This window comes from Arsenophonus nasoniae DSM 15247, assembly GCF_000429565.1.
GTDB classification, from domain to species: domain Bacteria; phylum Pseudomonadota; class Gammaproteobacteria; order Enterobacterales; family Enterobacteriaceae; genus Arsenophonus; species Arsenophonus nasoniae.
Genome location: NZ_AUCC01000023.1, coordinates 1 through 40,435 on the forward strand (window position 1 = coordinate 1; position 40,435 = coordinate 40,435).

The 40,435-nt window shown below is 36.2% G+C and carries 37 protein-coding genes and 5 pseudogenes; 29 read left to right on the forward strand and 13 right to left on the reverse strand.

The window, feature by feature from the left end:
- On the forward strand, positions 1–228 hold a 228-nt coding region (locus G468_RS24150; protein ID WP_478209559.1), incomplete at its 5' end, for a phage tail fiber protein.
- Positions 229–249: 21 nt separating this feature from the next.
- On the opposite strand, the gene G468_RS0107080 is transcribed toward G468_RS24150, so the two are convergent.
- Positions 250–1,023, reverse strand: coding sequence for a Rha family transcriptional regulator (locus G468_RS0107080; RefSeq protein WP_026822534.1), 774 nt, complete (start codon positions 1,021–1,023; stop codon positions 250–252).
- A 512-nt stretch (positions 1,024–1,535) separates the two neighbouring features.
- Here G468_RS0107080 and G468_RS0107090 point away from each other — a divergent pair.
- Together G468_RS0107090 and G468_RS0107095 are read left to right on the forward strand one after the other, a co-directional pair.
- Positions 1,536–1,736: pseudogene (locus G468_RS0107090) on the forward strand (lytic polysaccharide monooxygenase); the annotation flags it as partial.
- A 284-nt stretch (positions 1,737–2,020) separates the two neighbouring features.
- Complete coding sequence (locus G468_RS0107095; protein WP_026822537.1) at positions 2,021–2,581, forward strand: Ail/Lom family outer membrane beta-barrel protein; 561 nt, start codon at positions 2,021–2,023, stop codon at positions 2,579–2,581.
- Between the two features lie 93 nt (positions 2,582–2,674).
- On the opposite strand, the gene znuB is transcribed toward G468_RS0107095, so the two are convergent.
- Together znuB and znuC are read right to left on the reverse strand one after the other, a co-directional pair.
- Positions 2,675–3,460, reverse strand: coding sequence for a zinc ABC transporter permease subunit ZnuB (gene znuB, locus G468_RS0107100; protein ID WP_026822538.1), 786 nt, complete (start codon positions 3,458–3,460; stop codon positions 2,675–2,677).
- Entirely contained in the window at positions 3,453–4,217 is a 765-nt protein-coding gene (gene znuC / locus G468_RS0107105) for a zinc ABC transporter ATP-binding protein ZnuC (protein WP_026822539.1), read from the reverse strand. Before znuC ends, znuB begins: the two co-directional genes overlap by 8 nt.
- A 74-nt stretch (positions 4,218–4,291) precedes the next feature.
- On the opposite strand from znuC, the gene znuA reads away from it, so the two are divergent.
- The 3 genes from znuA (at position 4,292) to lpxM (ending at position 7,747) form a co-directional block, all read left to right on the forward strand.
- Positions 4,292–5,266 (forward strand): zinc ABC transporter substrate-binding protein ZnuA, encoded by a 975-nt coding sequence (znuA, locus tag G468_RS0107110; RefSeq protein WP_026822540.1) that lies wholly within the window; start codon positions 4,292–4,294, stop codon positions 5,264–5,266.
- A 14-nt stretch (positions 5,267–5,280) separates the two neighbouring features.
- The gene (gene mepM / locus G468_RS0107115; RefSeq protein WP_026822541.1) at positions 5,281–6,636 is read left to right on the forward strand and encodes a murein DD-endopeptidase MepM; all 1,356 of its coding nucleotides are present in this window, start codon (positions 5,281–5,283) and stop codon (positions 6,634–6,636) included.
- 136 nt (positions 6,637–6,772) lie between these two features.
- Positions 6,773–7,747 (forward strand): lauroyl-Kdo(2)-lipid IV(A) myristoyltransferase, encoded by a 975-nt coding sequence (lpxM, locus tag G468_RS0107120; protein WP_026822542.1) that lies wholly within the window; start codon positions 6,773–6,775, stop codon positions 7,745–7,747.
- 44 nt (positions 7,748–7,791) lie between these two features.
- Here lpxM and G468_RS0107125 read toward each other — a convergent pair whose 3' ends face one another.
- The 4 genes from G468_RS0107125 to G468_RS0107140 all read right to left on the reverse strand — a co-directional run bounded on the left by G468_RS0107125 (position 7,792) and on the right by G468_RS0107140 (position 12,692).
- Positions 7,792–8,844 (reverse strand): two-partner secretion domain-containing protein, encoded by a 1,053-nt coding sequence (locus G468_RS0107125; RefSeq protein ID WP_026822543.1) that lies wholly within the window; start codon positions 8,842–8,844, stop codon positions 7,792–7,794.
- Positions 8,845–9,094: 250 nt separating this feature from the next.
- Positions 9,095–10,201 carry a two-partner secretion domain-containing protein gene (locus G468_RS0107130; RefSeq protein WP_026822544.1) on the reverse strand — a complete coding sequence of 369 codons (1,107 nt, stop codon included), beginning with the start codon at positions 10,199–10,201 and terminating at the stop codon, positions 9,095–9,097.
- A 276-nt stretch (positions 10,202–10,477) separates the two neighbouring features.
- Positions 10,478–11,920, reverse strand: a complete 1,443-nt coding sequence (gene pyk / locus G468_RS0107135; RefSeq protein WP_026822545.1) for a pyruvate kinase — start codon at positions 11,918–11,920, stop codon at positions 10,478–10,480.
- Between the two features lie 190 nt (positions 11,921–12,110).
- Positions 12,111–12,692 carry a MurR/RpiR family transcriptional regulator gene (locus G468_RS0107140; RefSeq protein ID WP_026822546.1) on the reverse strand — a complete coding sequence of 194 codons (582 nt, stop codon included), beginning with the start codon at positions 12,690–12,692 and terminating at the stop codon, positions 12,111–12,113.
- A gap of 341 nt (positions 12,693–13,033) precedes the next feature.
- On the opposite strand from G468_RS0107140, the gene zwf reads away from it, so the two are divergent.
- From zwf to G468_RS0107170, 6 genes are all read left to right on the forward strand, one after another.
- Positions 13,034–14,509 carry a glucose-6-phosphate dehydrogenase gene (gene zwf / locus G468_RS0107145; RefSeq protein WP_026822547.1) on the forward strand — a complete coding sequence of 492 codons (1,476 nt, stop codon included), beginning with the start codon at positions 13,034–13,036 and terminating at the stop codon, positions 14,507–14,509.
- Positions 14,510–14,933: 424 nt separating this feature from the next.
- On the forward strand, positions 14,934–15,344 hold the full coding sequence (mdtJ, locus tag G468_RS0107150; RefSeq protein WP_026822548.1) for a multidrug/spermidine efflux SMR transporter subunit MdtJ: 411 nt from the start codon (positions 14,934–14,936) through the stop codon (positions 15,342–15,344).
- A gap of 1 nt (position 15,345) precedes the next feature.
- Positions 15,346–15,678, forward strand: a complete 333-nt coding sequence (gene mdtI, locus G468_RS0107155) for a multidrug/spermidine efflux SMR transporter subunit MdtI (protein WP_026822549.1) — start codon at positions 15,346–15,348, stop codon at positions 15,676–15,678.
- A 685-nt stretch (positions 15,679–16,363) separates the two neighbouring features.
- Positions 16,364–16,810 (forward strand): hypothetical protein, encoded by a 447-nt coding sequence (locus tag G468_RS0107160; protein WP_026822550.1) that lies wholly within the window; start codon positions 16,364–16,366, stop codon positions 16,808–16,810.
- Between the two features lie 576 nt (positions 16,811–17,386).
- Positions 17,387–18,427 carry a lytic polysaccharide monooxygenase gene (locus G468_RS22860; RefSeq protein ID WP_071846858.1) on the forward strand — a complete coding sequence of 347 codons (1,041 nt, stop codon included), beginning with the start codon at positions 17,387–17,389 and terminating at the stop codon, positions 18,425–18,427.
- A gap of 558 nt (positions 18,428–18,985) precedes the next feature.
- The gene (locus G468_RS0107170) at positions 18,986–20,638 is read left to right on the forward strand and encodes a M10 family metallopeptidase C-terminal domain-containing protein (RefSeq protein ID WP_051296990.1); all 1,653 of its coding nucleotides are present in this window, start codon (positions 18,986–18,988) and stop codon (positions 20,636–20,638) included.
- A gap of 163 nt (positions 20,639–20,801) precedes the next feature.
- Here the strand turns inward: G468_RS0107170 and G468_RS0107175 are convergent, their stop codons facing one another.
- A complete protein-coding gene (locus tag G468_RS0107175; RefSeq protein ID WP_026822552.1) occupies positions 20,802–21,155 on the reverse strand; it encodes a RidA family protein in 354 nt (117 codons plus the stop codon).
- 168 nt (positions 21,156–21,323) lie between these two features.
- Between G468_RS0107175 and G468_RS20040 the strand changes: the two are divergent.
- From G468_RS20040 to G468_RS0107210, 7 genes and pseudogenes are all read left to right on the forward strand, one after another.
- Positions 21,324–23,237, forward strand: a pseudogene (locus G468_RS20040) (ATP-dependent DNA helicase).
- A gap of 110 nt (positions 23,238–23,347) precedes the next feature.
- The gene (tsaB, locus tag G468_RS0107185) at positions 23,348–24,043 is read left to right on the forward strand and encodes a tRNA (adenosine(37)-N6)-threonylcarbamoyltransferase complex dimerization subunit type 1 TsaB (protein ID WP_026822553.1); all 696 of its coding nucleotides are present in this window, start codon (positions 23,348–23,350) and stop codon (positions 24,041–24,043) included.
- A gap of 40 nt (positions 24,044–24,083) precedes the next feature.
- Entirely contained in the window at positions 24,084–24,686 is a 603-nt protein-coding gene (locus G468_RS0107190) for a Slp family lipoprotein (protein ID WP_026822554.1), read from the forward strand.
- A 391-nt stretch (positions 24,687–25,077) separates the two neighbouring features.
- Positions 25,078–26,776 (forward strand): annotated as a pseudogene (gene fadD / locus G468_RS20045) (long-chain-fatty-acid--CoA ligase FadD).
- Positions 26,777–26,883: 107 nt separating this feature from the next.
- Complete coding sequence (gene rnd, locus G468_RS0107200; protein WP_026822555.1) at positions 26,884–28,008, forward strand: ribonuclease D; 1,125 nt, start codon at positions 26,884–26,886, stop codon at positions 28,006–28,008.
- Positions 28,009–28,230: 222 nt separating this feature from the next.
- Positions 28,231–28,551, forward strand: coding sequence for a hypothetical protein (locus tag G468_RS0107205; protein WP_026822556.1), 321 nt, complete (start codon positions 28,231–28,233; stop codon positions 28,549–28,551).
- Positions 28,542–29,156 carry a filamentous hemagglutinin N-terminal domain-containing protein gene (locus tag G468_RS0107210; RefSeq protein ID WP_026822557.1) on the forward strand — a complete coding sequence of 205 codons (615 nt, stop codon included), beginning with the start codon at positions 28,542–28,544 and terminating at the stop codon, positions 29,154–29,156. The genes G468_RS0107205 and G468_RS0107210 overlap by 10 nt, the downstream gene beginning before the upstream one ends.
- A gap of 299 nt (positions 29,157–29,455) precedes the next feature.
- Here the strand turns inward: G468_RS0107210 and minE are convergent, their stop codons facing one another.
- The 3 genes from minE to minC are packed head-to-tail and all read right to left on the reverse strand — an operon-like array spanning position 29,456 to position 31,247.
- Entirely contained in the window at positions 29,456–29,722 is a 267-nt protein-coding gene (minE, locus tag G468_RS0107220; protein WP_026822558.1) for a cell division topological specificity factor MinE, read from the reverse strand.
- A gap of 3 nt (positions 29,723–29,725) precedes the next feature.
- Positions 29,726–30,538 (reverse strand): septum site-determining protein MinD, encoded by an 813-nt coding sequence (gene minD / locus G468_RS0107225; protein ID WP_026822559.1) that lies wholly within the window; start codon positions 30,536–30,538, stop codon positions 29,726–29,728.
- Positions 30,539–30,560: 22 nt separating this feature from the next.
- Positions 30,561–31,247, reverse strand: a complete 687-nt coding sequence (minC, locus tag G468_RS0107230) for a septum site-determining protein MinC (protein ID WP_026822560.1) — start codon at positions 31,245–31,247, stop codon at positions 30,561–30,563.
- 134 nt (positions 31,248–31,381) lie between these two features.
- Here minC and G468_RS0107235 point away from each other — a divergent pair, with 134 nt between their 5' ends.
- The 8 genes and pseudogenes from G468_RS0107235 (at position 31,382) to G468_RS24450 (ending at position 35,949) form a co-directional block, all read left to right on the forward strand.
- Positions 31,382–31,684 carry a YcgL domain-containing protein gene (locus G468_RS0107235; protein WP_026822561.1) on the forward strand — a complete coding sequence of 101 codons (303 nt, stop codon included), beginning with the start codon at positions 31,382–31,384 and terminating at the stop codon, positions 31,682–31,684.
- 37 nt (positions 31,685–31,721) lie between these two features.
- The gene (locus tag G468_RS24665) at positions 31,722–31,913 is read left to right on the forward strand and encodes a hypothetical protein (protein ID WP_246067397.1); all 192 of its coding nucleotides are present in this window, start codon (positions 31,722–31,724) and stop codon (positions 31,911–31,913) included.
- Positions 31,914–31,919: 6 nt separating this feature from the next.
- On the forward strand, positions 31,920–32,777 hold the full coding sequence (locus tag G468_RS20050; RefSeq protein WP_276324664.1) for a lytic murein transglycosylase: 858 nt from the start codon (positions 31,920–31,922) through the stop codon (positions 32,775–32,777).
- A gap of 47 nt (positions 32,778–32,824) precedes the next feature.
- Positions 32,825–33,475 (forward strand): annotated as a pseudogene (locus G468_RS20055) (fumarylacetoacetate hydrolase family protein); the annotation flags it as partial.
- A gap of 20 nt (positions 33,476–33,495) precedes the next feature.
- Positions 33,496–33,927, forward strand: coding sequence for a YcgN family cysteine cluster protein (locus G468_RS0107250; protein ID WP_026822562.1), 432 nt, complete (start codon positions 33,496–33,498; stop codon positions 33,925–33,927).
- A gap of 13 nt (positions 33,928–33,940) precedes the next feature.
- On the forward strand, positions 33,941–34,285 hold the full coding sequence (locus tag G468_RS20060; RefSeq protein ID WP_210409106.1) for a GNAT family N-acetyltransferase: 345 nt from the start codon (positions 33,941–33,943) through the stop codon (positions 34,283–34,285).
- Between the two features lie 325 nt (positions 34,286–34,610).
- A complete protein-coding gene (locus tag G468_RS24445; RefSeq protein ID WP_210409107.1) occupies positions 34,611–35,387 on the forward strand; it encodes an MFS transporter in 777 nt (258 codons plus the stop codon).
- Entirely contained in the window at positions 35,374–35,949 is a 576-nt protein-coding gene (locus tag G468_RS24450) for an MFS transporter (RefSeq protein WP_210409108.1), read from the forward strand. The genes G468_RS24445 and G468_RS24450 overlap by 14 nt, the downstream gene beginning before the upstream one ends.
- A gap of 71 nt (positions 35,950–36,020) precedes the next feature.
- Here the strand turns inward: G468_RS24450 and G468_RS0107265 are convergent, their stop codons facing one another.
- On the reverse strand, positions 36,021–37,019 hold the full coding sequence (locus tag G468_RS0107265; protein ID WP_026822563.1) for a 2-hydroxyacid dehydrogenase: 999 nt from the start codon (positions 37,017–37,019) through the stop codon (positions 36,021–36,023).
- A gap of 220 nt (positions 37,020–37,239) precedes the next feature.
- On the opposite strand from G468_RS0107265, the gene G468_RS0107270 reads away from it, so the two are divergent.
- Complete coding sequence (locus tag G468_RS0107270; RefSeq protein ID WP_026822564.1) at positions 37,240–39,861, forward strand: YdbH family protein; 2,622 nt, start codon at positions 37,240–37,242, stop codon at positions 39,859–39,861.
- A complete protein-coding gene (locus G468_RS0107275; protein WP_026822565.1) occupies positions 39,861–40,055 on the forward strand; it encodes a YnbE family lipoprotein in 195 nt (64 codons plus the stop codon). Before G468_RS0107270 ends, G468_RS0107275 begins: the two co-directional genes overlap by 1 nt.
- 239 nt (positions 40,056–40,294) lie before the next feature.
- Here G468_RS0107275 and G468_RS25295 read toward each other — a convergent pair.
- Positions 40,295–40,435 (reverse strand): annotated as a pseudogene (locus tag G468_RS25295) (IS91 family transposase); the annotation flags it as partial.

The following is a 40,435-nucleotide window of genomic DNA, read 5'->3' on the forward strand; positions in this document are numbered from 1 at the left end:
GATAAAGTATTATCTGACGGTAATATTGAAATCCAGACTTTTCACCGACAACACCCCCATTTACCAGAAGATTTTCAGAACTGGCGGATTAAAGAAATTATTGATGGAAAACCCACTTATTATGTCGATGGTGAGCCGTGTGATATTCCACCCTCAACATGGCTAGATGTGAGGGTAGAGATGCCGGTTGATTCAATCTGGAATCAGCAACAAGCGCAAAAAGAATAGCCCCATCACAGGCCCATCATATTAGCAGCGTTGGAGGAAGTGGGTCAATTCCGCTTTATGCCAGTTTGATAGCGCACCATTTAGCATTAGCTGGTTATCCTGTGTAGTCTGAGATAACAAAGTTTCTATCTCATCGATAACTTTGTCAGCATTTTCACGTTTGCGAATAATTCGTTTAATCGCCGTTTTTTCTGCATCAGCTATCACATCTTGAAGCGCTTCCGTTACATGCCAGATACGCTCACATTCAGAAGCGATAGAAGGGACTAGTCTGACTTCCATTGGGTAAGGTGAGGGAATGCCGGTGACTTCTCTCAATGCATACCAGATAGCATTATTCCATGCATCTCTGAAACGAAAGTTTTGTGTCATAAGTGCAATGATACGGGCGAGATTTTGCGTATCTTTGTTGCTGAACTTTTCGTGAGCTTCTGTTTGGGGTTGGTATTTTGGTGCAGAATGTAGCTCTGATTCCATGCGGTTGAATTCAGCAATGTAGGCTTCCTTGAATTGTGCTGCTTTCTTTCCTGTAAAACCCATTACCAAGAATAAAAAACCGTCTTTGGTCATTTCGTAAGCTTTGGAATCACGCTTATTGAAACCAGCTTGAATCTTTACTACGACGGCCGAAAAGTTGGCCGTCTTAAATTCTCTAGAACAATCAAGAGATTCTATTTTTGCAAGAACATGTTTATGCAATTTTCCAAAGTAATCAGCAACGTCTTGAGACGTGGTAATAGCTTTGCCGTTATGAACAGTAACTTTAGGGTTAATAGCGGATAATTGAAGTGTCATAAGACCTCCGATGGTTACTTGATTTTACCACCACCAAGAGGTGCTAAGCTCATATTGGTGGTGAGCTGAACAGGGTTAGCACTACCGGAGTAACCGCCGGCCAGCTTTTCAGCTGCCCCATCCAGCCCACCATAGAATTTGTGGCTAGATTTGCGACAATAAAAAACACGCTCGCGGCGTGCATGTGTCGCGGTTACTAACACGGGGTGCTAAACCCGACACCTGATTTATCAGATGCAAATAAACTATAGCGCATGATTTCTTCTTTCGTCAATGGGTATTTTATATTCTTAGTTAAACGAATGACTAAGGTTATTTGGGAGTTAAAAAAGAGGGTGAATTTAAACTTAGATTTCAGTCAAAATTTGGTAAAATTAGAACTCACTATGAGCGGTAAGTAATTGATTTATAGTGAGTGAAATCACTTGTTTTTACGTGTAAATGCGTATATTAAATGAGATATATTTTTATAAGTAATTGATATTAATAGTTTATTGTATTCAAAGTCATCTAATGCGCCTTTAGCCCGCAGCTCATTTGATCTGCAACCATTTTGTAGCCGAACAGATGGTGGTGAAATGCCTTCATTTGAAGTCTCAATTGATTGTGATGTGCCGTATCGTACAGGTTATCAAGTTATTCTAGGTGTATGGACAATTTACGATACCGGAAATGCATTTTATCAAGTGATAGATGCTAATATGAAACCTTAGTTATTTTTACTAAAACTAAATATCATCAGATTCAACAACAATGTTAATCATGTTGGAGGCAAGTAAAAATTTGCCTCCATATTATTATCAGTTAAAAATGTCAGGGAATATTTGCTTATTTATTTTATAAAAATAATTTTTTTGGCTAGATAAATAAAATTTGACAAAAAATCATTTGATTTTATATATCACTCACTCAAATTATTTTCTATATTCGTCGATTATTGCGTTAGTGTTATTTTATTTTAATAAAAATAATTATTGCTTCAGGGAATAGAAGAGAAATGAAAAAAATATTAGTTTCTGCTGTTGTTGCCAGCATTTTTACCAATATTACTGTTAGTGCTAATGCTGCAGGAAAAAATACTCTATCATTGGATTATGCACAAAGTCATTTGCAATTTAAAGATGAAGAATTTAAGGATAAACCTAAGGGTGTTAATATTAAATATCGTTACGAAATTGACAATCACTGGGGCTTTATAGGTTCATTGACTTATACCCACCAAGAAGATTATTTAAAACTAAATAATATTAAGCTCACTGACGTAGATATATATTATTCTTCATTGAATTTTGGTCCAAGCTATCGTTTTAATAAAAATATTAGCATCTATGGTTTAATTGGTGCAGCGCGTGCTAGAATTGAGGCAAAATCACCACGAGTTTCTACTTTTAAAGATACTGAAACTGAATTAGTTTATAGGGTTGGTCTACAAATCAATCCGGTAAAAAACATAGCTTTTGACGTTGCTTATGAATACAGCAAATTATCTTTTGAACATTCTAATTTAAAAGATATCAAATTTGGAACCTGGATGCTTGGGGTTGGTTACCGGTTCTAATTTGGTTAGCAAAACAAAAACTCACTATAAGTCATCACTAATTGATTTATAGTGAGAAAGTGTTGGTTAAAATTGGTTTAACACATTAATAGATTAGTTTTTTATTTTAACAAATAAACTTAATAAAAATAAAACACTCGCACAAATCACAACCGAAGGCCCAGCTGGTGTATCGTAATAGGCAGACAATGCCAATCCAGCCGTCACAGAAAACATTCCGATTATTATAGCGGCTACTGCCATTTGCTCTGGTGTTTTGGCAAATCGTCTGCCAGTAGCGGCAGGAATAATTAATAATGATGTAATAATTAAAGCACCAACGAATTTCATGGCAATGCCTATGGTAAGGGCAGTAACCAGCATTAATAGTACTTTAAGCTGCTGTATTTTTACCCCATCAACAAAAGCTAAATCCTGATTAACCGTTATTGACAGTAAATTACGCCATTGCCAGACAATAATTGAGCATACAATAGTGACACCTATCGCAATTGAAAAAACATCTTCCGTCGTTACCGATAACAGATCACCAAATAAATAAGCCATCAAATCCATGCGAACATTGGCCATTAAACTAACGACTACCAATCCAAGTGATAGGGCACTATGTGCCATTATGCCTAATAGGGTATCGATCGCCAGTTGTGGGCGCTTTTCTAGCCAGGCTAATAAAATTGCCAGAATAAGTGTGATAGCAATAACAGCATAAAACAGATTTACATTGAGTAATAAACCAAACGCGATGCCCAGTAATGAAGCATGAGCGAGAGTGTCACCAAAATATGACATACGCCGCCAGACAACGAAAGAGCCTAGTGGCCCTGCGGCAATGGCCAGCAACATACCGGCTAACCAGCCAGGTAGTAATAGTTCAATCATGATGACAGCTCCCTGTAGATTTATCATCAATGTCATTATTTAAATCACATTGATGATTATGATGATGGTGGCGATAGATACCTATTTGTTCTACTCCACGATGGCCGAACATGACAATAAATTCGGGATCTAAAGCCACATCCTCAGGTCGACCAGAACAGCATATTTGTTTATTAATACAGAATACTTTATCAGTTTTTGCCATTACCAGATGGAGATCATGTGAGATCATAAAAACAGCGCAATTTAATTCGCTGCGAATATCGTCAATTAGATTATATAAAGCGACTTGACCGTTGATATCCACGCCTTGTGTAGGTTCATCTAAAACGATTAATTGGGGTTGATTAAGTAGGGCACGGGCAAGTAGAACACGTTGGGTTTCACCACCCGATAATTTTTGCATTTGTTGTTCGATAAGATGCTCGGCACCGACGCGTATTAAAGCCGGAATAATATGAGTGGCTTTTACCCCAGGTTTTAATGTCATAAAACGTTTAACTGTCAAAGGCATTGTGATATCCAGTGACAATTTTTGCGGTACATAACCGATGCGTAATTTTTCCTGGTAAATGATTTCTCCTTGACTGGGTGTAATGAGACCGAGGATTATTTTAGCTAGCGTAGATTTACCCGCGCCATTTGGCCCTAAGAGGGTTAATATTTCTCCAGCATGTAAATCAAAGGAGATGTTTTCGACAATTTGGTGTGGACCAAAACTAACAGCAATATTTTTTAAGCTTAATAGCGTTTGCATGATAAATAATTCTTGCAGGATGATTAAAATGTTATAATATAACAATATCAAAATTAGTCTATGGAAACTATCCTATGTTACACAAAACAAAAAAAATTGTTCAAAAAATTATGGGAAAAAAACGCATTCTTGCTGGACTATTATTCAGTTTTTTATCTACTGCTCATGCTGATGTTGTTACTTCAATTCGTCCGTTAGGTTTTATTGCCGCAGCTATTACTAATGGTGTCACTGATGTAAAAATATTATTGCCTGACGGTGCCTCACCCCATGATTATTCTTTAAAACCTTCTGATCTGGAAAAGATTAAGACCGCTGATCTTTTCATTTGGGTGGGATCAGACATGGAAACTTTTTTAGAGAAACCATTAGCACAGTTACCCACTCAGAAACGGATCGCATTAACCAATGATCCGGCTATTAAAACACGCTTATTAAAAAGTAGTGATGAAGGTACACCGGTAAATAGTAAAAGCGCTCATGATCACGATCACCATCATAATGTAATTCATAACCATCATTCACATGGTGAGTATAATATGCACATCTGGTTGTCACCAGACATTGCACGTATTGCCGCGAACATTATCCACCATCGATTAGTGGTTTTATATCCTAAGTATAAAAACCAGTTGGACGTAAACCTTCGTAAATTCGATGAGAAATTGACGCAAACTGATAAAAATATTGCTAAGATGTTACAGTCGGTTGGAGATAAGCGATATTTTGTTTTTCATGATGCTTATAGTTACTTTGAAAAACGTTATCATTTAGACTCATTAGGTTATTTTACTATTAATCCTATCATTCAGCCTGGCGCCCAAAGACTCTATCAAATAAGAACAATGTTGGCTCAGAAAAAAGCAGTTTGTGTTTTTGCTGAACCACAATTTAGGCCAGCGGTGATTAAAGCTGTTATAAAAGATACCGATGTACGAATGGGGACATTAGATCCATTAGGGAGCGGCATCGGATTAAGTAAGGATAGCTATGTAGAATTTTTAACAGCGTTATCTAATCAATTTAAGAGCTGCCTGGATAAAAACTAGAAGGAATTTAATACGTGCAGCAGATGGCGAAGACTATCGTTCAGGTATATGGCAATCTGCCTAAACCGCATAAAATTATGCTAGGCACATTGACTATAGCAACATTGGCTGTCGCAATTTGGCGGCCTGTTGTTATTCAGCCCGATGATAAAGATCAAAATGTCTCACAAGAATCGCCAATAAAATCGGGTATAATTCTTGGTAACAAAGATAATAGTGAAACCGATTCCAGCCAGGTAGATAGCTCAGATACTGATGATATTATCACCGATAGCAGCGAACAGTTACCCGATGAAGGGGTAACTGATGAAAAAGGCGCTGATACACCCGATGAACATGTTGTTTCAAACGGTGATAATCTGACTAGTATTTTAACCCAGTATGGTTTAGATGCTGGCGATGTTGCGGCACTTTCTAATCAACACCGCGCTTTGCGTAATTTGCAAATAGGGCAAACTTTAAGCTGGGAATTGAATAAAGATGGAGAATTACAGACACTAACATGGATTATTTCGCAGCGTGAAACACGTGTCTATATACGCCAAGGTAACTCCAGTACTTTTAATGAAGAGAAACAAATTCGTCAAGGCGTTTGGGCTGATAAAATTATCCAAGGTAAAATAAACGGTAATTTTACCTCTAGTGCAGTTAATGCAGGCTTAACTTATAACGAAGCACGTGAAGTGTCTAAAGCACTACAATGGCAGATTGATTTGCGTAAATTAAAATCTGGCGATAAATTTTCGGTCTTGCTAAGTCGCGAAATGCTTGATGGTCACAGTGAACAAAGTCGCTTATTAGGTGTTCATTTATTAACTAATGGTAAGAATTACTATGCCTTTCGAGCAGAAAATGGCCGCTATTATGATAGTGAAGCTAATGGCTTAGAGCGAGGTTTCTTACGTTATCCTACCGCTAAAACTTTTAGAGTCTCTTCTCCTTTTAGTTTGCGTCGTGTAAATCCAGTAACAGGACGTCCTGCTCCTCATCAGGGAGTAGATTTTTCTATGCACGTTGGGACGCCAATACTAGCGGTGGGTGATGGTGAAGTTATTGTGGCGAAATATAGTGGAGCGGCCGGTAATTTTATTGCTATTCGCCATGGTCGTCAGTATACCACTCGCTATATGCATCTACGTAAATTATTGGTTAAACCAGGTCAGAAAGTAAAAAGAGGTGAACGCATTGCATTATCAGGTAATACTGGACGTACTACCGGCCCGCATCTTCATTATGAATTATGGTTTAATCAACGCGCAGTCAATCCATTAACAGCTAATTTACCTCACTCAGGTGGATTAACAGGGAAAGATCGTCAACTCTTTTTGGCGTCCGTGAAAGAAAATAAATCGAAACTGGTAACCAATTAATAAAATTTTTGTTAGCTAATTAGGTTGTGAAACAGCATTTTATTTACTGCCGTAATTATTTTTATGTAAATCATAAGGTTAATATTATAATGTGTCTCAGACTTTAGATTTTTATACGTTGTATTTGAGTGTACTAATGAATAAAGAACAGGATACAGATAGTAAACTTGGTTATATTCCTACTTTTCATCGTATTTACCTACATCCCAAATATTGGGGGATGTGGGGTGGTGCGTTGCTATTAGCAATTACAGCTTATTTACCGACTAAGTTACGCGATCCATTACTGGCAAAAATAGGTAAGCTAATTGGTAGATTAGCAACAGGTTCGCGTAGGCGGGCAAAAATTAATTTACTCTATTGTTTTCCTGAATTGACAGAGCAACAAAGAGAAAAATATGTTGATGAAATGTTTGCTGTGGCACCGCAATCTTTTGCTATATTGGCTGAATTAGTTTTACGTGGCGTAGATAAAACTTTAGCGCGAACACATTGGCATAATGAGCAGATTATTGAACGACTGAAAGAACAACAACGTAATATTATTTTTATGGTACCACATGGCTGGGCGGTTGATATTCCGGCCATGTTATTGGCGGCTCGAGGCCAAAAAATGGCGGCCATGTTTCATCATCAAAAGGATCCAGTGGCCGATTATTTATGGAATAAAGCCCGTCATCATTTTGGTGGTCGTTTACATTCTCGCGAAGCGGGTATCAAACCGTTTATTGCCAGTGTTAGGCAAGGTTATTGGGGATTTTATTTACCTGATCAAGATCATGGTAAAGAACATAGTGAATTTGTTGATTTTTTTGCAACCTATAAGGCAACCTTACCGGCAGTAGGGCGTTTGAAGAAGGTATGCCAAGCGGAGATTGTGCCATTATTTCCGGTTTATGATTATAAAACTCATCAATTACATATTTATATTCGTGAACCAATGGCTGATATTGCACAACAGAGTAATCACTATATTGCCAGGCGTATGAACGAAGAGTTGGAATATTTAGTTAAACCTTATCTAGCGCAATATACCTGGATATTAAAATTATTAAAAACACGCAAAGCCGGTGAAATAGAGCCATATTGTCGTAATGATCTTTATCGATAAAGATACCGCTTGATAGTTTATCAAGCGGTTAAATAGTTGTTGGTTTAGTATGTTAATTTCGTTATCTTTATATTTTTATCCTGATAACCGAATGGCAAATAGGTCTGTTTAAAACCGATTTCGCCTCTGGTTGCGCTAATATTTCCATTATAATGATTGACCAGATGCTTAGCGGAAATATACATACCTGATAGCCTGGATGTACCTATGTCTGTATTTGCCATAATGTTACCTTCATTAACGATATGATCAGCATTTATACTCATAATATTGTGAGTTATGATCGAGCCTTGATTATGTAAATTTAATCCTTGACCATTAAAAATAGTCAGTTTATTAGCATAAATTTGGCTGCCTTTGCCGATAGTAAATTTTGTTGCTATTTTTTCGCCCGCCATAATTCCCTTGTTGTCAAAATCAAGATAGTAATAATTATTATAATTACCAACGGCATAATATTGTTCAGCGACATGAATATTAGCATTATTCTTTAATTGTAGTTGGCCGGCATAAACAGATAGTTTGCTTAGCAAATTACTTTTTTGATTGACAAAATTGTCGTTGCTCTGGATACCTTTGCCAGTAAAAATTATTTTTCCTTTATTTGTATGATAGCTAATAGTTTTTTCAATATAAAACATTCGTCCGGCAACCAGATCGACTTCAGTTGCGTTAGTAAATTGGCAATCATTGCAGATAATACCATTAGGATTGATAATAACGACCTTGGCTGGAGTACCTTTTACATTTAACTGACCGTTTAAATAGGTTATTTCGTCATGGGTGATTTCATTAATAATAATTTTTGCTGGGCCTGTTTTCTGATTAATCATATTTTGATTTCTGGTCGCATCATTATTAAGGTGTGTTATATAGTCTTTTCCAATATTAAAGTGCTGATATTTATTATGTGAAACACCATAATTATCGGGTGCTTTAATATCAATATTGTTCTCACGCAAATTATATATTCTAGTTTTATTAGCTTTATTTTGATCTTGTAATGAATTTATTCTTTCGTTGTTTGCGAATGCTGTTGTTGATAGTAAACTAATTGTCAAAATAGAATAAATAAACATATTCTTTTTAATTATCATATTAAATCCTTTTAAATGTATAGTGTATTTAATTTGTTATCAATGGGTTTTAGTTCATTGATAAAAATGCCACTTAATATTTTACCAAGGTGTTTAATATAGTAATAACAGATTATTTATAATATATTGTCACTATTTATTTTTTTAATTTTATAACTATTATTAAGGAAAGTAGCCTTATAGATGAAATAAGGCTTACTGATAAAAAATATTAAATATTTTTTTAGTCAATTAAATTATGGCTAAGCAACTAATTAATTTTAGGAAAAACCTTTTTTATATTTATATCAAAATAACCTTTTCCCTTATAAGTTTCAAGCGTAACGATACCTTCAGATGCTTTAATGCCGGCATCTTGGTGATTAATTAAATGTTTAGTCGTAATGTTTATTGAAGATGGAATGATATTTTTATTATTCTCAATAGTGCCATAAGCTGCAATTATATGTTTATTAGCGATATGATCTGCTTTAATTGATAGATCACCTATATCCTCCTTATTAGCAGCAACCGTAATTGCACCATTATTATTTAAATATGTACCTTCACTAGTAAAAATTCTTAGTTGATTAGCGTGAATTTGGCTGTTTTTCTCAAGTGTAAATGTTGTTTTTTCGCCGGCTAAACCTAAACTTCTTCTATTACTATAATTATTAAAAGCATCAATTTTAGTTTTTACATTACCAATAACATAAAATTGCTTAGCGACATTAACTTTGGCACCATTATTAAAACGAACATTTCCTGCGTATACCGTGAGATTGGATAAAAATTTGCTCTTTTCATCTATTGATGAACGTCCATTCCCCCATATACCTAAACCTGTAAAGATTATTTTTCCTTTATCTGTCTGATAACTTATTTTTTTATTTGCATAGTTCATTTTACCGGCAACTAAATCAACGCCAGTTGTATTGCTAAATTGGCAATTGTTGCAGCTGATGCCATTAGGATTAACAATAACAATTTTTGCTGGTGATCCTTTTATTTCGAGCAAACCATGTAAATTTGTTTTTTCGGTGGAGTTAACTTGATTAATAATTAATTTCGCTGATTGTGATCCTAGAGTAAGCATATTTTTATTTTGCTTTGAATCATTATTAAGCTGCACGGTTATGCCTTTTCTCGTATTAAATCGTAGAAATTGATTATGTGATACGCCATTATTGTCTGGCACATTAATATCAATATTAACTTCACCTTGATTAGATATTATAAGTTTATTTGATTTATTTTTTTCTGATAGAGAATCAATTATTATTCCGTTATATCTTATTCCTTTATTGGTTGCTAATGTTGGTGTTGATAATAGACTAAGAACTAATAAGGAATAGGCGAAGTTATTTTTTTTGTGCATATTAAAATCCCTTTAATAAATAAATGCTAAAGAAAGTCTTTTTCTTTAGTGAGAAGAAAAGTAAAAAAATTCAGTTATTTTGTCAATTAAAATCTAAATTTTATTAGTTTAATTAATTTAATATTTAATTATTTTATATTATCTTTTTTCTAATTCATAGGTAAAAAATAATAATGACTAAATTATAAAAATATAATAAAAGAAAATGATAGTTATAGCTTTAGGTAATAAAAACCCCGTATATATAACGGGGTTAAATATATTAATAGCATGGAATTATTCGACTTTTAATATCCGGCAGGTATTGGTGCTACCAATCTGACCCATTTGGTCGCCTTGTGTGACTAGGACCAAATCAGCAGGTTGAATATAATTTTTTTGCCGCAGGCATTGGATAGCATTTTTAACGGCATTAATAGTGTTAGTCTCCTTATTACAATAAATTGGTGTTACACCACGATAAAGGGCACACTGATTTAATGTTTTTTCATGATAAGAAATAGAAAAGATGGGTAAACCTGAGCTGATCCGAGACATCATACAAGCTGTACGGCCTGATTCTGTCATGGCTATAATCGCTTTCACCCCTTTTAAATGATTGGCTGCGTACATAGCTGACATAGCAATTGCTTCTTCAATGTTGTCAAATAGGTCATCGAGGTCAGGTTTAGCAATATTGATGTCAGCCATTTTTTCTGCGCCAAGGCAAACCCTAGCCATAGCTTCAACAGTTTCAGCCGGATATTGGCCCGCCGCTGTTTCAGCAGATAACATAACCGCGTCAGTCCCATCCAATACAGCATTAGCAACGTCCATCACTTCAGCCCGAGTTGGCATCGGATTCGTAATCATTGATTCCATCATTTGCGTGGCAGTGATGGCGATACGGTTTAGCTGGCGTGCCCTCCGTATCAGTTTCTTTTGTACACCGACCAATTCCGGATCGCCGATCTCGACGCCCAGATCGCCTCGAGCAACCATGACCACATCGGAGGCTAAAATAATTTCGTCAATAACTTTATCACTGGCAACCGCTTCAGCTCGCTCTATTTTAGCCACAATTTGACAATCACAACCCGCTTCACGAGCTAAGCGGCGAGCATAATTTAGGTCTTCAGCACAGCGGGGGAAAGAAACCGCTAAATAATCGACACCAATCTGAGCTGCGGTCAAGATATCGGCTTTGTCTTTTTCTGTTAATGCTTCTGCCGATAGGCCACCACCAAGTTTGTTGATCCCTTTATTATTTGATAGTTGTCCACCAACCGTTACTTCGGTTAGAATCTGTTGATCTTTTACCGTAAGTACCTTTAATTGAACTCGTCCATCATCAAGTAACAGAATATCGCCTGGTGACACATCATTGGGTAGACCTTGATAGTCAATGCCGACTTTTTCTTGATTACCTTCACCCTTGGCTAAATTGGCATCTAAAGTAAATTTATCACCAATATGAAGAAAAATTTTTCCTTCTTTAAATGTTGAAACGCGAATTTTAGGTCCTTGTAAATCACCAAGAATAGCGACATGCTGTACTAACGATTTTGCAAGTTCACGTACTTTTGTTGCGCGTTGTAAGTGATCTTCCGCTGAGCCATGAGAAAAGTTTAGACGAACAACGTTTGCGCCGGCTTTAATCACTTTTTCCAAATTATTATCACGATCAGTCGCGGGACCGAGAGTAGTAACAATTTTCGTTCTTCTAAGTCGTCTCGACATTTATAACTCCGTTGACTTATTAAAATTGGTGTTGGTAGATAGGTTATTACACAGAAATGAAATTAATCCCTTTATTAAAGTGTGCTGTTGTATCATTTAAATGCCTTAGATAGAGAGAATATTTTTTGTAATAAAACGAACAGATTTATAGTTTACTAATATTGATCTGCTTTACTTAATGTAAATAGCACTAGAGCTTATCAAGATATGTATTATGTAATATATCTTTTACGCGCTTTAAGTTATCTCTAAAATTTTGCCTTCGACGTAAAATAAAGCCTGTTGCTAACATATCTATTAATGTCAATTGTGCTAGTAGTGATACCATCAGCATGTAAATATTGGCATATGCTGCTCGGAAACCTATACCAAAGAAAGCGATCTTTTTTATTTGGGTTAATAAGTCTATAGCACGATTAATTCTTGTGGTATTTAGGTTATCTTTTACAATACCTAATTCAGCGATAGCTGATTGAAAAACTTTTTGCCTATAGGAAATGACAGTAACATCTTGATCAAGCAGACGGCTAAAGTAAGATGCCCCATTGGGGAGGCTTTTTGTTAATCGTAATTTAAAATTAGGAAAACCTTTAGTATCCATTCTACGACAAAGACGGTTTACAGTAGTTTCGCTCACATTAGCCAATTTAACTAGGGCTGCGATACAAAGATGGATAGCATTTTGCGGGTTTACAAGTATTAAATTGGCAACTTTCTTTTCTGATTTATTGAGATTCTCAAAGCTATTATTTATTTGTTCTAATATGTTCATACTAAAAAGCGACCTGTTTTACTAATATTGCAAAAGAGTGGAGTCCTGTTACTTGAGTCAAAATATACTACGCGTTGTTTGGTCAGTAATGAAAAAAAGAAAGTTATTAACTGGATTTTATTAAAAATATGACGGGCGTCTAATTTACTTTGCATTTTAGTTTAATAAATATGAAGACGTAAAAATTATATATAACTAATCAAATTTGTTGCGAATTATTTTTTAAGCAAAATAAAATATCGTGGTTTTGTTTACCTGATCGAGTCAAAGAGGTACATTTATTTTCTCGATTGAAGCTATTACAGCACTATAAAATTGGTGTTTAAGGAGAATCCCCTATCATGGCGATTAATAAAGCTGTCCAGGCATGTAATTTAATTATTTTCGGCGCAAAAGGAGATTTGGCTCGCCGCAAATTATTGCCTTCCCTTTATCAATTGGAAAAAACGGGTTATATCCATCCTGATACACGTATTATAGGTATTGGCCGAGCTGAATGGGATGCTGCCGCCTATATGAAGGAAGTTAGAGAAGCGTTAAAAACTTTTTTAAATGAGAAAATTGAGCCTGATTTATGGCAAAAATTAAGTGAGCGTCTTGATTTTTTTAATTTAGATGTTCAGGATTTGAACAAATTTAATTCATTAGCTAAATATCTTGAAGGCGATAGCAAACCAGCTATATATTATTTTGCTATGCCACCAACGACTTTTGGTGCTGTTTGTCATGGTTTAGGCCATGCCTGCCTTAATAAAAAGCCTAATCGGGTTGTTATGGAGAAACCATTAGGCAGCGATCTTGCATCTTCCCAAGAAATAAATAATGAAGTTGCTAAGTATTTTAAAGAGAGCCAAATTTATCGTATTGATCACTATTTAGGTAAAGAAACAGTACTCAATTTATTAGCATTACGTTTTGCCAACTCTTTATTTATTAATAATTGGGATTATCGAGCGATTGATCATGTCCAGATCACGGTTGCTGAAGAAGTTGGTATCGAAGGACGTTGGGGTTATTTTGATCAGGCTGGGCAGATGCGTGACATGGTTCAAAATCATTTATTACAAATCCTGACGATGATTGCTATGTCACCGCCTGCGGAATTAACTGCAGATCGTATACGGGATGAGAAAGTTAAAGTATTGCGTTCATTACGACGCATTGATTATAGTAATGTGCGTGAAAAAACCGTACGAGGTCAATATACATCAGGTTCTGTTCAAGGTAAAAAAGTAGCCGGCTATCTTGCAGAGGAAGGTGCAAATACATCAAGTAAAACCGAAACTTTTGTGGCCATTCGGGTTGATATAGATGATTGGCGGTGGGCGAGTGTACCATTTTATTTAAGAACAGGCAAACGGTTAGCGGCAAAATGTTCTGAAGTAGTGGTTTATTTTAAAAAACCGGCGTTAAATATTTTTTCTGATTCTTATCAGGATCTACCACAAAATAAATTAACTATTCGGTTACAGCCTGATGAAGGAATAGATATAGAAATTTTAAATAAAGCGCCGGGGCTTGAGCATAAACATCATTTACAGACGACAAAATTAGATCTGAGTTTTTCTGAAACATTTAATCAAATCCACTTGGCTGATGCATATGAACGCTTATTACTAGAAGCTATGCGGGGCATCCAAGCACTGTTTGTCCGTCGAGATGAAGTAGAGGAAGCATGGAAATGGGTAGATTCTATTATGGAAGCTTGGGCAAAGGATAATGAACCGCCTAAACCCTATCAAGCTGGTACATGGGGACCGGATGCTTCTGATGTGATGATCACCAAAGATGGCCGCTCATGGAATGCGTTTGAATAGTTTTAATCTATTTGTAGGGTAATATGCTGAGGTTTATTACCCTTACAGTGGTAAGATTTTTGCATTTTAGCTGGAATTTATTATAATTATTTGAGTAAATACAATGGTTATGATATAAATAGCTTAGTATTTATTCTATCAATAGTGAGGATTCATAGTATATCATACGGATGGCCGTGTGATGCATGAATAAAATATCATGTCTAGCGCCAAAAGCGTCAAAAATCAACGTAGTAGCTATCATCTTTTCTTATCAAATATATCCATTATTTCTAGTGAACATCACTGGTGTGGTGCTTTGTAGCGTCTCCTGTCGCTAATCGGTTTTATCGATAATTGGTTTTTAATTTAAATCATCACTGAGTTATTACCACGTTAGGTATTTATCTATTGCTTTGATGATTGTCAATAACAGGAGAATATAATGATTTATTGGATATTTTTAGCATTAGCAATTGTCGCAGAAGTTATTGGTACTTTATCAATGAAACATTCCAGCGTCAGCGGTGATCTGACTGGTTTATTGGTAATGTATTTTATGATTGCGTCATCTTATATATTACTGGCGATGGCGGTAAAAAAAGTTGCTCTTGGAGTGGCTTACGCTCTCTGGGAAGGTATTGGGGTCATTTTTATAACAGCATTTAGTGTTCTGTTATTTAATGAATCATTATCGCCAATGAAAATTATTGGATTAGCGTTACTTATTGTGGGGATAGCGCTTATAAAATCGGGTACAAAAAAAGCAAGTTCATTACAGGCGATCAAGCAGGAAAAAAAAATCACGCCAAAAATGCCATTAAATAGAATGACTAAAGTCGTAAAGGAGGCATAATATGTTAGCAGAATATCAATGGTGGCATGGTGCCTTTCTGTTTCTAGCCGTTGTTTTAGAAATAGTAGCTAATATTTTTTTAAAGTTTTCAAATGGATTTAAGCGACTTTGGATTGGCGTCTTATCTTTAATTGCCGTTTTGGGTGCCTTTAGTGCATTAGCAGTAGCGGTAAAGGGTATTGAACTTTCCATTGCTTATGCACTTTGGGGAGCTTTTGGTGTGGTAGCCACGGTTGCCGCCGGTTGGATTTTATTTAATCAACGGTTAAATTATAAAGGTTGGGGTGGTATTATTTTATTAATCACTGGGATGGTTGTTATCAAACTGGCATAATCCTATTTCACCTGCCAGGACAGAACATAGTTTAGTGATTGCCAATAGAGTGTGCTAAAGAATTTTTTATCGCTGTCTATATATCGACCTTTTTAATAATAAATAACCCCATCATTGAGGGGTTATTTATATTAATTAATACTTGATAGGCAAAATTAGTATTAAAATTCATCTGAGGGAAGGTGATTGAAGAGCAATTATTTACACAGGTTTAACAAGTTATTTTCTGCTCTAACCGATTTTTATTGGAAGGTCAAGACTTCAATTATTTAGTAATTTAATAAATTTTATTTATTCTCAATTTTTTAATCAAAATATTTTTTCCATACTTTAAATGGATAAAAAATCGGATTGTTATTTATCATGCCTATTTATCAACTATTTTATTTGTTATTACATATCATTCCAAATGGTTATCTATTGATTTATATCTTAATATTTATAAAAAATAATAATGTCATTTTATTATAATATTTTTTCTTTGTTTATTTTTTTTATAAATGAGATTGCTACTCTTTTTTATTTATATTCCTTAAAAATAAGTAATAATATGTTTTGTAACTCTTTATTTATAATATAATAAATGTGTCAGTTCAATAATAAAATAAACTAATGTGAAAGGTTTGAATTATTTTGACTTATGTATGCAATTACTAATAAATGAATTTTAAATAGGACATTACCGATGGAAAAAATATATATACAAGCAAAAGAGAATAGTAATATTAGTTTTAAACACTATAATGTAGGTATGGCAGTCTATGATCATGCTTTAAATATTTGGCAAGGGTTTAACGTAAAAATACATAGGGATGGAAGTGATAAACCTGGACACGATTTTATTGCGCAACCCAAAAAAGATAACGGCCCAATCCAACTTAAGCTGTACACCATAGAGGACGGTAAATCTGCCTCTTTCTATTTTGCAATCAGTACACAAGATAATCCAAATGGTAATGACTTAATTACCGGCAGCTATACATCTGCAAAAAATAAAGACACGGGCAAAGTTGAACTTATTGATTTCAAATATAACACCAATAGTGGACTTAAATTGCTTTTAGAACCACTGTTTGAAGGTAGTGATCAAAATCCTAGCTGGGATTTTTTAATGACAATAACTGCATGCTAAAGCATATAATTCAATATCAATAAATAAAAATAACTGCACTATTATAACAAAATAAAATACCAATCAGTATCATAATTAATCCTGACTATAAAGTTATTATAATGGTCAGGATTTTTCATATTATAAATAATAAATTAAATTGCTTTTTTATTTTAGATGGTTTGTGATTTTTTATTAATTATACAGCGGATGAACTACATTAATTTAATACAATAAATCAGTATGTTTTTAACTTTGTGTGATTGACATGAGTTGTATCAAAAATATTTTTTTATTATGCTAATAGCAATCGTCCAGTAGTAAATTAATCACCAAAAAATATTCTATTAGGAAAATAGTATTAATTATTCGTGTTAAAATAATTGAGCTATACTATTATTAAATGAAAAATTATTCTATAAAATAAATAAAATTTCAGGGTGGAATTTTATCATAGATTAATGATTTTTATTGGTGTGTGTTTTATAGGGATTTCTTTAAAAACTTTAAAGAAAATATGTTAATGATAATATTTTTGGCAAAAAATTTTATTAATTAATATATAAAACTAATTTAATGTTTAAATAGGAAAAACCTATGAAATTAAAAAAAATTTTTATAATGAGCATTATATTAACGGCATCTTCAACTCTATGGGCTCATGGCTATATAAAATCGCCAGCAAGCCGAGCATATAAATGTGCACAGGGAATAAATAAAGATTGTGGTGATATAAAATATGAACCGCAAAGTGTAGAACAACGCTCCGGATTTCCTGACAAGAATTTCCCAATAGATGGTAAATTAGCCAGTGGGGGTATTCAAAGATTTGCTAAGTTAGATGAAGCGGGTGAAAATAGATGGCATAAAACTCAGATGCACGTGGGAGACAATAATTTTTCCTGGTATCTTACAGCTCGACACAGTACAGCTAATTGGCGTTATTATATTACCAAAAATGGTTGGAATCCTAATGTACCATTAACCCGTGCAGCATTCGATTTAAAACCTTTCTGTACCCAATATGATGGCGGGGCAATACCCAAAGCAGACGTTAGCATAATTTGTGAAGTGCCTGTTGATCGTATTGGTTATCATATCATTTATGGTGTTTGGCAGATTGCTGATACGAGTAATAGTTTCTATCAAGTGGTAGATGTAATTTTTCCTGATAATGATAAGAAGCAACCTACCGAACCTGATATCAAAGAACCAACCGAAACAGTAACCAATCAACCGGGTGAACCGGTGGTGACGGATACAACGGTAACCGGTACCAAGCCGGCAACCGGATCCGTGGTTACGCAGCCAACCGAAACGGCAACCAATCAACCGGGTGAACCGGTGGTGACGGATACAACGGTAACCAGTACCAAGCCGGCAACCGGATCCGTGGTTACGCAGCCAACCGAAACGGTAACCAATCAACCGGGTGAACCGGTGGTGACGGATACGACGGTAACCGGTACCAAGCCGGCAACCGGATCCGTGGTTACGCAGCCAACCGAAACGGCAACCAATCAACCGGGTGAACCGGTGGTGACGGATACAACGGTAACCGGCACCAAGCCGGCAACTGGCTCCGTGGTTACGCAACCAACCAACCGGGTGAACCGGTTATTACGGACAAGAAAGTAACCAGTCAACCCACTGAAACAGTTACCACACTGAATACAGGTTCGAATACCACACTGAGTACAGGTTCTAATACTACAAGTACCACGCTGAGTACAGGTTCTAGTACCACACTGAGTAAAGGTTCCAATACGTTGTTGAATAGTGTGGCGAATACAATACCAACTGTTGCATCAGCTACGGCTACTGATTCAGCTCTTACATTTGATGATAATGAAACAGATATCTTGCCTCGTTACTTCATGTGAGGAGGCGAGATTATTGCTTGGAACATGTTAATAATGTCTAATGACGTATCAAAATAGCTACCTTTCATGTGGTGATCATTGATGATATAGGTAGCTGATTTGTTTAGTGTCGCCATGATAAGTATTTGATGTTGATTGGTTCCTTTGTACCTTAAATCTTAACGGCCAAAGCTATTTATTGTCCCGAATTAATTCGGCCGCTCTTAATGTAAAAAATCGAGAAATTACAACTAAAATTGGAAAAATAAAAAAACAAGCATAAATTTAATTAATTATTTATTTTTTCAATATTTATTAAAGAGCCAGAATAATTATGACGGTAATAACTGGGTCACATACCTATTTTAAACAGAATGGAACGGTATTAATATCATCATCATCGTCTCAAACCCTACCACCTTTTCAAGTCTCAGATATATCGCAATGGGTAAATAATGCTTTGCGTGAAAATAAACGTGGCAAAGATAAAGAGACCATGTGGAAGGATTCTTATGATATTGATCAAGCCGGGCAACAAATTATACGTCAACAGGCCACCTGGAATAGTGAACAGCAAATTGGGCAACCTGCGGCCGTTACTTATTCCTTTAGTCGATGGCAAGAATATTATACTGGTTACCACCAACTAACCGAAAAACAGCAGCAACAGGCAAGAATTGCACTGGATAGCTGGGCTGATGTGGCTAATATCACTTTTACTGAAGATGCCACGCAAACAACAAATATTAATTTTGGTAATTTTCACAGCATGCAAGGTCAGGCATTTGCATATTTACCCCAGAGCGGAGCACAGGCCGGACAATGTTGGTTTAATGCCGAGGATCACCCTGAAAATTTAGATCCTCAACCGGGAAATTACGGTCGATTGGTTCTGGTACATGAAATAGGTCATGCAATAGGGCTTTCCCACCCAGGCGACTACAATTGGGCATCAATTGATCAGCAAACCCAGACACTTAAATGGACTAGAAATACAGATAGTGCACTGAGTTATTCGGCCAATGCACCTTATGAAGAAGATAGCCGTCAGTTTAGTGTCATGAGTTATTGGTCAGAATATCATACTGGCGGTAATTTTCACGGTCATTATGCATCCGCGCCACTTATCGATGATATTGCTGCTGTTCAAGCGTTGTATGGCGCGAATATGCGCACACGAACCGGTGATGATGTCTATGGTTTTAATTCTACTACCAATAAAGATTGGTACACAATTAGCGACCCACGTATCGGTTGTATTTTCTCAGTATGGGATGCAGGCGGTAATGATACATTAGACTTTTCTGGTTACTCTAAACTTCAACTAATTAATTTAAATGCGGGTACCTTTTCAAATGTGGGTGGATGGATAAAGAATGTCTCAATTGCTAAAAATACGGTTATTGAAAACGCGTTCGGTGGTTATGGCCAAGACACTATAATTGGTAATAGTGTTGATAATATAATTAAAGGTGGTGCTGGCGAAGATATTATTTATGGCGGTTTAGGGCAAGACATACTTTGGGGTAGAGATGAAACAGTAAGGCAGATGATAGCAACAAATAATCGTTCTTCCAATTTGCCTCCGTTTTACAGTTATTATACTAATAGCGTAGAAAATAGTGACCAGCAAGCGCATTCCTTACCATCGATAACTGGCCCAGTAGAAAGAAATACTTTTGTTTATCTGTCATTTGAAGATTCAACCGTGGGTGCATCTGATAGGATCATGGATTTTCAAACAGGAGAAGATAAAATTGACCTGTCTTGTCTAAATAAAAATTTGTATGATAACTCTAATGGCCAAAGTTCCCTGACTTTTGTTAATCAATTTAACGGCCAGCCGGGCCAAATAAAAATCACTTACGAGCCAGTAAGTCAATGGAGTAGAGTCCTGATAACTGTAAATAATGATGATATAGCTGATTTCGCTATTGATGTTTATGGTTATATTAATCCTTTCACCGACTTTATCTTACATCAATAGAGCGCCTATTTGTGATAGCGAAAAAGGCGGTTATCAGCAACTTGCTCACTCTTTTTTTTATCAACATAACTAAGATAAAGTTATTTCTCTATTTAACATTATGTTAATTTATATTTATTAAGCAATAGAGCCGGCTGGCAGGCTCTATTAAAGGCCTTTAAGATTATTTATCCGCGATTGCAGCAACAATTTTGATCTCTATTTTATATTTAGGATTCATTAAAATAGCTTCCACTGTACAGCGAACAGGCGCTTTACCCGGTACAACCCAGCTATCCCAGGCTTGGTTCATACCCGCCAAATCAGCTTTATCAGCGAGAAAGATAGTTGCATCAAGGATCTTACTTTTATTTGAACCAACTCGGGTTAAAATATTATCGATAGCCTGCAACGCGCTAGTTGTTTGTTGAATAATATCACCCTCAAGATTTTCAGGAACACTGGTGTAATAGAGGGTATTGTTAAATAAGGTCGCTTCTGACCAGCGATTTTCTGGATCAATATATTGAATAGACATCATTATTCCTGATTTTTAAACATAAAGTCATTGCTATATTGTCTACTAAAATCTATTTTTTGTCATGGTAATACGTTTATTTAATAATAAATCGTACAAAGTGAGCTTTTATTACCACTAACCAGGCATGAGTAAAATATTTTCGCTAATTTAAATAATGAGACTAAAGTGTTAGACGATTTTTCTATTAAAGGCCCACTGTTTGATGCCATCCCTGGATTTCGACCACGTGATGCGCAAATTGAAATGGCTCGCGCCATTACGACGGCAATTCAATCTCAACAGACGCTTGTGGTTGAAGCCGGTACAGGAACGGGTAAAACTTATGCCTATTTAGTACCGGCCTTACGTTCTAATAAAAAAGTCGTGATCTTAACAGGCTCAAAAACTTTGCAGGATCAACTTTATTATCGTGATTTACCGATTATTAAAGCCGCTTTAGCCTATTCAGGCCATGTGGCTTTGTTAAAAGGGCGTGCTAATTATTTGTGTTTGGAGCGGCTTGAACAGCAATCATTAGCGGGAGAACAACTTATTGCTGAAATGATTGCAGAGATTGTTCGCCTACGTAGTTGGGCAATAGAAACGGAGGATGGTGATATCAGTCATTGTCATCAGGTAGCAGAGGACAGCGCTGTTTGGCCATTAGTGACCAGCACTAATGATAATTGCATCGGTAGCCATTGCCCCTATTATCAGCGTTGTTTTGTGCTTAAGGCACGCAAAAAAGCGTTAGAAGCTGATGTGGTGGTGGTTAATCACCATCTATTTATGGCGGATAAGGTCGTAAAAAATACTGGATTTGGCGAGTTAATTCCGTCGGCGGAGGTAATTATTTTTGATGAGGCGCATCAGATCCCTGATATTGCCAGTCAATACTTTGGCCAACAGCTCAGTAGCCGTCAGTTATTTGACCTTGCTTGTGATATTATCCTCGTTTACCGAACTGAAATTCGTGATCAGATACAATTACAAAAGTGTGCCGATAGTATTAGCTAGGCTACTTTAGATTTTCGATTAATGTTAGGTGAAAATGGATTTAGAGGGGATTTGCAACAATTACTTAATCAACAGTCAGTTAGTAGTGCGTTGTAGCGTCTTGAAGATGCGTTGGAATTTAGCTACGAAGTGATAAAACTATCGCTGGGTCGTTCTGCCGCTTTGGATGCTATTTTTGATCGAACAACGACTTATTGTAATCGTTTAAATCGGTTGAAAGAAACAACTATCCCTGGTTTTAGTTATTGGTTTGAAAGTTTTGGTCGCCATTTTTTATTAGCATTAACACCCTTAACGGTGGCGGATAAATTTCATGATATGATAACGACGGAAAAAGGCAGCTGGATCTTTACTTCTGCTACGCTAGCAGTCAGTGATAAACTAAGTTATTTTAGCCAACGTTTAGGATTAGAAAAAGCCAATAGTTTAATCTTACCGAGTCCATTTGACTATCAACGCCAAACATTACTTTGTGTACCGCGTTATTTGCCAGACATAAATCAAGCTGACTTTGCTGAGCAATTAGTTGTTATGCTAAAACCAGTTATTGAGCATAATCAAGGACGTTGTTTCTTTTTATGTACGTCACTTCATATGATGCGTGAATTAACAGCCATGTTTCGTGAATGTTTGAACTTACCTGTTTTGATGCAGGGAGAAACCAGTAAAGCACGATTGTTGTCACAATTTACCGCAGCAGGTAATGCATTGTTGATAGCAACCAACAGTTTTTGGGAAGGGGTTGATGTTAAGGGTGATGCTCTCTCTTGTGTCATTATTGATAGATTGCCTTTCACTTCGCCAGATGAACCATTATTGCGAGCGCGTATGCAAGATTGCCAACTACATGGTGGCAATGCGTTTTATGATGTTCAATTGCCTGATGCGGTGCTTAATTTAAAGCAAGGGATTGGCAGGTTAGTTCGTGATGTTAATGATTCTGGAGTGATTATTATTTGTGATAAACGCTTAGTCTCGCGACCTTATGGTGAAGTTTTTTTGAATAGTTTACCACCTTCGCCTAGAACGCGTAGTTTACAAGTGGTAATTAACTTTTTAGCAAAAACGCCATCAACTAATTAAATAAATAGTGGCGATAACATACCGCTTTTTTCTTGCTGATACCATTTTATTCAACAAAATATGTTAGTATTAGCAATTATTTGGTCATCAAAATAGCCAGGATCTAAAATATGGCAACCCATATATTAGCGATTGATACGGCCACTGAAGCGTGTTCTGTCGCATTGTTGCGCGATGGTGAAATTTTTACTCAATATGCCGTTTCACCACGTGAGCACACCAGAAAAATATTGCCGATGGTAGAACAGTGTCTTATTAATGCACAATTGAATTTACAACATATCGATGTTTTAGCTTTTGGGCGTGGTCCAGGTAGTTTTACCGGCGTTCGTATTGCTGTCGGTATTGCTCAGGGATTAGCATTTGGGGCTGATTTGCCAATGATCGGCATCTCTTCTCTGTTAACGATGGCGCAAGGTGCTTATCGTCAATCCGGCGTAGAAAAAGTATTAGTCGCGATAGATGCAAGAATGGGAGAAATTTATTCTGCTTGTTATCAACTTAAACCAGATGGGTTTTGGCAGGGTGAAGAGACTGAAGCAGTACTTAAGCCAGAACAGTTTTTAACTAAAATAAATGGTTTAAGTGGGCAGTGGGCTATTGCCGGGACAGGTTGGTCAGCCTATCCTATATTAAGAACGACAAATTTAAATTTATTGGAAAGTAGTATTTATCTACCGGATGCGCAAGATATGTTGCTTTTAGCCTTACAAGCGTGGCAAAAAGGTAAAACAGTTAAGGTTGAAGAGGCCCAGCCGGTTTATTTACGTAATGAGGTTAGTTGGAAAAAATTACCCGGTCGTTGATACTTGTTTTAAATTATTATGCCGTTTAAAGAGGTGGTTTATGAAAATAAAGTTAAACTACCAGGTTGCCACAAAGGTTGCTCTGTTGGCTGGTGTTGTTTTCTTAACTGGGTGTGTCTCTATTCCTGCTTCAATTAAAGGAACCACGCCAACACCGGTTGAAAATTTATCAGCAGTGCGCGAGGCTCCTGAGCTTTATATTGGTCAAGAAGGGCGCTTTGGTGGTAAGGTGATCTCTGTTTTAAACAGTAATAACCAAACTCGGCTTGAAATTGCAGTGATGCCATTAAGTAAATATGATGCTGCACCAAGATTAAATACACCATCAGTAGGACGTATATATGCCTATATCGGCCGTTTTTTAGAGCCATCCGATTTTAATGGGCGCTATATTACGGTTGTTGGGACAATTACTGGCATTGAATTAGGAAAAATTGATTTAGTTTCCTATCAGTATGTCAAAATTTCGGTGTCAGGTTATCAACGTTGGAATCAAATGCAATCAGTTGTATTACCACCTTCCGGTTGGGGATATGGATCGCCATGGTATCCAAATTATCCTAATTCGCCTTATTATTGGAATTGGGGGCCTTGGGGTTATCCTGTTGGTGAGGCTGAAATACGCACTTATCTAACCGAATAACTGTTATTTTTATTAATTAGTCAGGGTAAATATTTTGTTATATTTACCCTGACTAGTTTTTATGTTGAGTAAAATTTTGCCGTGCTACTCAGAGCTGTTGGGCACTAAAAAAGGTAAAAGGTATTTAGGTTTTCGATAAAAGCCAAGCAGTTTATAATTAATATTATATATAATTATTTTGCTAGCCTTTATAATTAACTGAAAATTAATCAAAACATAGCAACTGATAAGTTAGCTTAGCTTAAACTTATTCGAGATTTGAAATTAAATAGTGATACATATCTCAGCATTAATATAGAACGGTTCTCAAACTAGTATGCTGAGTTAGTATTTTGTTAACAAATTAATTTTTGTCGGTTACTTCACTTAGTTTCAAATCAGGAGTATTACAGTGGAAAAAATCTGGCTAAAAAATTATCCATCAGATGTTCCGGCAGAAATAGCACCGGTATCTGAAACATCATTAGCAGACTTATTAGAAAATATGGTTACTCAATATGCAGATCGCCCTGCTTTTATTAATATGGGTGAAATAATGACCTATCGTAAGTTGGAAGAACGCAGTCGAGCGTTTGCGGCTTATTTACAAAATGGTTTAGGTCTGCAAAAAGGTGATCGTATTGCGCTTATGCTACCCAATTTATTACAGTATCCAGTCGCACTTTTTGGTATTTTACGTGCAGGTATGGTTGTCGTTAATGTTAATCCGCTTTATACCCCAAGAGAATTAGAACATCAACTCAATGATAGTGAGGCTATTGCAATTGTCATCGTATCAAATTTTGCCCATACATTAGAAAAAGTGGTTTTTAATACAAAAGTTAAACATGTCATTCTGACACGTTTAGGCGATCAACTTTCTCGGCCAAAAGCAACTATTGTTGATTTTGTTGTTAAATATATAAAACGTTTGATACCTAAATATTATTTGCCACAAGCGATCTCTTTTCGCCGTGTTATGCAATTGGGATATCGTATGCAATATGTCAAACCTGAAATTTCTGGCGAAGATTTGGCTTTTCTCCAGTATACCGGTGGAACTACTGGTGCAGCGAAAGGGGCGATGCTTACCCATTATAATATGTTGGCAAATGTTGAGCAGGGCAGAGCAACTTACCTGCCAGCTATGCAGTTAGGTAAAGAAATTATTGTGACGGCGCTGCCGCTGTATCATATTTTTGCCTTAACCGTAAATTGTTTATTATTTGTTAAGATTGGTGGGACAAATTTACTAATTACTAATCCGCGGGATATTGCAGCAACGGTCAAAGAACTTGCCCGTTATCCTTTTACTGGCATTACAGGCGTTAATACATTATTTAATGCCTGGTTACGTAATGAAGAATTTAGAAAGCTTGACTTTTCACATTTGCATGTTTCTATCGGTGGTGGAATGCCGGTACAAAAGGCGGTGGCAGAAGAGTGGCAACAAATAACGGGCAAGTGTTTACTGGAGGGCTATGGCTTAACTGAGTGCTCGCCATTAGTAACAGTTAATCCATACAATTTAGATCGATATAATGGTAGTATTGGTCTTCCTATGCCTTCTACTGATGTTAAGTTTGTTGATAACAATGGTAATGAAGTTCCAATTGGTCAGCCTGGTGAGATGTTGGTGCGTGGTCCTCAAGTCATGAAGGGTTACTGGCGCTCTCCTATTATGACTGACGAAGTGCTGCAGGATGGTTGGTTAGCAACCGGTGATATTGCAACAATCGATGAAAAAGGATTTATCAAAATTGTTGATCGCAAAAAGGATATGATCTTGGTTTCTGGTTTTAATTTTTATCCAAGTGAAATTGAAGAAGTTATCTCTAATCACCCCAAAGTCATTGAAAATGCAGCAATTGGCGTGATAGATGAAAATACCGGTGAAGCAGTAAAAGTCTTTGTGGTAGCAAGTGATCCGAATCTGACTGCCGATGATATTAAAAATATTTTGTCGTCAATATTTAACCGCTTATAAGGTACCTAAATTTTTTGAATTTCGTAGTACTGAATTACCCAAATCAAATGTAGGTAAAATATTACGGCGACAATTAAGAGAAGAAGAGCAGAAAAAATATCAAAATTCCGCAGAAAATCATTAAATAACACAGACAGTTGAAAGTTAATTTAGCTAATTAGAAAAACAGCATCGGTTGCGTGGTGAGCTAAACCGATGTTGTTAAAAATAAATCATAAAGAGAAAGACGTTTTGAATTATCACTTGATTACGACAGATGCTCAACTTAAAGAAGTTTGTCAAGCAGCATCTAAAGCTAGCAAAATAGCACTAGATACAGAATTTGTGCGGGTAAAAACTTATTATCCACAGCTTAGTCTCATTCAGTTATATGATGGTGAGCAACTTTCATTAATTGATCCTATTGCCATTACTAACATGGAGCCGTTTAAAAATTTATTAACCGATGGCAAAGTTACTAAAATCTTACATGCCGGTAGTGAGGATATAGAAGTATTTTTTCATCATTTAGCTTGTGTGCCACAACCGATGTTAGATACACAGATCATGGCAGCATTTGTTGGCCATCCAATTTCAAGCGGATTTGCTAGCTTAGTAAATAAGTATTTAACCATTGCATTAGATAAGAGTGAATCACGTACAGACTGGCTTGTTCGGCCGTTGAGTGATAAACAGTGTCAATATGCGGCCGCTGATGTGTTTTTTTTATTGCCTTTAGCTGAAAAACTACAACAGCTTGTTGATAAATTAGGCTATCTACCGGCTGTAACAGATGAATGCCAGCGTATTTTATTACGTCGGCAAGAGATATTAACCCCGGCAGAAGCATATAAAAGTATCAAAAATAGTTGGCAACTGCGGGCTCAACAGCTGGCTTGTCTTAAGCAATTAGCTGCCTGGCGTCTTAACCAGGCTCGTCGGCGTGATCTGGCGATCAATTTTGTTGTTAGAGAAGAGCATCTGTGGAAAATAGCGCGTTACTTACCTAACTCTTTAACGGAACTACAGACAATAGGGCTAACAGGACAAGAGATCCGATGCCATGGACAGGATTTATTGCAAATCGTTACCCAGTGTCATGCCCTTGAAGAAAAAGCGTGTCCACAGCCACTTTATCATCTTATCGATCACCCTAAATATCGAGAAGCTTTTATGGCAGTTAAAACATTAACCAAACAAATTAGTGAGCAACAAAAATTGAATACTGAGTTATTAGCCTCACGACGTCAAATTAATCAGTTATTGGCAATTCATTGGGGATTAAAAAAGAGCCATAATACACCCGATCTGCTTGCTGGATGGCGTGGTCAACTATTAACTAACCCTTTGAAACAATTATTAGCATTATATTGTTAACGTGTAGATATACATTGAAGAACAAATCGGTTAATTAGTCCGTAATAAATATTGAATTAAATTTGTATAAGATATCGTGTAATTAATTTAAACCGATATCTTGAAATATTAGAGATAAAATATCTTTCCTTTCTGTATTTCTCTTTCTATTAATTAAAATAAATTTTTATAAAAATATAAATAATATTATTTTATCATCACTATCTTAATGAAGAGGATGCAATGAAAAAAACATTAATATTTATAATAATGGTCATTATGGCTTTTGATATTTATGCAGATCAATTTTATCTTGTAAAATCAAAACTAGTAATTGAAGATAAAAAATCAAAAAATAATAATAAATACAGAAATGAGGGAACATATATAATTATTGATAAAAATAATATAAAAAATTCTACCGCCAATATTACAAAATATAAAGATTATAGTAAATTAAATAATTTATTACCTGATTGTGCTAATAAGCTAAAACCCGTTATTAATATTAATCCTGTTGATAATATAGGGGTATCACATATTTTTTTAACAAAATGGATATAGGTAAAAAGGGCATTTACTTCAATAATAATATTGAACATAGCGCTAAGCTAATTATTGCTGAAATTGCTAGTAAAGAAAAAACTCGGCTTTTTGGCGAATTAGCTATTTTAGGCTCAAAAGCTGCTATTATTATTGCAAACCCAGTAGGAATTAATTGTATAAGTTGTTCATTTTCCGGTACTGACCGTGTTACTCTTGCTGTAGGAAAAATTAATAGTGAGCAATATCAAAAAATAGGTGATATTAAATTAATTCAATCAATGAATAAATCAATGCGTTTTTCGGGAAATATTAATTTTAAAAATATTAAGGATGTTGAAGTATTAGCCTATAATAATATTATTAATGCTAATACGCAAATTAAAGCAAACAGCATAACTTATCGAACTGGTAGCATGCCATTTTTTATAAAATATGATCATATCAATAATAAAAATACACACAATAATTTAGCGTATTTCAAACCTTGGTTAGTTGATGATTTTGGTTATTCAAAATTTCAAGTAAAAAAAGGTAGCCAAATAAGTGCCAATGAAATAAATATTTATGTAACGGTTGGCTCATTTAGAAATGAAGGTGAGATAGATATTAATTCCTTATTTTAATGTTTATAAAATAAGACATATTGGCGAAGTCATTCATCGTATAACAAAAGATTATCAGTTTAATAATAAGGTAGTAAGTCAATCTGAGATTTTAAGGCAAGCCAAAAAAAAATTATGGCATCGTTAATAGAGGAAAAATAATGGCAGATGATTTTATTAACGGAAATTTTTTTACTAACGAAATGATAAACGCAGGTAGTGGAACGATAATAATCAAGTGAAAAGATATTTATTTTTAAATTATTATATTACATGCCCATCACTATTGATGGGCACTTTGGTGTTAAAAACTGGCAAATTTATTTTTTTTCGTCCATTTCCGGTAAAGTTACATTTAACTCTAAAACCGAGATATCATCATCTTTTTGTTCAAATTGTACCGTAAGCATTTCCGGATCAATTTGGACATATTTGCAGATTACCTTTAAAATATCACGTTTCATTGCGGGTAGGTAAGCCGGCCCACAGTCATTACGTCGGCGTTCGGCAACAATAATTTGTAGCCTTTCCTTGGCAATATTGGCCGTTGATTTTTTTTTCGACAGGAAAAAATCTAATAAGGCCATGTTTTATCCTCCAAACAAGCGCTTTAAGAAGCCTTTTTTTTCTTCTTCAATAAAACGAATAGGGCGATTTTTACCTAAAATTCGGTCAACGCAGTCACTGTATGCTTTACCTGCATCGGATTTAGGATCAAGAATAACAGGTTCTCCTTGGTTAGAAGAACGTAATACGGATTGATCTTCAGGGATCACACCAATAAGTGGGATACAGAGAATTTCAAGTACGTCTTCCATACTCAGCATATCACCATGGGTGACACGACCTGGATTATAACGGGTAAGCAAAAGTTGCTCCTTGATGGGTTCTTCGCCACTTTCTGCACGGCGTGATTTAGAAGCGATGATACCAAGAATGCGATCTGAATCACGAACAGAAGAGACTTCAGGGTTGGTGGTAATAATTGCTTCATCGGCGAAATAAAGTGCCATCAATGCACCACTTTCAATGCCTGCGGGCGAATCGCAGATAATGAATTCAAAATCTAATTTTTTCAGTCCATTTAGCACTTTTTCAACCCCTTCGCGTGTTAATGCATCTTTATCACGCGTTTGTGAAGCGGGAAGTATATGAAGATTTTCAGTCCGTTTATCTTTAATAAGTGCTTGATTGAGCGTAGCATCACCTTGGATCACGTTTACAAAATCATATACTACGCGGCGTTCGCATCCCATAATTAAATCGAGGTTACGCAGACCAATATCAAAATCGATCACAACGGTTTTTTTCCCTCTCTGGGCCAGGCCGGTAGCAATGGCTGCGCTGGATGTGGTTTTACCTACGCCACCTTTACCCGAGGTTATAACAATAATGCGTGCCATGGAGTCATTCCTGTAATAAGGTCTAAATGATATTATCAATCGTCAATTCATTATTTACCAAACAAAGTCTAGCTGCTTTCCCTATAAAATCAGCAGGAATTTGTTCACTTAACCAAAATTGGTCAGCAATAGAAACTAATTCAGCTTGTAAGTGGGTACAGTAAATTTGACAATTATTATCGCCAGATGCGCCGGCAAGAACTCTACCTCGCATCATTCCATAAATATGTATATTGCCATCAGCAATCAATTCAGCACCAGCACTAACATTAGCGTTAACAATCAAATCACAATTAGCGGCATATATGCGTTGCCCTGAACGAACGTGGGTGGTAATAATACGGGTCTTGCCATGTTCAGTGGGAGCTATATTGGCAGTTTTTTTATTTTGTGTTTTTTGATTTTGGCCTTCACTAAGTAAAGGTAGACCAATATCAGTAATCGCTTGGCGCAATTTGGTATTGGTACATCCACTGACACCAACTATCTTTAAACCTGCCTCACTAATAATTTTATAGCAAGATAAAATAGTATTTGCATTTAATAGACCAGTAACATTGAAAACAACAGGGGCATTTCTCAAAAACTCAGGCGCTTGGTCAATTTTTTCCTGAATTGCTTTTTTAATAGCCTCAGGATCTTCATCATGAATATGAAGAACGGTGAGAGTGAAGCTACTGCCTTTTAGTTCGATTGATGATTGTGCCATCTGAATTCGACTCAGCATATTGAACTGATCCATAGTGGAATTTTGGATGATGATATTAGGAAATACAATATTATGTTATAGTTACTTAGTTAGTCCGGCAAGTCAAACATGTTAATAAAAAAGAGCTAAATTGAATGTTTTGTGTAGTTTATTGTAGTGCAAAAAAAGAACAAACTTATCTTTTTGTAGAAAAAAAAGACAATTTTTCACGAGTTCCTAAACCATTATTAGAGCAATTTGGTACTCCCCGATTTGTCATGACCCTCTGTTTGACAGAACGCCAAAAATTAGCCAATGCTGATATTGACAGGGTTAAAAGGGAACTCATCGAGGTTGGTTATTATCTCCAGTTTCCGCCTCCAGTTGAAAATATGATGGAAGATTATGGCTACCTAATTGATAAATTGGAAACTCAACTACTGGCAGAGCAAAAATAAGATAATACTGAATTAAAAATTTTTGAGGATTATCTGTATGAGACTCAAACTTATTTATGTAGTTATTGGTAGTTTCTTATTGATAGGTGATTTGCTCATAGCAATGCTGCCTAAAGTGGTTTTATTAATATCAGTACCGCAAGTAATAGCTGCGCCATCCAGTGAAAAAAAACGTAGCCTGGCTCAATTTCCAGCTTATGTTGCCTATTTAAAGCAAATGGCAAGGTAGCGAGGCATAAGTGAAGCAACGATTGCAAGGGCTTTTGCCAATATTTATTTTGTTCAGCGAATAGTGGCCGCAGATCGTAGACAACCGGAAAGGCGTGCTAGCGTCAATTTAGAAAATTATTTACAAAAAGTTTTACCATCATCACGTATCAGCATGGCAGTACAGCAATACCATAATAATAAGCATCAATTGGATATAACGAGTAAGCGGTTTGGTATTCCAGTGCAATATATTGTTGCGCTTTGGGGATTAGAGAGTAAATTTGGTCAAATTCAAGGACAAGAAGATGTCATTTTCGCATTAGTAACGCTATCTTTTGATGGCCGTCGAGAACGTTTTTTTAGTAAACAACTGATGGCTGCACTGAAAATTATGGACAATGGGTATGTGCCGAAAAACCGTCGTTTAAAAGGTTCTTGGGCCGGTGCAATGGGACAAACGCAATTTATGCCTGCTTCTTTTCTACTATATGCTATAGATGGTAGTGGTAATGGTCAGATTGATATCTGGCACAACAAAGCAGATGTTTTTGCTTCAATTGCCAATTATCTTAAATATGAAGGCTGGCAAACCTATTTACCTTGGGGTACCCAGGTTAAGTTACCAGCAGGTTTCGATATTGGTTTGGCAGGGGTAAAGAAAAACGGTAAATCCATTGAGCAATGGAAAAAACTTGGCGTGGAAGTTCCTGTGATGGCTAATTTAGCGTCAACTACACCGACTTGGTTAATTATTCCAAAAGATCCACAAGGCAGGATCTATCTGGTGACAGATAATTTTCGTACTATCATGCATTGGAATCGCTCTTACTATTTTTCATTATCTGTTTGTTTAATGGCTGACGGTATTGCTCAACAAATATAATAAATTGAGTATAGCGAACAATAAATAGGAGTAAGTTTATGTATTAGCATCATGATTGGCAGGGAGCTTTACTTGATGTATCGGCTAATAAAGTGGTTTGTGTAGGTAGTAATTATGCTGAACATGTGCAAGAAATGAGCGGGAAGCAGCATAAAGAGCCGGTCATTTTTATTAAGCCGGAAACTGCGCTTTGTGATATCGCACAACCCATTTTGCTGCCAAAAGGGCTAGGGACGGTACATCATGAAATCGAGTTAGCCGTTTTGATTGGTACAACATTAAAGCAGGAAAATGATCTAGAGAGAATTAAAACAGCAATTAAAGGGTTTGCGGTAGCACTTGATTTGACCTTACGTGATTTACAGCAAACATTAAAAGCATCTGGCCAGCCATGGGAAAAATCTAAAGCCTTCGATGGCGCGTGTCCAATATCTGGATTTATTGCTGCTCATGAGTTTGATGACCCTCAAAAAGCGCGTTTAAGTTTATTGGTTAATAACCAAATACGGCAGGAAGGAAATACCGCTGATATGCTGACAGCCATATTACCTTTGATCAGTTATATATCGCGTTTTTTTACTTTACGCCCAGGTGATGTTATTTTAACTGGCACACCTAAAGGTGTTGGCCCATTAAAAGTTAATGACGAACTTACCCTTCATTTAAACGATCGTGTATTAAAAACACGTGTTATCTAATAAGAGGATTTTTATTTTATATGTCTCAACCTTTTTGGCAGCGCAAAACCTTAGAACAGATGAGCGATGAAGAGTGGGAATCATTATGTGACGGTTGTGGGCAATGCTGTATGCATAAATTACTGGATGCAGATACTGATGAAATTTATTTCACCAACGTGGCATGTGAACAATTAAATCTTAAAACCTGTCAGTGCAAACACTATGCAGAAAGATTTCGTTATGAACCCGATTGTATCAAACTAACACGGGATAATTTGGCTACCTTTCGTTGGTTACCGCTCACTTGTGCCTATCGTTTAATTGCTGAAGGAAAATCGTTGCCAGCCTGGCATCCATTAAAAACCGGTTCAAAATTAGCCATGCATCAGGCCAAAATATCCGTTCGGCATATTGCGGTTAGAGAAATTGAAGTGATGGATTGGGAAGAGCATATTATCAATACCCTTTGATGTTAGAGAAAAAATGACAAACCATAATTTAGAGCAATTTGTAAGATTAGCTAATGTTAATGATATTGCGTCACTTTTTGCTATTCGAACCAGTGTAAAAGAAAATCATCTTTCAAGAAAACAACTTACTGATAAAGGAATTACGCCTGACACATTACGCGATATTTTGCTGGCGGCTCCTTGTGCTTGGATTGCTGAAATGGCTGGCAATCCTATCGGCTTTTCTATGGCCGATAGGCAGCAAGGCAGTATTTTTGCTTTATTTGTTCGTCCTGAGTTTGCAGGGCAAGGTTTTGGTAAAACTTTATTGATCAAAGCGGAAACATTTCTTTTTCAACAACACAAAAAATTTGGTTAACGACTGATGCGGCAAGCCGTGCCTGTGGTTTTTATCAAAAACTGGGTTGGATGCCGGTTGAAAATTTACAAAATGGAGAAATACGGCTTGAAAAATTAATTCATTAATATTTTTTATTACATTATCTTATCAGCAACCTCACATTTCCACTCATTTTTGCCGTAAAAATAAGCCATTAATTATCAATGTCTAACTATTAGGGCAATCTAGGAATTAAAATATTACATTGCAAAAATCATTATCATTTTTAATGAGTTAGATCATCTTATGTTTATAGTAACGCGGTAAGATAATTTCATTATTAATTATGATAATAAGGAATGAAATGAAAAATCGTTGGGGTATTGCGCTTTCTGCTGTTGGTATTCATGCTTCTTTAGGTATTATTTATGCTTGGAGTGTATTTAAAGCCCCTTTCATGGATGAATTTGGTTGGAGTGAGTTTCAGGCTGGCATTCCTTTTGGTTTGTCGATTTTTTGTTTGGGCATTTCTGCCGCTATGATAGGACATGTTGTTGAGAAAAGAGGACCGCGTTTTTCCGGTTTAGTAGCATGTGTTTTATGGGCAATAGGTCAGGGTGGAATTAGTTTGGTAACCTCAGATTTTATTGCTGACAATACATTACGCATGTGGCTTGTTTATCTATTTTGCATTATTGGTGGAATAGGTTTAGGAACTGGTTATGTGACACCAGTAGCAACATTGATGAAATGGTTTCCAGATCGGCGAGGATTGGCAACGGGTTTAGCAATAATGGGATTCGGATTGGGTGCGTTCTTGGGGGCGCCAATTATGGCCATTATGATAAGTGGCGGGCAAATTATTTCAATTCTTAATTTTGACCTTATACTACCATTTACCATACCAACATTAGGTGTTTCAGCAACGTTCGCAGTGCTAGCCATTATTTGCGCGGTGGTTATGTTATTTTCTGCATTGTATCTAGAAGTACCTGCCAATGATGGCAAATTTTTGCAAACAGAATTAAAAATGGGTAAGCAACCTAAAAACAAATTACGTAATGGACTTTTTCCAATGATGGCCAATGAAGCGGTTAAAACATGGCCATTTTTACGGATTATGGTTAATGATGTTTATTAATATTCTGTGTGGTATCGCCTTAATTTCGGTGATATCCCCTATGACGCAGGAAATTACGGGAGTATCGGCAGTGGTTGCAGGTGGTATTGTTGGCATATTTGGATTGTTTAATGGTTTAGGACGAATTGGTTGGGCATATTTTTCGGATCTTATTGGTCGGCCTAGTACTTATATCCTATTTTTTATTGGTCAAATTATTGCTTTTTATTTTTTACCTGCAATAAACAGTATCGTAATATTTCAATGTATATTATATTTTATTGCCAGCTGTTACGGTGGTGGTTATGCTACGTTACCCGCCTATATTGGTGATTTATTTGGTACGCGACAAGTTAGTGCAATCCATGGTTATATCTTAACCTCTTGGGCGATTGCAGGTATAACCGGTTCTTCGTTGGCATCTTTGTTACATAGTAAAACGGGAAGTTATATAACAATGATGATGATTTTTGCGGTGATCATGTTTATCGGATTATTAGTTTCATGTTGTTTAAAAATATTTATAGTAAAAGCGCTAGCTAATAAAAAAAGTGCTAAACAAGTATCGCAAAATTTATGTTAAGAACTTATGCTGTTATTATCGGCAAATGAGTGCGATTAAGCCGTCATTTGCCAATAATCTACGGTAAAAAATTAAGCTTCAATTTTGTTAGCACACGGCTTTCCTTTCGCGATTTGTTTGATATTTTGTAGGGTTGTTTCGCTAATATTATTGAGTGCTTCTTCGGTTAAAAAAGCTTGGTGGCCAGTAAATAGAACATTGTTGCAGGCAGATAAACGACGAAAAACGTCATCCTGGATCACATCATTCGATTTATCTTCGAAAAATAGCTCACGTTCATTTTCGTATACATCCATACCTAAGGCGCCAACTTTTTGTTTTTTTAGCGCTTCTATAGCAGCATTAGAATCAATTAAACCGCCGCGGCTGGTATTAATCACCATAACCCCGTCTTTCATTTTATTGAAGGATTGTTCGTTAAGTAAATGATGATTTTCCTTTGTTAATGGACAATGAAGGCTAATAATATCTGAATGCTTTAATAAAGCATCTAAATCAACATATTTAGCACCAAGTTTTAATGCTGCCTCACTTGGATAGGGGTCATAGGCTAGTAATTTCATACCAAAACCCTTAAGAATACGTAATGTCGCTAAACCGATTTTACCTGTACCGATAATGCCAGCGGTACGATTATGCATGTTAAAACCGGTTAATCCTTCCAGTGAAAAATTGGCATCTCGAGTACGTTGGTAAGCACGGTGAATACGTCTATTTAGACAAAGCATCAAACCCACCGTATGTTCAGCAACAGCCTCGGGAGAATAGGCGGGTACGCGCACGACTTGAATAGCCAGTTTTTTTGCTGCCGCTAAATCGACGTTATTAAATCCGGCGCAACGTAAAGCTAAAATTTTGACTTCCAGCTTCGCCAGCTCTTTTAGGACTGCGCGACTGGCATCATCATTAACAAATATACAAACAGCATCAGCGCCAGCGGCATTTTTAGCGGTTTGTGGTGTGAGTGGAAAATCAAAGTACTCAATATCAAAATTAAAATTACCCTGTTTATTGATTTGATCGAAATGGATGCGGTCGTATTGTTTTGTACTATAAGAAACGACTTTCATTGCAGGCTCCAATATAAAATGAGTATCACTTTTGCACCTGTAGCGATAAATATGCTGGCTGTTAATAGAATGGCACAAATAGAGAATAATATGAATTGATGGATAAAAATTTGTTGATATTATGCTTAACGCAGGTGATCAAGTATCAATATGATGGATGAATATTAAAAATCCATTATTATGGTTTTAGTAAGCTTGAGCTAAACAAAGGAATAGTAGAATGCCTAAATTAATAAAATATATTATTTTGCTATTCATTACCTTACTTTTTATTACTCTTATCAGCTGGCTTTCAATACCTCATTGGCTACCTAGAGTCAGTCAACTATGGCTACCTAAAGGTGCAATACTGTCATTGTCTGTACCAAAAATCACAGGTAAAGGAATTGTGGTGGCCGATATTAAAGTCACATTAGGCAACTGTGAATGGATCAAGGTAAATCAATTAACCGCTTCTACTAGGGCTAAATGGCCAACAAAATGGATAATTCATACTCAATCTTTAGTGAGTGATAATAATTGCTTATCCCAGTTAAAAGATAATCAAACCGCTCCAGCTGAAATAGATATAAAACAGATCCTAACAGCAATTCCGGCATTAGAATTAACTATTGAGCAATTCGTTTTACAGCCTTGGCCATTTTTAGCTGGAAAACTTCAGTTACAAGTAAGCCCAAGTCATCGGTTAGATATCAATTATCAAGGTGAAAATATACAACTTGTCGCACGAACAACAGCGGCAGATTATTTCAATATAACGCATTTTTTTCTTCGATTGAATGGAGATACGGTTAATTTAACCGGTAATGTCGCGCTACCATTGAATGCAACATTAATACCAGAACATGGAAAAATTGACGCAACTTTAATCACTAATCACTACGCTAAACCGCTAGTTGGGCAGTTAAGTTGGTCAAATGGCTCAGGCACTTTGCAATTAACAGAACAACAGTCGCAAAGGCCATTGCTCGATCTGCCTTGGCAATTAGATGATCAGAATTTGACTATTAAGGAAGGAAAGTGGCGTTGGCAAAATGGTGATCAATTATTATCAGGAAAAATTGATTTTCAGCTAGCTAATTGGCGTGACAGTTTAACCAATATGCGTATTAGTGGTCGCGCTAATATGCTGACAACCGGGGGAAAAGGCAAAGCTAATTTAGTGCTTGTTGTTGAGCAGGGTAAATTAGATTGGCTAAATAGTCATATTCCATTTCATTTAATGGGACAGATTAAGATTAATGATCTGATTATTGATATGCGAGTACCAAGCTTAGTTTCTGGACCATTGCTCTCGCCGCGTATTACTTTTTTACCATCATCGTTAATCCGAATGTATGGCGAGATAAATAAAACATTAACTCTTAACGAACTACGTTTGCCACTAGCGGGTACTTATTTGACGGCGGAAGGCGTAACAGGTCGTTTGCAAGCAATTGCAACGACAACAGATAGTTATTGGGGTAAAGTAAAATTACATTTTGATGGTCAAGCCAATAATTTTAAACCAGACCAAGGTCAATGGCGATGGCATTATTGGGGAAATGCCCAATTGCATCCCCTTAAAGCTAATTGGGATCTTAGTGGTGATGGTTACTGGATTAACTCTTTACTGGTTGTAAACAGATTGAATACCGGATTTGATAAAATTCAGTATGGCACGCTCAATATGATTCAACCCCGTTTAACACTTTTAAAACCATTGAAATGGCAACGCGATGCTAAACAAGCTAACTTTGCCGGTGAACTTATTTTACATACTGATAGAATACAGTTTGGTAATGAGAGCTTTTTGCCTGCCTCAACAATCTCAGCTAAATTAATTGGCCACAATCCAGCTGATTTTCAATTAACCGGTGCACTCTCAGCACAACAAATCGGTCCGATTCCATTTTTTATTCGTTGGGATGGCGTGAGATTACGCGGAAATGCCCGTTGGCAAAAGCAGAGTGTCTTAGCTTTTCAATCTTTGATCCCGCCAGATTTGGCTATCACTTTGCGAGAAGGTAATTTTTATGCTCAAGCGGCGTTTTCGGTAGCACGAGGTCAAGGAGTGATTGCTGGTGGACATTGGTCGGTTGCTAATGCTGGATTATGGTTAAAAGAGGGGAGTATTAATGGGATTGATTTTATTTTACCGTGGCGTTTACAAAATAGTCGCTGGCAGTTGGGCACGAAATTGCCAGTAAAAATTAGGATCAAACAGATTAAGAGTCTGTTTGATATGCAAAATATAGCGGCCGATCTGTATGGTTATTATCCGGCAACGGCACAATTTCCCCTAGAGCTACGGCAAGTTAACATTGATCTGTTAGGCGGTGCTGTTCGATTGGCTAAGTTGCGTTGGCCACAAATAGCACCAGCCATACTGACTATTGATCGGATAGATTTAAGTCAACTATTAACTCGCCTTAGAACCTCTTCTCAGGTTGCGATGTCAGGAAAAATAAGTGGCCAATTACCTTTCTTTCTGGATAATCCCGATTGGATCGTGAAAGAAGGGTGGTTAGCAAATTCAGGCAATATTACTTTAAGATTAGGAAAAGAGTTAGTGGATTCTATCGGTGAAAATAATTTATCTGCTAGAGTTGCTATGGCATGGTTACGTTATTTGGAAATAAATCGAAGTCAAGCCAAAATTAGCCTGAGTAATCTGGGGGACATTAACATCAATGCTCAAATTTATGGCTTTAATCCTTTAGAGAGCAAAAATCGGCAAGTTCATTTAAATTATTGCCATCAAGAAAATATCTTTCAATTGTGGCGCAGTTTACAGTTTGGTAATAATTTGGGTGATTGGTTAGAAAAAAATATTTCGATCAAAAAAGGTGAAAACCAGTAATGAAAACGCAAATTTGGTATATGCTGATGTTGTCAGGAGCATTTTTATTAACAAGTTGTGTCCGGTTAGAGGTAGCAACACCGGATAAACCAATAAATATTAATATGAATGTCAAAATTGAACATGAAATTAAAATTAAAGTTGATCGTCAGGTTGAGGGATTACTAAAAAATAATAGCGATCTTTTTGGATAACAGATGATATGATGAAAAAATATATTTTACCTTTTTTATTGATATTAATGAGTGTGATTGTCAGTTTTTCCGCGCTAAGCTTGATGGTTAGGAATCTCAATCAATACAGTAAGGCATTAATGGAGGTGTTTTGAACTCAATATTTCTATTAAATTCAGACAGTTTTCTCGTTGATTAACCATGAGAACAGTAATTCGGTTAAATTATCATCTAAAAACCTAATAATAGGCACACTGCTCCTAGGCTGCGGTTTGTAACCATCGTTTTTTGACCATTTTATCCCGCCTTTCTGACAGTAAAGTGACGGCGTGTATTCCTTTTTCCGCACTCATAAACCGCAATCGGTTTCCACATAAAATACATTGGTACGGGTCAGTATT

Bases quoted from the DNA above. Each gene is read 5' to 3' on its own strand.
- G468_RS24450 (WP_210409108.1), top strand. From the start codon at position 35,374: ATGATGTTTATTAATATTCTGTGTGGTATCGCCTTAATTTCGGTGATA.
- znuC (WP_026822539.1), bottom strand. From the start codon at position 4,217: ATGCAAACGCTATTAAGCTTAAAAAATATTGCTGTTAGTTTTGGTCCA.
- G468_RS0107235 (WP_026822561.1), top strand. From the start codon at position 31,382: ATGTTTTGTGTAGTTTATTGTAGTGCAAAAAAAGAACAAACTTATCTT.
- mdtJ (WP_026822548.1), top strand. From the start codon at position 14,934: ATGATTTATTGGATATTTTTAGCATTAGCAATTGTCGCAGAAGTTATT.
- G468_RS0107140 (WP_026822546.1), bottom strand. From the start codon at position 12,692: ATGAACATATTAGAACAAATAAATAATAGCTTTGAGAATCTCAATAAA.
- G468_RS0107190 (WP_026822554.1), top strand. From the start codon at position 24,084: ATGAAAATAAAGTTAAACTACCAGGTTGCCACAAAGGTTGCTCTGTTG.
- G468_RS20060 (WP_210409106.1), top strand. From the start codon at position 33,941: ATGACAAACCATAATTTAGAGCAATTTGTAAGATTAGCTAATGTTAAT.
- G468_RS0107265 (WP_026822563.1), bottom strand. From the start codon at position 37,019: ATGAAAGTCGTTTCTTATAGTACAAAACAATACGACCGCATCCATTTC.
- znuA (WP_026822540.1), top strand. From the start codon at position 4,292: ATGTTACACAAAACAAAAAAAATTGTTCAAAAAATTATGGGAAAAAAA.
- mdtI (WP_026822549.1), top strand. From the start codon at position 15,346: ATGTTAGCAGAATATCAATGGTGGCATGGTGCCTTTCTGTTTCTAGCC.
- G468_RS0107205 (WP_026822556.1), top strand. From the start codon at position 28,231: ATGAAAAAAACATTAATATTTATAATAATGGTCATTATGGCTTTTGAT.
- G468_RS24445 (WP_210409107.1), top strand. From the start codon at position 34,611: ATGAAAAATCGTTGGGGTATTGCGCTTTCTGCTGTTGGTATTCATGCT.
- G468_RS0107250 (WP_026822562.1), top strand. From the start codon at position 33,496: ATGTCTCAACCTTTTTGGCAGCGCAAAACCTTAGAACAGATGAGCGAT.
- G468_RS24665 (WP_246067397.1), top strand. From the start codon at position 31,722: ATGAGACTCAAACTTATTTATGTAGTTATTGGTAGTTTCTTATTGATA.
- G468_RS0107160 (WP_026822550.1), top strand. From the start codon at position 16,364: ATGGAAAAAATATATATACAAGCAAAAGAGAATAGTAATATTAGTTTT.
- pyk (WP_026822545.1), bottom strand. From the start codon at position 11,920: ATGTCGAGACGACTTAGAAGAACGAAAATTGTTACTACTCTCGGTCCC.
- G468_RS22860 (WP_071846858.1), top strand. From the start codon at position 17,387: ATGAAATTAAAAAAAATTTTTATAATGAGCATTATATTAACGGCATCT.
- G468_RS0107270 (WP_026822564.1), top strand. From the start codon at position 37,240: ATGCCTAAATTAATAAAATATATTATTTTGCTATTCATTACCTTACTT.
- G468_RS0107125 (WP_026822543.1), bottom strand. From the start codon at position 8,844: ATGATAATTAAAAAGAATATGTTTATTTATTCTATTTTGACAATTAGT.
- G468_RS0107080 (WP_026822534.1), bottom strand. From the start codon at position 1,023: ATGACACTTCAATTATCCGCTATTAACCCTAAAGTTACTGTTCATAAC.
- G468_RS0107095 (WP_026822537.1), top strand. From the start codon at position 2,021: ATGAAAAAAATATTAGTTTCTGCTGTTGTTGCCAGCATTTTTACCAAT.
- minD (WP_026822559.1), bottom strand. From the start codon at position 30,538: ATGGCACGCATTATTGTTATAACCTCGGGTAAAGGTGGCGTAGGTAAA.
- G468_RS0107210 (WP_026822557.1), top strand. From the start codon at position 28,542: ATGGATATAGGTAAAAAGGGCATTTACTTCAATAATAATATTGAACAT.
- G468_RS0107170 (WP_051296990.1), top strand. From the start codon at position 18,986: ATGACGGTAATAACTGGGTCACATACCTATTTTAAACAGAATGGAACG.
- G468_RS0107130 (WP_026822544.1), bottom strand. From the start codon at position 10,201: ATGCACAAAAAAAATAACTTCGCCTATTCCTTATTAGTTCTTAGTCTA.
- tsaB (WP_026822553.1), top strand. From the start codon at position 23,348: ATGGCAACCCATATATTAGCGATTGATACGGCCACTGAAGCGTGTTCT.
- minE (WP_026822558.1), bottom strand. From the start codon at position 29,722: ATGGCCTTATTAGATTTTTTCCTGTCGAAAAAAAAATCAACGGCCAAT.
- znuB (WP_026822538.1), bottom strand. From the start codon at position 3,460: ATGATTGAACTATTACTACCTGGCTGGTTAGCCGGTATGTTGCTGGCC.
- G468_RS0107275 (WP_026822565.1), top strand. From the start codon at position 39,861: ATGAAAACGCAAATTTGGTATATGCTGATGTTGTCAGGAGCATTTTTA.
- lpxM (WP_026822542.1), top strand. From the start codon at position 6,773: ATGAATAAAGAACAGGATACAGATAGTAAACTTGGTTATATTCCTACT.
- zwf (WP_026822547.1), top strand. From the start codon at position 13,034: ATGGCGATTAATAAAGCTGTCCAGGCATGTAATTTAATTATTTTCGGC.
- G468_RS0107175 (WP_026822552.1), bottom strand. From the start codon at position 21,155: ATGTCTATTCAATATATTGATCCAGAAAATCGCTGGTCAGAAGCGACC.
- minC (WP_026822560.1), bottom strand. From the start codon at position 31,247: ATGGCACAATCATCAATCGAACTAAAAGGCAGTAGCTTCACTCTCACC.